The organism is Flavobacterium sp. LC2016-13 (assembly GCF_009707955.1).
In the GTDB taxonomy this organism is placed as follows: Bacteria; Bacteroidota; Bacteroidia; order Flavobacteriales; family Flavobacteriaceae; genus Flavobacterium.
Genome location: NZ_WMDQ01000009.1, coordinates 57672 through 115342 on the forward strand (window position 1 = coordinate 57672; position 57671 = coordinate 115342).

General features: G+C 33.1%; 51 protein-coding genes and 1 pseudogene (2 of these 52 cut by a window edge). 28 read left to right on the plus strand and 24 right to left on the minus strand.

Translation table 11 applies throughout. The features are described from left to right. Together GKZ86_RS17815 and GKZ86_RS17820 are read left to right on the plus strand one after the other, a co-directional pair. Positions 1-1442, plus strand: partial view of an LTA synthase family protein gene (locus GKZ86_RS17815; protein WP_154784415.1) — the 3' portion only. It extends 502 nt beyond the left edge of the window; only the last 1442 of its 1944 coding nucleotides appear in the window; its start codon lies beyond the left edge, outside the window; its stop codon occupies positions 1440-1442. 282 nt (positions 1443-1724) lie between these two features. Then, positions 1725-2270 (plus strand): hypothetical protein, encoded by a 546-nt coding sequence (locus tag GKZ86_RS17820; RefSeq protein ID WP_154784416.1) that lies wholly within the window; start codon positions 1725-1727, stop codon positions 2268-2270. A 29-nt stretch (positions 2271-2299) separates the two neighbouring features. On the opposite strand, the gene meaB is transcribed toward GKZ86_RS17820, so the two are convergent. From meaB to GKZ86_RS17835, 3 genes are all read right to left on the minus strand, one after another. Further along, positions 2300-3391, minus strand: coding sequence for a methylmalonyl Co-A mutase-associated GTPase MeaB (gene meaB, locus GKZ86_RS17825; protein ID WP_154784417.1), 1092 nt, complete (start codon positions 3389-3391; stop codon positions 2300-2302). 395 nt (positions 3392-3786) lie between these two features. After that, positions 3787-6942, minus strand: a complete 3156-nt coding sequence (locus GKZ86_RS17830) for a hypothetical protein (protein ID WP_154784418.1) — start codon at positions 6940-6942, stop codon at positions 3787-3789. Positions 6943-7254: 312 nt separating this feature from the next. Then, entirely contained in the window at positions 7255-7467 is a 213-nt protein-coding gene (locus GKZ86_RS17835; RefSeq protein ID WP_154784419.1) for a hypothetical protein, read from the minus strand. Between the two features lie 84 nt (positions 7468-7551). Between GKZ86_RS17835 and GKZ86_RS17840 the strand changes: the two genes are divergently transcribed. After that, entirely contained in the window at positions 7552-7932 is a 381-nt protein-coding gene (locus GKZ86_RS17840) for a hypothetical protein (RefSeq protein ID WP_154784420.1), read from the plus strand. An 864-nt stretch (positions 7933-8796) separates the two neighbouring features. Here GKZ86_RS17840 and GKZ86_RS17845 read toward each other — a convergent pair. The 3 genes from GKZ86_RS17845 to GKZ86_RS17855 form a co-directional block, all read right to left on the minus strand. After that, positions 8797-11868, minus strand: coding sequence for an immunoglobulin domain-containing protein (locus GKZ86_RS17845; RefSeq protein WP_154784421.1), 3072 nt, complete (start codon positions 11866-11868; stop codon positions 8797-8799). Between the two features lie 293 nt (positions 11869-12161). Next, positions 12162-12407, minus strand: a complete 246-nt coding sequence (locus GKZ86_RS17850; RefSeq protein WP_154784422.1) for a hypothetical protein — start codon at positions 12405-12407, stop codon at positions 12162-12164. A 47-nt stretch (positions 12408-12454) separates the two neighbouring features. Beyond that, entirely contained in the window at positions 12455-12655 is a 201-nt protein-coding gene (locus GKZ86_RS17855) for a hypothetical protein (RefSeq protein ID WP_154784423.1), read from the minus strand. A gap of 97 nt (positions 12656-12752) precedes the next feature. Between GKZ86_RS17855 and GKZ86_RS17860 the strand changes: the two genes are divergently transcribed. Continuing rightward, positions 12753-13109 (plus strand): hypothetical protein, encoded by a 357-nt coding sequence (locus tag GKZ86_RS17860; RefSeq protein WP_154784424.1) that lies wholly within the window; start codon positions 12753-12755, stop codon positions 13107-13109. 294 nt (positions 13110-13403) lie between these two features. Here GKZ86_RS17860 and GKZ86_RS17865 read toward each other — a convergent pair whose 3' ends face one another. Further along, on the minus strand, positions 13404-14045 hold the full coding sequence (locus tag GKZ86_RS17865; RefSeq protein ID WP_154784425.1) for an NAD(P)-dependent oxidoreductase: 642 nt from the start codon (positions 14043-14045) through the stop codon (positions 13404-13406). Between the two features lie 56 nt (positions 14046-14101). Next, positions 14102-14509 (minus strand): Rrf2 family transcriptional regulator, encoded by a 408-nt coding sequence (locus GKZ86_RS17870; RefSeq protein WP_154784426.1) that lies wholly within the window; start codon positions 14507-14509, stop codon positions 14102-14104. A gap of 318 nt (positions 14510-14827) precedes the next feature. Here GKZ86_RS17870 and GKZ86_RS17875 point away from each other — a divergent pair, with 318 nt between their 5' ends. The 3 genes from GKZ86_RS17875 (at position 14828) to GKZ86_RS17885 (ending at position 17707) form a co-directional block, all read left to right on the plus strand. Beyond that, positions 14828-15742 (plus strand): AEC family transporter, encoded by a 915-nt coding sequence (locus GKZ86_RS17875; protein WP_154784427.1) that lies wholly within the window; start codon positions 14828-14830, stop codon positions 15740-15742. 16 nt (positions 15743-15758) lie between these two features. Further along, on the plus strand, positions 15759-16976 hold the full coding sequence (locus GKZ86_RS17880) for an MFS transporter (RefSeq protein WP_154784428.1): 1218 nt from the start codon (positions 15759-15761) through the stop codon (positions 16974-16976). A 92-nt stretch (positions 16977-17068) separates the two neighbouring features. Further along, positions 17069-17707: a peroxiredoxin gene (locus GKZ86_RS17885; protein WP_154784429.1), complete on the plus strand. Its 639-nt coding sequence runs from the start codon at positions 17069-17071 to the stop codon at positions 17705-17707. Positions 17708-17841: 134 nt separating this feature from the next. Here GKZ86_RS17885 and GKZ86_RS17890 read toward each other — a convergent pair whose 3' ends face one another. From GKZ86_RS17890 to GKZ86_RS17900, 3 genes are all read right to left on the minus strand, one after another. Next, positions 17842-20100 (minus strand): cation:proton antiporter, encoded by a 2259-nt coding sequence (locus GKZ86_RS17890; RefSeq protein WP_154784430.1) that lies wholly within the window; start codon positions 20098-20100, stop codon positions 17842-17844. Between the two features lie 151 nt (positions 20101-20251). Then, on the minus strand, positions 20252-21598 hold the full coding sequence (gene purB / locus GKZ86_RS17895; RefSeq protein WP_154784431.1) for an adenylosuccinate lyase: 1347 nt from the start codon (positions 21596-21598) through the stop codon (positions 20252-20254). Between the two features lie 207 nt (positions 21599-21805). Then, positions 21806-22495 (minus strand): NAD-dependent deacylase, encoded by a 690-nt coding sequence (locus GKZ86_RS17900; RefSeq protein WP_154784432.1) that lies wholly within the window; start codon positions 22493-22495, stop codon positions 21806-21808. Positions 22496-22658: 163 nt separating this feature from the next. Here GKZ86_RS17900 and cysC point away from each other — a divergent pair, with 163 nt between their 5' ends. The 5 genes from cysC to GKZ86_RS17925 all read left to right on the plus strand — a co-directional run bounded on the left by cysC (position 22659) and on the right by GKZ86_RS17925 (position 26032). Continuing rightward, positions 22659-23222, plus strand: coding sequence for an adenylyl-sulfate kinase (gene cysC / locus GKZ86_RS17905; protein WP_154784433.1), 564 nt, complete (start codon positions 22659-22661; stop codon positions 23220-23222). 15 nt (positions 23223-23237) lie between these two features. After that, complete coding sequence (locus GKZ86_RS17910) at positions 23238-23921, plus strand: aspartyl/asparaginyl beta-hydroxylase domain-containing protein (protein WP_154784434.1); 684 nt, start codon at positions 23238-23240, stop codon at positions 23919-23921. A gap of 9 nt (positions 23922-23930) precedes the next feature. After that, a complete protein-coding gene (locus tag GKZ86_RS17915) occupies positions 23931-24899 on the plus strand; it encodes a sulfotransferase family protein (RefSeq protein ID WP_154784435.1) in 969 nt (322 codons plus the stop codon). Positions 24900-24929: 30 nt separating this feature from the next. Continuing rightward, positions 24930-25304: a hypothetical protein gene (locus GKZ86_RS17920; protein WP_154784436.1), complete on the plus strand. Its 375-nt coding sequence runs from the start codon at positions 24930-24932 to the stop codon at positions 25302-25304. 65 nt (positions 25305-25369) lie between these two features. Continuing rightward, complete coding sequence (locus tag GKZ86_RS17925) at positions 25370-26032, plus strand: RNA methyltransferase (RefSeq protein WP_154784437.1); 663 nt, start codon at positions 25370-25372, stop codon at positions 26030-26032. 145 nt (positions 26033-26177) lie between these two features. Here the strand turns inward: GKZ86_RS17925 and GKZ86_RS17930 are convergent, their stop codons facing one another. From GKZ86_RS17930 to GKZ86_RS17970, 9 genes are all read right to left on the minus strand, one after another. Then, on the minus strand, positions 26178-27068 hold the full coding sequence (locus tag GKZ86_RS17930; protein WP_154784438.1) for a YARHG domain-containing protein: 891 nt from the start codon (positions 27066-27068) through the stop codon (positions 26178-26180). Beyond that, the gene (locus GKZ86_RS17935) at positions 27065-27700 is read right to left on the minus strand and encodes a DUF2306 domain-containing protein (protein ID WP_228526603.1); all 636 of its coding nucleotides are present in this window, start codon (positions 27698-27700) and stop codon (positions 27065-27067) included. The genes GKZ86_RS17930 and GKZ86_RS17935 overlap by 4 nt, the downstream gene beginning before the upstream one ends. Positions 27701-27786: 86 nt before the next feature. Next, positions 27787-29373: a PepSY-associated TM helix domain-containing protein gene (locus tag GKZ86_RS17940; protein ID WP_154784439.1), complete on the minus strand. Its 1587-nt coding sequence runs from the start codon at positions 29371-29373 to the stop codon at positions 27787-27789. Between the two features lie 190 nt (positions 29374-29563). After that, positions 29564-31723 carry a TonB-dependent receptor gene (locus GKZ86_RS17945; protein WP_154784440.1) on the minus strand — a complete coding sequence of 720 codons (2160 nt, stop codon included), beginning with the start codon at positions 31721-31723 and terminating at the stop codon, positions 29564-29566. 96 nt (positions 31724-31819) lie between these two features. Then, complete coding sequence (locus GKZ86_RS25475; protein ID WP_228526602.1) at positions 31820-31993, minus strand: hypothetical protein; 174 nt, start codon at positions 31991-31993, stop codon at positions 31820-31822. Between the two features lie 380 nt (positions 31994-32373). Then, complete coding sequence (secA, locus tag GKZ86_RS17955; RefSeq protein WP_154784442.1) at positions 32374-35721, minus strand: preprotein translocase subunit SecA; 3348 nt, start codon at positions 35719-35721, stop codon at positions 32374-32376. Positions 35722-35810: 89 nt separating this feature from the next. Then, positions 35811-36032, minus strand: a complete 222-nt coding sequence (locus GKZ86_RS17960; RefSeq protein WP_007138072.1) for a DUF2795 domain-containing protein — start codon at positions 36030-36032, stop codon at positions 35811-35813. A 196-nt stretch (positions 36033-36228) separates the two neighbouring features. Continuing rightward, entirely contained in the window at positions 36229-36798 is a 570-nt protein-coding gene (locus GKZ86_RS17965; RefSeq protein ID WP_154784443.1) for a cob(I)yrinic acid a,c-diamide adenosyltransferase, read from the minus strand. A 92-nt stretch (positions 36799-36890) separates the two neighbouring features. Continuing rightward, on the minus strand, positions 36891-37577 hold the full coding sequence (locus GKZ86_RS17970; RefSeq protein ID WP_154784444.1) for an ABC transporter ATP-binding protein: 687 nt from the start codon (positions 37575-37577) through the stop codon (positions 36891-36893). Positions 37578-37888: 311 nt separating this feature from the next. Between GKZ86_RS17970 and GKZ86_RS17975 the strand changes: the two genes are divergently transcribed. Continuing rightward, positions 37889-38545, plus strand: a complete 657-nt coding sequence (locus GKZ86_RS17975; RefSeq protein ID WP_154784445.1) for a DUF6565 domain-containing protein — start codon at positions 37889-37891, stop codon at positions 38543-38545. 91 nt (positions 38546-38636) lie between these two features. Here GKZ86_RS17975 and GKZ86_RS17980 read toward each other — a convergent pair. The 4 genes and pseudogenes from GKZ86_RS17980 to GKZ86_RS17995 all read right to left on the minus strand — a co-directional run bounded on the left by GKZ86_RS17980 (position 38637) and on the right by GKZ86_RS17995 (position 43066). After that, positions 38637-39033: pseudogene (locus GKZ86_RS17980) on the minus strand (XRE family transcriptional regulator). 106 nt (positions 39034-39139) lie between these two features. Beyond that, positions 39140-39919, minus strand: coding sequence for an O-methyltransferase (locus GKZ86_RS17985; protein ID WP_154784446.1), 780 nt, complete (start codon positions 39917-39919; stop codon positions 39140-39142). A 227-nt stretch (positions 39920-40146) separates the two neighbouring features. Next, positions 40147-42009, minus strand: a complete 1863-nt coding sequence (locus GKZ86_RS17990; protein WP_194632550.1) for an ABC-F family ATP-binding cassette domain-containing protein — start codon at positions 42007-42009, stop codon at positions 40147-40149. 91 nt (positions 42010-42100) lie between these two features. Then, positions 42101-43066, minus strand: a complete 966-nt coding sequence (locus tag GKZ86_RS17995; protein WP_154784447.1) for a T9SS C-terminal target domain-containing protein — start codon at positions 43064-43066, stop codon at positions 42101-42103. A gap of 388 nt (positions 43067-43454) precedes the next feature. Between GKZ86_RS17995 and GKZ86_RS18000 the strand changes: the two genes are divergently transcribed. From GKZ86_RS18000 to GKZ86_RS18070, 15 genes are all read left to right on the plus strand, one after another. Then, the gene (locus GKZ86_RS18000; RefSeq protein WP_154784448.1) at positions 43455-43880 is read left to right on the plus strand and encodes an adenylyltransferase/cytidyltransferase family protein; all 426 of its coding nucleotides are present in this window, start codon (positions 43455-43457) and stop codon (positions 43878-43880) included. Between the two features lie 17 nt (positions 43881-43897). Beyond that, positions 43898-44848: a GDP-L-fucose synthase gene (locus GKZ86_RS18005; protein WP_154784449.1), complete on the plus strand. Its 951-nt coding sequence runs from the start codon at positions 43898-43900 to the stop codon at positions 44846-44848. 33 nt (positions 44849-44881) lie between these two features. Next, positions 44882-45994 carry a GDP-mannose 4,6-dehydratase gene (gene gmd, locus GKZ86_RS18010; RefSeq protein ID WP_154784450.1) on the plus strand — a complete coding sequence of 371 codons (1113 nt, stop codon included), beginning with the start codon at positions 44882-44884 and terminating at the stop codon, positions 45992-45994. A 139-nt stretch (positions 45995-46133) separates the two neighbouring features. Then, positions 46134-47426: a lipopolysaccharide biosynthesis protein gene (locus GKZ86_RS18015; RefSeq protein WP_154784451.1), complete on the plus strand. Its 1293-nt coding sequence runs from the start codon at positions 46134-46136 to the stop codon at positions 47424-47426. 8 nt (positions 47427-47434) lie between these two features. Then, positions 47435-48043: an acyltransferase gene (locus tag GKZ86_RS18020; protein WP_154784452.1), complete on the plus strand. Its 609-nt coding sequence runs from the start codon at positions 47435-47437 to the stop codon at positions 48041-48043. Between the two features lie 27 nt (positions 48044-48070). Further along, positions 48071-49300 (plus strand): glycosyltransferase family 4 protein, encoded by a 1230-nt coding sequence (locus GKZ86_RS18025; protein WP_154784453.1) that lies wholly within the window; start codon positions 48071-48073, stop codon positions 49298-49300. A gap of 10 nt (positions 49301-49310) precedes the next feature. Continuing rightward, positions 49311-50654, plus strand: a complete 1344-nt coding sequence (locus tag GKZ86_RS18030; protein ID WP_154784454.1) for a hypothetical protein — start codon at positions 49311-49313, stop codon at positions 50652-50654. A 25-nt stretch (positions 50655-50679) separates the two neighbouring features. Continuing rightward, entirely contained in the window at positions 50680-51285 is a 606-nt protein-coding gene (locus GKZ86_RS18035) for an acyltransferase (protein ID WP_154784455.1), read from the plus strand. A 7-nt stretch (positions 51286-51292) separates the two neighbouring features. Continuing rightward, a complete protein-coding gene (locus GKZ86_RS18040; RefSeq protein WP_154784456.1) occupies positions 51293-52123 on the plus strand; it encodes a glycosyltransferase family 2 protein in 831 nt (276 codons plus the stop codon). Between the two features lie 27 nt (positions 52124-52150). Further along, a complete protein-coding gene (locus GKZ86_RS18045) occupies positions 52151-53323 on the plus strand; it encodes a glycosyltransferase (protein WP_154784457.1) in 1173 nt (390 codons plus the stop codon). Next, positions 53323-53862, plus strand: coding sequence for a putative colanic acid biosynthesis acetyltransferase (locus tag GKZ86_RS18050; RefSeq protein ID WP_154784458.1), 540 nt, complete (start codon positions 53323-53325; stop codon positions 53860-53862). Before GKZ86_RS18045 ends, GKZ86_RS18050 begins: the two co-directional genes overlap by 1 nt. Before the next feature lie 32 nt (positions 53863-53894). Next, complete coding sequence (locus GKZ86_RS18055; protein ID WP_154784459.1) at positions 53895-54719, plus strand: glycosyltransferase family 2 protein; 825 nt, start codon at positions 53895-53897, stop codon at positions 54717-54719. 20 nt (positions 54720-54739) lie between these two features. Further along, entirely contained in the window at positions 54740-55483 is a 744-nt protein-coding gene (locus GKZ86_RS18060; RefSeq protein ID WP_154784460.1) for a glycosyltransferase family 2 protein, read from the plus strand. A 34-nt stretch (positions 55484-55517) separates the two neighbouring features. Continuing rightward, positions 55518-56936 carry an undecaprenyl-phosphate glucose phosphotransferase gene (locus tag GKZ86_RS18065; protein ID WP_154784461.1) on the plus strand — a complete coding sequence of 473 codons (1419 nt, stop codon included), beginning with the start codon at positions 55518-55520 and terminating at the stop codon, positions 56934-56936. Between the two features lie 110 nt (positions 56937-57046). Then, a protein-coding gene (locus GKZ86_RS18070; RefSeq protein WP_154784462.1) for a polysaccharide biosynthesis/export family protein crosses the window boundary here: on the plus strand, positions 57047-57671 show its 5' portion. Its footprint extends 167 nt past the window's final position; 625 of the gene's 792 nt are visible here — the first part of the coding sequence; its start codon is at positions 57047-57049; its stop codon lies off the right edge, out of view.

The following is a 57671-nucleotide window of genomic DNA, read 5'->3' on the forward strand; positions in this document are numbered from 1 at the left end:
AAACCAAATTAATACTTTTTCCATTAGTTGCTTTTCTATTGTTTTTTGGAGCACGTTCAAGCTTAACATCAAAACGTCCGATAAATGCCAGTAATGCTGTTTTTTCTACAGATCAGTTAACGAACACTTTAGGATTAAATTCATTTTATACGGTTGCTTTTGCCGCTTATTCTATTAAAAATGAAGGAAACACAAAGATGTACGGAAAAATGGAAGAAGCAGAAGCCATTGCACGTGTAAAAAAATACATGATTGCAGGACCTTCGGATTTTACCGATGCCAATATTCCGTTTCTTCACGTACAACAACCGGATTCAGCAATTACAAAACCTTATAATTTGGTTATTTTTCTGCAAGAGAGTTTAGGAGCTGAATATGTTGGAATTTTAGGTGGAAAACCTTTAACGCCTGAATTTGATAAATTATCTAAAGAAGGTTTATTGTTTACCAATTTATATTGCACAGGAACAAGAAGCGTTCGCGGAATCGAAGCTGTTGTAACAGGATTTTTACCTTCACCATCAGAAAGTGTGGTGAAATTAGGAAACTCACAACAAGGATTTTTTACGTTGGCCGAAGCTCTAAAACAAAAAGGATATGAAACCAGTTTTATTTACGGCGGAATGGCGAATTTTGATAATATGGCTTCGTTTTTTAACGGAAACGGTTTTCAGGATATTGTAGATCAGGAAGATTTTGAATCTGACGGAAATAAATATGCTTTTAAAGGAACCTGGGGTTATTCTGATGAAGATTTGGTAACAAAAGCCAATAATTATTTTAAGGCAAAAGGCGACAAACCGTTCTTTTCTTTAATGTTTTCGACATCAAACCATGAACCTTTTGAATATCCGGCAGGAAGAATAAAACCTTTCGACAAAAAACCTGCAACGGTAAATAATGCCATGAAATATGCCGATTTCTCTATTGGGAAATTCTTCGAAATGGCAAAAAAAGAAGCGTATTTTAAAAACACTATTTTCATCGTAATTGCCGATCATAACACAAGAACATACGGAAAAAATTTAGTGCCAATTAATAAATTCCATATTCCGGCTTTAATAATGGGACCAGGAGTTCAAAAAGGAAAAGTTTATAGCAATCTGGCGAGTCAAATTGATATTCCGCCAACATTATTAGGTTATTTGGGCGTTCCTTTTGAAACACCAATGGTTGGAAGAAATTTACATAAATTAGATCCAAAAGTTCAGGGAAGATCCATCATGCAATTTAATGACATCAACGCATTCAGAGTCGAAAATCAGGTTGTAATTATGCAGCCAAATTTGAAACCTTTGCAATTTGAAATTAAAAATGATACTACTTTAGTTCCTGTAAAATTAAATGAAGAATTAGCAAAAGATGCTTTGGCGCATGTAATTACAGCAGGAAACTTGTATAAAGAGAATAAATATAAGCTTAGAGGGAAAGGTTCTAAGTAGCTAAGATTCTAAGGTGCTGAGTTTTTAAAAGCTTAGCACCTTAGTACCTCAGTGCCTTAAAAAAATCAGTATTTAGAAAACCTTAGCACCTTAGTTCCTTAGTAACTTAGTCCCTTTAAAAAAAAGCTGTTAAGTATGTAATTTCATACTTAACAGCTTTTTTTTGTATTAAAATTCAAACGAAAAGGGTAACAAAAAATAAATTTAATTGATATATACTAAACCAAAAGGCGTAACCTGAAAAGCCAGTAATAGAGTAGGGAGTCAATTAAATTATTTATTATGAAAAATTTACAACAAAAAAAGATTGAAAAATCTGAAGTATTAAAAGTGATGTTATTTTTTGTGTCTGCAGTTTTTTTTATAAGCTGTAGCAACGAATCCAGTGAAAATCAAAATGCTGAATCTTCAAAAACAGAACAGCAAAATCAGCCCAATACTCATAGATATTTACCTCACTATGAAGGCGTTATTGTGCATGCTTGGGGAGCACATAATATTGACTGCAGTCAGCCGGAAGGGTTTTGTAATTTTGTTTTTTACGATTGGAAGACCTATGGTTTTTCTAAGCCAAACACTGATGGAACACCAGTGCGTGTTACAAATGAAGCCGATAAATTTGTCATGACAATTCAAAAAAGTGCTTTAACAGAAGAACATAAAAAAGGATTATTACGTAATGGTGAAGTTTATTTAATACCGGAAGGACAAACTATAGCTCCGGAATTAGTTAAACCTTTAAAATTCAATTCAGATATTTTAGTTCCTGGTAAATATCCTATTCAGGAAAGTGAAGATACTTATACAATTTCAATGAATGTGAAATAAATAAAATTGTAAAAAAAGCTTTAAGGAATTTAGAGCTGTTTTTTATATTCACTTAATAAAAACTGAGCGGCTGCAAAAGGTGATATTTCATCATTTTGCACCGCTTTTTTGATTTGTTCCATTTGCTCAATAATCCCAGGCTGATTGTAAAAGTTTGATTTCAAATGTTCATCGATAGTTTCCATCATCCAGAAATGGTTTTGTTCGTTTCTTTTTTCCTGAAAGAAACCCGATTCTTTTGTCATTTCGAAATAATCAGAAATAGTGTTCCAGATATCTAAAATACCATCTTTCGTAATGGCACTGCAAGTTGTAACTTTTGGCTGCCAGTTTGATTTTTTGGGAGGGAATAAATGCAGCGCACGATTAAATTCCAGTTTTGCCTGATTGGCTTTTTTAATATTATCACCGTCTGCTTTATTGATAACAATCGCATCGGCCATTTCCATAATACCGCGTTTAATGCCTTGAAGTTCATCTCCGGCACCGGAAATTTTCAGTAATAGAAAAAAATCAACCATACTGTGAACCGCAGTTTCACTTTGACCAACGCCAACCGTTTCTATAATTATAGTGTCAAAACCGGCGGCTTCGCACAAAATAATCGATTCACGGGTTTTGCGCGCAACGCCGCCTAAAGTATCACCGGAAGCGCTCGGACGAATAAAGGCATTTTCATCTTTCACCAATTCTTCCATTCGGGTTTTGTCGCCTAAAATACTGCCGTGAGAAAGTGAACTACTCGGATCTACCGCCAAGACGGCCACTTTTTTTCCTAAATCGGTTAAAAATGTTCCAAAAGCTTCAATAAAAGTACTTTTTCCAACGCCGGGAACTCCTGTAATTCCTATTCGTACCGATTTATTTGCGTGAGGTAAACAACCGTTTATAATTTCGTTTGCTTTTGCAGCATGCTCCGGATTTGTGCTTTCCACTAAAGTAATGGCGCGACTTAAAGCAGTTCTGTTTCCATTTAAAATTCCATCAATTAATTCATCAGATGAAGGTTGTTGTTTTCTGTTTTTCTGAATTTGAGAAATAGCAGAAACATTGATAATTTCAGGAGGCGAAATTCCAGCTTTTTCTTGTAAACTGCTTGATTGGCTTTTTGAACTTGACAAAATACTTTTTTTGGTCTTGTAAAAGTACAGAAAACAAAAACAGTTTCAAAAAAGGATTTTCTTTGAAACTGTTGTAGTTTTTTTTGCCACTAATTGTACGGATTTTTTTGTCATCCTGGTCCCGAAGCCTCGGGAGAAGGATCACACTAGAAACTGACTTGTAGTATGTCTTAGGACTTTGGTTTCGAAAATTCCTCTCTCGAAGTTTTATATTTAGGATCGCAAAATTATAAATACAAAAAAAGGCAGTTCGTATAGAACTGCCTTTCTTAAGGTTATTATTTTCATTAATAACTCAATAATGCAAGAAGTTAAGGTTTATAGTTTGTGCCTGCGATGCGGGTAACAAGCCTAAAACCGCAAATCCTGTTAATATTAATTCTTTCAATAAGTATTTAATTTATTGATATGCATCGAATAGGTGTTTTCATGGTGTTACCAAGTTGTGTTACTTGAAGAGTAGTAGTACTAAACCCGGTATTGTACAAACCAGTAAGCGTAGAACCATTTGAAGTCGAACTAAAATAAGAAAGGCGTCCCGAAGGAGGAATAGGAGAAAATTGATATGAAGCATAAGGAATCATCAAAGTTTCACCAAGTAAAATTCCACCTTTTCCAGTACCAGATACACCTTTTAGGGTTTTAGTATTGTAAGTGATTACTCCATACCATTCGGCTCCAGTTGGTATACGGTAACCGGCCGGACAAGGATCTTTAGCTGTTTTAACACCATTAGTAGTTGCCCAGGCATTAGGATTATAATCATACGGATCAGTAGGAGTAGCTGCACCAAAATTATAATAAGATCCGTTTAAAGCAGGATCCGGAGTAAATGGGTCTAAAGACTGATCAACACCTAAGTTATGACACATAAATTCTTTCCAGACTCCAGTATCTATATTAGCTCCACAGCATGCACAGTCTTTAATCTGAGCTGTCAGCTTAACTGTTGCATCCGCACCACTTCCGTCAGCTTTCGTGTTATAAATAGCGTATATGATTACCTTAAGTGCATCAGGTGCTGTTTTTCCGAAAGTCATACCATTGTTTGCACCAACACTGCTGCTGCTAAGATTAGTATTATATATCATTTTAGCTGTAAGAAATCCAGATACATTAAGGGTCTGTGAGTTATCTACATCAGGAATAAACGATTTGACAATACCAGTAATCGATTCTACATAAACAAAACGCACTTTACTTACTGTACCCACCGGTGTAAAAGTATACGTTTGTGTATTTACAGCAGTTGTATTAAAATCTGCCTTATTTGTCGTACGAGCAGCTTGAGTACCACAAGTAGTATTAAAATTACTCTCTGCAATATCAAAACAAGTTCTGCCGCCAAGAGTACCTGTACCAACTGGTATATTAATCGGATTCACTGTTGCGTTAATTGTGAATGCTGGTGAAGTTGCCGTTGGATTACCTGAACAGCCATTTTTTACAATACAGTAAAAATAAGTTGTTCCTACCGCAGAAGGTGTGTAAGAATAAGAAGCCGTAGTTGCCCCGTTTATAGCTGTACCGCCTGTAGTACTTGTCGATGTATTGCTATACCATTGATAAGTTGCCTGAACAGCACTTGATGCAGATACTGATAAAGTTACCGCAGTACCCGCTGTAATGTTTTGGGTTGTACCGGATTGTGCAGTAAGAACAGGTGTAGGACATAAATTATTTAGTGTAATTTCATGAGTTAATGGAACAGAGTCTCCACAGTCGTTTTTAGCCGTTACCGTAATTTTAACTTTTTGCCCATCAGTTCCACTTGCCGGAAGTTGTATAGATACACTTGCTCCTGAACCAGTGACACTAGCACCATTGTCAGCGGTCCATGCATACGATGTTGGGTTGAATGTCCCGGATGCCTGGAGTGTCACTTTTGCTCCAAATGTAGCGGTTGCAGGATTAGATATCCATGAAACCACCGGTAAGCTTGAAACGGTTGATGATACTGTTTTTACAGCCATTGTACTGGTACAGCCTGTTGCATTTGCAACCGTAGCATTGTAAACCCCGCCTTCTGAAACTGTAATTGTTGCTGCAGTTTCACTCATTTTTACATTATCCTTGTACCATGTATAAGTGTAAGTGCCAGCTGCTGCCGGAACGATTGTTAAATCTGTACTACCGTCGCAAAGTATGGTTTTACCTGTAATGTTCGGCTGACCGGGAGTATTTCCTGTTGTGATATTTTTTTCTAACACATGTGCTTCTGCAGGGCATTTTGCACCGCTGTTATCTGTAGCAATCATACGGAGTGACATTGTATTTTGAGAACTTGGTACTACAAACGGATTAACTGTTATAAGATCATTACCGTTATACCAGGCATAACTAATACCACTTTGTTTATTGGCAACACTTAAATATAAAGAACCACCAGAGCAGAATGATGTAAAGGTGTTTAATGGTTTTCCGTTTACTAATATGTCGCTGTCAGGAATACTGATCTGTCCTGTTGCTGTGCTTTTTGTTATATTAATGGTGTTAGACTGTTTAGAAAAACAATTTCCGTCTTTTACTGCTGCAAACCAATCGCCAACACTGCTATCACCACTTAAAGTAGCTGTAGCACCATTTGTTTCCTGAACGCCATTATGAAACCACATTATGCTTCCGGTAGTTCCGGATGCAGAAAGTATAACCGAATTTGTACCACAAAGGACTCCATTATTAGAAGCTAATATGGTAATATTAGATGGCGCTACGGTTCCGGATTCTGTAATGTTTTTTTCATTTGCTGCGTTTGTATTACATCCTGCAGCTCCCATAGAAACATTGTATTTTCCTTTTTGGGTTGCTATATAATAATTAACACCGCGGGCAACTTCAATACCGTTACGCGTCCAGATTAATTTATCAAGGTTAGCACTATTAGCCGGAACTGATAAATATACTGAACCGCCTGTACATAAAGTGGTTCCCGATGCTGTTATTGTTGGTGCAGGATATGTCATAGAATTACAATCGACACCTTTTTGAGAGAATAAAAACTCTTTGTATAAACTGGTACATGTGCTTGTTACGCGTACCAGAACGGTATGTATGTTTACCGTTTCATTGGGGAAAAAATTGATATTAAATTTTCCGTTAACAATATCCACATCGCTTAAAGTGGCATATTCTGAACCGGCGGTAATCGTAATATTAAATGGTCCGTTAGGACAATCCGGGTCTGTAATGTCAAATGTGCTGTCACATCCCGTACCGTCAGCAGCAACATCAAGACATGCCTGCGGGCTTATTACGGTTTGTGATGTTCCTTCACATAAACTTACCCAGCGTACTTTGTTCCAGTACTCCACACACTTGGTATCTATATTATAAATGGTAAGACCTTCACCTTTGGTATTACCTTGTACTGCAAAAGCATTACGCTCAGCAGTTGTCATTTGAGGCAGTCGAAGTCCTCCTTTGTTAAGAAGTTCCAGAACCGAGAAAGCCTCAGGTTCTTTTTTGCCCCCAATGGTCATTTGGGCTTCCATGTTTACCGAAAATAATATGGCTAAAAACATAAGCCATATACAGAATAGATTTTTCTTCATTTTTTTAATTTTTAATTTTTTAAATAATACAAATCTCAATGACTACTCAAAAAGTAAGACATTGAAAGACATGCGAATGAATACCCTTTTGTGGGCAATTCGTTTATGTGTGTGGTATTTGTGGTATTGTGATAAAAAAATAAGGCTATTGACAACCAATAGGACTTATAATGATGAAACTGTACCTTTTATAATCTTGATGCGGGGAAGAGAAGAAGGTAGGTTTATTATTGAGGCTTGAAGTATAGGCTTATAATGAGCAGATAATAGTATTCGTAGTGTTTTGCTTTAAATATTTGATTCTTTTTAAGTTTAAAGTGTTTTTTGAATCAGGTTTAACACTATGTCCTTGTTTGCTTTTTCCATTTTTACATAATCTCTTTTTATGTTATCCGGTTTAACTCCATGAACTGATCCGTTAATACTCTGACGTATATAATATTTTGATACGCCGTATTTTAAAAACAATGCTTCAAGTATTATAGAGTCGTAGGATTTATAGATTTTTGTCTTACTTTTGTCCATTGCTCAATTTGTTTTAAAATTCGAAACAAAGGTAGATGATAATTTTCAACTAAAAAAACAAATAAAGGATAATTTCCTACTTAAATGAATACTATTTTAGAGAATATCAGTAAACTAGCTGATAATGAAGGTGTTACAATAACAAAGCTTGAACAGATAATAGGAGCGAGCAAGGGCGTTTTGTCTCGTGCATTAGCAAAAAACAGTGATATTCAGGCGAAATGGGTGTTAAAATTAGTTGAAAATTATCCTCAATATAGCTGCGAATGGCTCATAAAAAGCGAAGGATCAATGATTAAGGATAAAAATGTTGATAATTTTAGCCTTGAAAAAAGCGAAGAAAAAGACGAATTAACTTATAAAAACCTTGCGGAATCACGAAAACAAACTATTGAAATCTTACAAAAAGTAGTTTCTCTTTTAGAGAAACAGGTTTTAGAAAATGAAAAGAAGGAAAAGGGATGAATTAATGGTAATAATTCGTGAAAATTATAAGATTCAAAAAATGAATTTATAAGTAATGTTGATTGACTTTGCGTGGCTGTTTTGTGTTATGTTTCGGGAATTTGGGTTACGAAGATTTTATTATCAAAATAGCTAACTTTTACAGAGATGACAAAATTGTGGAGGGAAATTCGTAAAAACTCTTATAATTTGTAACGTATTGATCCTTGTGAAAGTTTGAAATTTTGACAAAGATTTTGTAAACACAAAGTTTAACGCAAAGAGACCCGACAGGTTTTGAAAACCTATCAGGTCTGAGTTGTATTGCGTCTTTCAACCACAGAGTTTCAATATTGCCAACGATTTCAGCCATTGCAGCGCAATATTGTCATGATAAAACAACGTCTCTAACGGTTGAAGCCGTTGGTAATGTTTGGCTGGCTTGTATTATATTAAGGTTTTTTGGTTACAAAGATTCTTCTCTCGAAGTTTTATATTTTAGGATCGCAAAATTATAAATACAAGGAAAGGCAGTTCTATACGAACTGCCTTTCTTAAGGTTATTATTTTTCATTAACAACTAAATAATGCGAGAAATTAACATTTAAAGTTTGTGCCTGTGCAGAAGTTAAGATGCTCAATAGAGTAAAACCTCCCATAACTAATTTTTTCATATTTATATTATTGTTAATTATTAATTAATCTAAGAATTCATCAAAATACCGAAACACCCTTCACTCCCGCCCAAGAGCAGGAAATGAAAAGCGCCACGGTCTTTTTGATTACTTTATTCTTTAAATACTTTATAGAGAGCAATTACATATAACTCAATTCAAGCTTTATTACTTGTAAAATCAACCTCTTTTAAGACTGATTGGAATAATTTTAGTTAGCCGTCATACATCTCACGTGCGTTTTATAACCATTATTAGCCCAATTACCAGCTATTGCTAAATATCCATTGCCCGTATAATAATTTAACATCGCGCCATTTTGTCCCCAATATGTAAGCGGATACCAATTAGGAGCTCCATAACCCATAAGCTCACCAGTAGGCAGCATTAAGCTTTCTCCAAGTTTCATTCCGCTAGTCATTGAATAATAAGTAGCGTTACCCAAATAATTTATCCAAGTAGCAGTATTATTACTTATCACCCCTTGCCATTCTGCCGTGGTTGGTAAACGATAACCCGCAGGACAGGCAAACTCTCCCCAACCGTACGTACCTCCTTGTATACTAGCTATAGGTTTCATAGGATCTGAAGAAGTATCAACAGAACCTAAGTTATAACACATAAATTCTTTCCATACTGTAGGGCTTATCTTTGCACCACAGCACATACAGTCTTTTATTTGTGCTGTAAGTTCTACTTTTTTATCACCTGTTCCATCGGTATAAATAGCATATATGGTAACAGAAAGTGCATTTGCTCTAGTTTTTCCAAAGGCTGTACCCTGACCGTTTGCCCCCGAACTTAATGACGTTTTATATACAACTGTCGCGGTAACAGGGCCAGATACTGCTCCCGGATTATCTCCGGAAATCGAAGCAACTATTTGACCGGTTAGTGATTCTACATAAACAAAACGAACATTACTTACATTACCACTTGGGGTAAAGACATAAGATTGTGTATTAGTAGCTGCCAGATTAAAATCTGATTTCATTCCTAATCGGGTAGACAGTCTGCCACAATCATCATCATCATTGCTTTCGGCAATATCAAAACAAGTTCTACCTCCAAAAGTACCGGATCCTGTTGTTATACTAGCCGGATTAACTGTTGCAGTAACGGTAAAGAATGGAGAAAACCCGGTTGGATTACCAGAACATCCGTTAGTTACTTTACAAAACAGATAATAAGTACCCGCTGCATTAACTGGTCCTGTGTATGAAGCGGCAGTAGCACCACTAATTACAGTTGCTCCTGTAGTACTTGCAGATGTATTTACATACCATTGATAGGTTGGGGTTTGTGCGTTTGTTGTCGATACGGCAACAGAAAAATTAGATCCTGCTGTTACTTTTTGAGTTAAAGCAGACTGCGCTGTAAGAGCCGGGGTTAAACATTCGTTTTTAACCAAAATGGTGTACTCCAACGCAACTGATTTACCACAAGAATTCTCAGCAATTACTGTAATTTTTACCGGTGTATCATCCGTCCCACTTGCAGGAAGCTGTACAGAAACTGTTGCTCCTGTACCGGTAACGGTTGCACCATTATCAGCTGTCCAGGTATACGATGTAGGGTTGAACGTTGCAGCTGCCTGCATGGTCACTTTTGTTCCAAAATTAGTTTTAGTAGGATCTGGGGTTACCACCCATGAAAGTACCGGTAAACTTGAAACGGTTGATGATATTGTTCTTGATACCCATGTACTGGTACATCCTGTTGCATTTGTAACTGTACCACTATAAACCCCGCCTTCTGAAACGCTGATCGCTGCAGTAGTCTGGCTCATTTTTACATTATCCTTATACCAGGTATAGGTGTAAGTACCAGCTACTGCCGGAACGATTGTTAAATCTGTCGTACCATCACAAAGTATGGCGTTCCCTGTAATGTTTGGCTGTCCGGGAGTGTTTCCACTAGTTACACTTGCCTCTAATACGCTTGCTTCTGCAGGGCATTTAGCTCCGCTGTTGTCTGAAGCTACCATACGCAGTGACATTGTCGATTGCGAACTTGGCACTACAAAAGGATTCTCCGCAATAACATCATTACCGTTATACCAGGTATAGGTAATACCGCTTTGTTTGTTGATAATACTTAAATCCAAGCTTCCACCTGAACAAAATGAGGTAAAACTGTTTAATGGTTTTCCGTTTACAAGTACATCTGCAGCAGTTATGGTTACTTGTCCGCCTGCTGCTGCACTTTTTGTTACATTGATAATGTTAGACTGTTTAGAACAACAGTTTCCGTCTTTTACCGCTGCAAACCATTGTCCTACACTGGCATCACCGCTAATACTTACTGTAGAGCCGGTTTTTTCCTGAACGCCATTGTGAAACCAAACTACACTTCCTGTAGTTGCTGATGCTGAAAGTGTTACTGCATTTGTACCACAAATTACGCCATTATTAGAAGCTAATGCCGAAATAGTAGTTGGTGCCGCAGTTCCTGATTCTGTAATATCTTTTTCGTTTGCTGTGTTTGTATTACAACCTACAGCTCCCATAGAAACATTGTATTTTCCTTTTTGGGTTGCAATATAAAAATTAACACCGCGGGCAACTTCAATACCGTTACGCGTCCAGATTAATTTATCCAGGTTAGCGCTATTAGCCGGAACTGATAAATATACCGAACCGCCTGTACATAAAGTGGTTCCCGATGCAGTTATTGTTGGTGCAGCATAGGTCATAGAATTGCAATCTACTCCTTTTTGAGAGAATAAAAACTCTTTGTATAAACTGGTACAGGTACTGGTAACACGAACTAAAACAGTATGAATGTTTGTCGTTTCGTTTGGAAAAAAGTTAATATTAAATTTTCCGTTAACAATATCTACTTCGCTTAAAGCTGCATATTCAGAACCAGCGGTAATGGTAATATTAAATGGTCCGTTAGGACAATCCGGGTCTGTAATATCAAATGTGCTGTCACATCCTGTACCGTCAGCAGCAACATCAAGACATGCCTGCGGGCTGATTACTGTTTGCGATGTTCCTTCACATAAACTTACCCAGCGTACTTTGTTCCAATATTCTACACAATTGGTTGTTTTATTATAAATAGTAAGTCCGTTACCTTTATCATTATCTTTTACTGCAAAAGCGTTACGTTCTGCAGTTGTCATTTGAGGCAATCGAAGTCCTCCTTTGTTAAGTAGCTCCAGAACAGAGAAAGCCTCAGGCTCTTTTTTACCTCCAATGGTCATTTGGGCTTCCATGTTTACCGAAAATAATATGGCTAGAAGCATAAGCCATATACAAAATAGATTTTTCTTCATTTTTTAATTGTTTAAATTTTAAAAATAGCATGCATGTTTCCCCTGCTTAAAAAAAGCAACAGATTAAAGCATGCGTTATGAATATCCCTTTTTGGATATTCTTTTATTTTTGTGGTATTATTTGATAAAAAAAGGAGCCATTGAGTTTTTTTTTCAATATGGCTTATAAGGATAGAAGATTATTGCGCTTTTATAAAAGCAATGATTTTAATAGGGTTGGCTTATAAAATTTTAAGGGTTAAGACGAGTAGGTGAGTATGGGTAAAGTATGGGTAATTGAATATTGTTTTTTCTTATTTGTTTTCTGTACCCATCGTTTTTTGAATAAGAATGGCAATAATGTCCTTGCTTGCTTTTTCCATTGTAACATAATCTTTTTTTATACTCTCTGGTGTAATTCCTTGTACAGATCCGCTTATACTCTGACGTATGTAATATTTTGATAAGCCATACTTTATAAATAATGCTTGTAAAATATTCGCATCATAGGATTTGTAAATTTTTGTCTTACTCTTATCCATTGTCTTACTTATTTTCATTTATTAATGATCTTAATTTATTATAATGGGATTACTGCATTTTGGGTTTATTTTAATAATGTCTGTTTTTTTTGAAATTCTTTAATTAGCGCTTCACGATTTGCAATTATTTTAAGCAGGGCTTTTTTTGCGGTTTCATCTCCACGAAAGAATCTCATTTTTGCCGCAGGTGCATTAATACCCATTACCTGACCAAGCAAAGTGTAGTCACCATACAGTGTTTTTTCCTTGATTTGTTCGATTGTCATAACAAAAGTTTATCTTTGAATGCTAAATAATATGCAAATATACACAGAAATATGTATAAAAATACTTACAAATACAAAAATCTGTAATTTTTTCAAGATGAACGATTTAACTGTCAGGTTTTTAGATGCTTACGAGTATTTGAAATTTAAAAAAATTGTCACAGGTACTAAAGATTTTGCTAATAAACTGAATATCAGCACTTCTTTAGTTACAGAAATATGTAAAAAACGAACCAATGCTGGAATAACTCCAATACAGAATTTGGTAAATACATACCCCGAGATTGATGCAAACTGGCTTTTAACAGGTAAGGGTTCTATGTTAAGGAATAGCAGTATTGAAGTCAATATTAATTATAAAGAATTAGCCGAAGCAAGACTTGAAATTATCGATCTTAAAGAGGAGAAAATCGAGAGGCTCAATAAAGAAATAGAAGGATTGAAAAATTTGTAGTGTTTATTTTTGAAGCTGTTTAGGTTGCCACGAATTACACGAATTACACGAATTTTTGCCATCCTGAGCGTAATTGAAGGAGACGTAAGCAGCTCGACAAATATTACTAACCGTATAGTTTAAACGCAAAGAGACCCGACAAGTTTTAAAAACCTGTCGGGTCTGAGTTGTATTGCTGAGCTATTTTATGAAGCTTCTTGTATGTCCTTCGACTACGCTAATGATGACATACAGATGGCATGCAGAGCCTTAAGAAATAATCTAATTCGTGTAAATTTTGCAATCTGTGTTTAATTAATACGCAGCAGTAAATCGAACCTGATGGTGTTTTGGAGTTTCAGTTTCATCAGCAATAACAACTGCCAAATCTTCTACAGATAAGATACTTCTTTGTTCGTTGTTAAAAACAGGGTTTTCTAAACCTAAACGGTATTTTCCTGTTCTTCCGGTTGTAATACCCTGATGCATTTCGAAAGCCGGACTAAAAAATGCCCAGTCCAATTCTTTTTCTTCTTTTAAGATATTTAAATAATCTCTTGCTGCAGTCGCACCCGCGTGGTATTCTTTTGGAAAATCAGGAGTATCAACCGCTTGTAAACCCGGAGCAACAAATAAACTTCCAGCACCGCCAATAGTAATATAACGTTTTACGCCAGATTTTTTTACCGCTTCCTGAATTGCTTTAGAACCTGCAATAAAATCGTCATAAATATTAGGGTTTGTCCATCCTGAATTATACGCATTAATAACAGCGTCATTTCCTTTTAAGATTTCTGCCAATTCATTTACATTAAAAATATCAGCACTTTTCCAGGTAACATTCGCCGTGTCTTTTGGGTTTCTTGCAATAGCAGTAATATCGTGATTTCTGTTTGCCAATTCGTTTAAGATTGCTGAGCCAACAAATCCTGTTGCTCCAATAATTGCGATTTTCATAATATATAAATTTAATTAGTAATAAAAATTGTTACAGTTTTGAGTAAAAAAATACTTTAAAATTGATTTGAAAAATCTTCCAGTGAAATGTCTTGAAATTGCGCGCTTACTTTTTCATTCATAGCTGCGTACAAATTAGCCAGATTTTGATTGATTTTTTTTCCAACAGGACAATCCGGATTAGGCTGATTTTTAGCATAACCCAAATTAATCGTTTCAAAAGTCATTTCAAAAATCTCTTTCAAAGTCAATTTTGATGCATCTACGGCCAGTTTTGTACCGCCGTTTTTTCCCTCTTTGCTCTCTACAATATGATGCGCTTTTAGGTTCGCAATTTCCTTACGAACCAAAACAGGATTCAAATTAATACTTCCTGCAATATACTCTGATGATAAATAATCATTAGGAAATTTTGTCAGCAAAGTAAGAATGTGAATCGTTATGGCAAATTTACCTGAAATCATACTGTAATAAAATATGTTACAAATTTAAGATGTTTTATTATATAAAACTAATTTTAGCCAAAAATAATTCTGTTTGTTTGCTTAATACATAATTTTTTTAACACATAGAAACATAGTTTTTCCTTATCTAAAAGAGAAGATCAAAAGAAACTAGTTTCTCACACATAGTCCCGAAGCCTCGGGATTTGTTAATGCAAGTGAAACGCCTCCTTTTTTAGTTTTCAAAATCTATGCTTCTATGTGTTTAATTTTAATTAAGTGTGTAATTTGTTTTATACATCAATTTATAAATACCTATTTTTGTCACTAACCCTTGATATGAACAACTTTATAATAATATTCTTCTTCTTGTTTTTAGGATTGCTTTTAAAAAACATAAAGCAATTCCCCACTCATATTTATAAGACAATCAATAAGATTGTTATTTATTTGTGTTTGCCGGCAATAACCTTATATCATATTCCGAAAATAAAATGGAGCAATGAATTGTTGTTCCCGATAGGAGCGGGATGGATCAGTTTTTTATTGGCTTTTCTATTTTTTCATTTTTTAGGAAGACGATTAGGATGGTCAAACAAACTGATTGGTTGTTTGGTTCTAACAGCCGGATTAAGCAATTCATCATTTCTTGGATATCCTATAATAGAGGCTTTATTTGGTAAAAAAGGTTTAGAAACTGCTGTACTTGTCGATCAGCCCGGAACTTTTGTTGTAGTTTCTACATTGGGCGTTTTTGTGGCTGCATTTTATTCTAAAGGAAGTCCGGATGCTTTGAGTATTTTCAAAAAGATAATTTTGTTTCCGCCTTTTATAACCTTTGTTGTGGCTTGTTTATTGAATGTTTTTCAATCCGATTTAGATATAACGATTCAGGATATTTTATTAAAAATTGGAAGTTTGGTTACGCCACTCGCTTTATTTTCAGTAGGATTACAACTTAGTTTTGACAGAAAAAGTCAGCATTGGCGCTTTCTGCGACTCGGGCTTTTTTTTAGGTTGATAATCACTCCGTTTATAATTTTGGTTTTGTATGTTTTTATTTTCAATCAACATTCTGAAGCTATAAAAATAACGGTTATGGAAATGGCTATGGCACCCATGATAACGGGCGCAATTTTAGCTTCGACTTATGGTTTAAAACCAAAGTTAAGCAGCATGATGATTGGTTTCGGGATTCCGATTTCTTTTTTAACCCTCGCCATCTGGTATTTTATCGTTAGTTTTGTAATATAACCTCGTTTACTACAATATGAATTCATCTACACAAACGGCCGCAATCGACGGCGGTGCTTTAGCTCAAAAAACAGTTTATTCGGTATTATTTTCAATTGCATTTGCTCATTTATTAAATGATTTAATGCAATCTGTAATTCCTTCAACATACCCGATTTTAAAGGAGAACTTTAATTTAAGTTTTACCCAAATCGGACTAATTACTTTTGTTTTTCAATTAACAGCCTCATTATTACAGCCTTTTGTTGGTTTTTATACAGACAAAAAGCCAAAACCGTATTCGCTTGTGGCAGCCATGATTTTTACCATTTTAGGTTTGGGATTATTGTCTATTTCGAGTTCATTCTGGATGTTATTGATTTCAGTGGCTTTAGTAGGAATTGGTTCTTCGATTTTTCATCCTGAAGCATCACGCGTTGCCTTTTTAGGTTCTGGCGGAAAACGTGGTTTGGCACAATCTATTTTTCAATTGGGAGGAAATGCCGGAAGCGCAATCGGGCCTTTATTAGTAGCTTTGGTTGTCGCGCCTTACGGACAAACGTATGTTATTTGGTTTGTCATTGCCGGTATTATCGGAATTGGTATTTTGTCTAGAATTGCACTTTGGTATGAAAATCATATGAATTTGAGAGCGGCTAAAAAAGGGAATTTAGAAGAAGAAACCGTTGCATTATCGAACAGAAAAATTACGATTTCGATTATCGTTTTATTATTATTGATATTTTCTAAGTTCTTTTATATGGCGAGCATGTCGAGTTATTTTACTTTTTATTTAATTAGTAAATTTTCGATGAGTGTTCAGGATTCTCAATTTTACTTATTTATCTTTTTGGCTTCTGTAGCTGCCGGAACTTTAATTGGCGGACCGTTAGGAGATCATTTTGGAAGAAAATATATTATCTGGTTTTCTATTTTAGGAGCTGCGCCATTTACGCTGCTTTTGCCTTATGCTAATTTATTTTGGACAGGTGTTTTAGCCGTAATTATTGGTGTTATAATTGCATCTGCATTTTCGGCTATTTTAGTTTTTGCACAGGAACTTAAGCCTGGAAAAGTGGGAATGATTTCAGGTTTGTTTTTTGGTTTTGCTTTCGGAATGGGAGGTTTGGGTTCTGCCATTTTAGGTTATATTGCAGATCAAACCAGTATTGAATATGTGTATAAAATAAGTTCATATTTGCCTTTAATTGGTATTCTTGCCTATTTTTTACCTAACATTCAACAGAAGAAATAATTTAAAATCTTAAAATTGATAGAAAAAGTAGAGTTTAGTTTTTTTTAATTATTTTTTTTAAGTAATTTTAGAGGAACTAAAAACTTTAAATTATGTCAACATTAAGATTAGGCGATATAGCTCCGGATTTTCAGGCCGAAACAACAGAAGGAACAATCAATTTTCACGAATGGTTAGGGGATTCGTGGGGCGTTTTATTTTCGCATCCTGCCGATTTCACTCCTGTTTGTACTACTGAATTAGGAACTGTAGCGAATTACCTTCCTGAATTTACCAAAAGAGATACTAAAGTTATTGCTTTGAGTGTAGATGGTTTAGAATCGCATAAAGAATGGATTAAAGATATTAACGAAACTCAAAATACAACGGTTAATTTTCCGATAATTGCTGACGAGGATAAAAAAATAGCCACGTTGTATGATATGCTTCATCCAAATGCAAGTGAGAAATTTACAGTGCGTTCGGTTTTCGTAATTGGTCCTGATAAAAAAATAAAACTAACATTGACTTATCCGGCTTCGACAGGAAGAAATTTTGAAGAATTACTTCGTGTTATTGATAGTTTGCAATTAACAGCAAATTACAGTGTAGCAACGCCTGCAAACTGGAAAGATGGTGAAGATGTCGTAATTACTCCGGCAGTTCCGGATAGTGATATTCCGACAAAATTTCCAAAAGGACATAATCCTATAAAACCTTATTTGAGAATGACTCCGCAACCTAACAAATAGGTTCTGAGGTACTAAGGTTCTAAGTTACTAAGATACTAAGGTTCTAAGATGCTAAGTTTAAAAGCTTAGTATCTTAGAACCTTAATTATTTAGTATCTTTTTTTTTAACCTTAGAAGCTTAGTAACTTAGCTACTTAGTCCCGAAGCCTCGGGATAGTGCCTTTAGCAATCAACTCATTCATTCGTTTTTTATCTCCTACAACCCAGATAATATCGTTTTGTTCTAAAACCAAATGCGATTCCGGGTTTAAAATTCGATTTCCATTTCGTTCCAATCCTACGACCATACCATTGGTTTTGGTTCTAAATTGCCCGATGCTTTTTTGAATAAATTCTTCATTCGCAACTTCAAGCTGGCGCAATACAATTTGAGATTCTTCTACAGATGTGGCTGTTTCGGTTTCATTCTGATTCAGGTATTTTGTAAACTCAGTTACCTGAGCATCGGTACCAATTACACAAATTTCATCTCCCGGAAATAATCGCTCGGTTTTGGTCGGAATCGGAATCGTTACTTCGCCACGTTTTATATAGGCGATATTAATTCCCATTTCTTCACGAATGCGCAATTCCTGTAATGTTTTACCCGCCAGGTTCGATTCTTTTCCAATATCAAAAAAAGACATGTGTCCGTCCCACGGCATTAAATTGGCATAACGTCTGTCGATTTTTTTATTTTCGCGATCGTTGAAATTCTTTAGAAAATGATTTTCAATTTTATGATATTGTTCATTCAGTTTTTTAGGGAATATTTGGTATACCACAATGGCAACTATTAAAGCAACAAAAGCTACCAAAGGCGAGAAGAAGATATTCAATAAAAATCCGATAAAGAATAATCCCAAACTCATTCTGATTAAAATCATCATCAAAAGTGCGCCTCTGTATTTACGTTCTTCCCAAAGTAATTCTACTTCCTCTACAGCCACGCGTCGTAACGAAAGTGCCCACAAAAACGGAGCAATTGCAATTAACGTAATAAGTGCAGCCAAAGTGTTTCCAAATCGTGTATCGGCCACCAATGGCGCAATAAATTTAGATGACAATAAAATAATGGCAGCGATGATAATGGTATGCAGAATAATTTGAATTACATAAGCATTTAATACTTTTTGCCAAATGCTTACCGATTTTATGGCTTGGGCATTGACACTATAACGGTTGATGTTTTTAACCCATTTTTTAGGCAGTTTTTGCTCCAGAAAATGAGAAAAAGGAACGGCATATTTCACCATAAATGGTGTGGTAAAAGTTGTTATGGCAGAAACGGCAACAACAACCGGATATAAAAATGAACTTGTAACATTAAGTGTTATTCCTAAAGTTGCAATAATAAACGAGAATTCACCAATTTGCGATAAACTCATTCCGGTTTGTACGGATTGTTTAAGCGGTTGTCCTGCCAGCAAAGCGCCAATTGTAGAACTTACAGATTGTCCCAGAATGGTTACAACCGTTAAAATGGCAACAGGAATCGCATGTTCATATAACATCTTCGGATCAATTAACATTCCGACAGAAACGAAAAATATCGCTCCAAATAAATCTTTTACAGGTTTTACCAAATGTTCGATATGTTCAGCCTGCGTTGTTTCGGCAATAATAGAACCCATTATAAAAGCGCCTAAAGCGGGAGAAAAACCAACATTTGAAGCAAAAATTACCATCGTAAGACATAATGCCAGCGAAATAATAAGTAACATTTCATCTGTCAGTAAATGTTTTGCTTTTTTAAGAAGCGTCGGAATAAAAAAGATTCCACCCAAAAACCAGGCTGTCAGGAAAAATACCAGTTTTAAAACTGACATCAGCAATTGACTTCCTGAAAATTGCTGGCTTACTGCAATTGTCGAAAGTAAAACCATCATTAAAATGGCAACAATATCCTGTACAATTAAAGACCCAATAACGATTCCGGCAAATTTTTGTGCTTTTACACCGAGTTCATCAAAGGTTTTTAAAATGATTGTTGTTGATGAAATCGATAAAATTACGCCAAGAAAAATACTATCCATTTGCGACCAATCCATCCATCTTCCAACGAGATAACCAATAACAACCATGGTTATAATTTGCGTACAGGCGGTAATCGAGGCCGTTCCGCCCACTTTCATCAATTTCTTAAAACTAAATTCGAGACCTAAACTAAACAAGAGAATGATTACGCCAATTTCTGCCCAGACTTCGACACTTTTCATTTCTGTAATCGACGGGAAAAAATCAAAATGATTTCCAGCCAAAAAACCGGCAATTAAGTATCCTAAAACCAGAGGCTGTTTCATTTTTTTAAATAACAACACAGCAATCCCGGCGGTCATCAGGATTAATCCCAAGTCGCTAATTAATGGTTCTAAATGGTGTGTGGTTTCGGCGGCGGCATTTAAGGCAATCATAAAAATGGTGTTTTAGTTCGGAGCTTCCTTCAGATTGAAATGAAAACTTTTGTAAAGCTTTTTATTTCAGTCTGTCGTAGCTTCCCGAGGTAAATAAAAAAAGCTATCTCGATAAAGATAGCTTTTTTTGAGAAAATATTTTAGGTTTTCTTTAAATTCCTGTGAAATTGCTAGGTGTTATCTGCATTAATTCTTCCTTAATAGCATCAGAAACCTCTAAAGTCGCAATAAAATTGTGTATTGCTTTTTTGTCAATCGCTTCATTTGTTCTGGTTAAACCTTTTAAAGCTTCATACGGATTTGGATATGCTTCACGACGTAAAATTGTCTGAATTGCTTCTGCTACAACTGCCCAGTTTTTCTCTAAATCCTCGGCAAATTTACCTTCGTTTAAAAGTAATTTGTTTAACCCTTTTAATGATGCTTCAAAAGCAATAATAGTGTGTCCCATCGGAACTCCAATATTACGTAAAACGGTACTGTCAGTTAAATCACGCTGTAATCTTGAGATTGGTAATTTAGCAGATAAATGTTCAAAAATAGCATTAGCCATTCCTAAATTTCCTTCAGAATTTTCAAAATCAATTGGGTTTACTTTATGTGGCATTGCCGATGATCCGATTTCTCCGGCTTTGATTTTTTGTTTAAAATAATCCATAGAAACATACGTCCAGATATCACGGTCTAAATCGATAATGATATTGTTGATTCTTTTTAATGCATCAAAAAATGCAGCAAAATGATCGTAATGTTCTATTTGAGTTGTTGGGAAAGAATGGTGCAAACCAAGATCTGTTTCTACAAATTTACTACCAAATTTTTTCCAGTCGATTTGTGGATATGCCACGTGATGTGCATTATAATTTCCTGTTGCTCCACCAAATTTAGCCGCAAACGGAATATTGAATAACAAACGCATTTGCTCTTCTAAACGTTCTACAAAAACCAAAAGTTCTTTACCCAAACGAGTAGGAGAAGCCGGTTGTCCGTGCGTACGGGCCAACATTGAAATGTCTTTCCATTCTACGCTTAATTCCTTTAATTTTGAAATCAAAGCAATTAAAGATGGCATATAAACCTGCTCAAAAGCTTCTTTTGTAGAAAGCGGAATAGCTGTATTATTAATATCCTGAGATGTTAATCCGAAGTGAATGAACTCTTTATATTGAGATAAACCTAATTTTTCAAAAGCATCTTTAATAAAATACTCAACGGCTTTTACGTCGTGGTTCGTTACTTTTTCAGTCTCTTTAATCCAAAGTGCATCTTCTGTAGAAAATTTTCTATAGATATCGCGTAAACTGTCAAATAAATTTGGGTTTACACCAGAAAGTTGAGGTAATGGCACTTCGCACAAGGCAATAAAGTATTCAATTTCAACCAATACACGGTATTTGATTAAAGCTTCTTCAGAGAAATAAGGTGCTAATGAAAGGGTTTTGCTTCTATATCTTCCGTCAATTGGCGATATAGCATTCAATTCGTTTAAAGTAGTCATTGTTATGTTGTTTGTTCGAAAGGTGCAAATATAAACAGAATTTGCGGATTAGAAGTAATCACAAAGTCAATTGAAGACATTTTAAAAGGGAAAAAAACAGAAAACACAAATTTCATGAATTGACACTAATTTTTTTATTTATCGTAAATAATTCGAAAGAATTAAGATTCGTGCTAATTGAAATTTGTGCTTACCTTTTTATTATTTCTAAATCAATTTTAATCTTTCTCTTAATTCTGCAACACCTTCAGACGCAACTTTTGCAATAACTTCAACTTTATTTTGAATATTAGGAATCGCAATTGGTTTAGGATCAATATAAAAAACAGGCGTAATACTATAGGTATAGGAAATTAATCCCGCCGCCGGATAAACTTGCAAAGATGTACCAATTACGGCAAAATAATCTGCAGTTTCAGTAATTTCAATAGCTTCTTCCAGCGCAGGAACATCTTCGCCAAACCAAACAATATGCGGACGTAACTGATGTCCGTTTTCGTCAAGATCGCCAGTATATAAATCGTCTGTCCAGTCTAAAATTAAATCTCTATTTCTAGTACTTCTTACCTTTAATAATTCTCCATGCAAATGCAAAACTTTCGTACTTCCGGCGCGTTCGTGCAAATCATCGACATTTTGTGTGATGATATGAACATCAAAATCCTGTTCTAATTCTGCTAAAATTTGATGCCCTAAATTAGGCTGCACTTCCTTAAGCTGTTGGCGTCTTTTGTTATAAAAGTCTAAAACCAATTCCTGATTTTTATGCCAGCCTTCAGGAGTTGCAACTTCCATTACATCATGACCTTCCCATAATCCGTCGCTGTCGCGAAAAGTTTTAATTCCGCTTTCGGCACTAATTCCCGCACCCGTTAAAACAACAAGTTTCTTTTTCATCTTATTAAATTAAAAGATAAAAATAGTGATTTACTCCTCCAATTCATTAAAAAATAAGACTTGATTATTTAAAACTTTGAGAAGCAATTAGGGTAATTATACGTATTGTTCGGGTTTTACAAATTATTTAATTTTAGTGTGGATAAAAGAAAATAAGTTTTAAATGATTTTAGTACAATTTACAGGATTATCGGGTTCGGGAAAAACGACATTAGCGCAAAACGTTACCTCTTTGCTGCTTGAAAACGGTTATAAAGTCGAAATAATTGACGGAGATGTTTATCGTAAAACGATTTGCAAAGATTTAGGATTTTCTAAAAAAGACCGCTGCGAAAATGTCAGACGCCTTTTTAATGTTGGTAAAAATTTTGTTCAAGAAGATACAATCGTTTTAATATCAGTAATAAATCCGTATGAAAATCTAAGAAATGAATTGAGAAAATATTCATTTGTAAGAACCGTATTTTTAGATTGTTCCATAGATAACCTCATTAAAAGAGATCCGAAAGGACTGTATAAAAAAGCGTTGCTTCCGGATAACGACAGCAATAAAATAAATAATTTTACAGGAATAAGCGATGTTTTCGAAACTCCCGCAAAAGCAGATTTAGTATTAAAAACAGATTTAGAAGCGGTTTCTTTTTCAACCAATAAACTTTACGAGTTTATTATTGAAAGCGTATCTTATGTAAATTTGAATAACTTAGAGTTAAAATCTAATTTGTAAACCAATTATAAATATATGAATCCTTCTTCAAGCAAACTTCCTATTTCTTTTTCTATTGATAAATTACAAAATGATCTTATTATATGCGAAAAGGATTTATGGACACCGCATTTTAATACAAACAGATATGAAGGAAACTGGACAAGTGTTTCTTTAAGATCGCAATCTGGTTTAACTAATGATATTATGTCATTTGCAAATCAGGAATATAAAAATACAAGTTTGCTCGATCGCTGTCATTATTTTAAGGAAATTATGGATTGGTTTCAATGCGAAAAAGAAGCTGTGAGATTGCTGCGCTTAGATCCTAAAAGTGAAATTAAAGAACATGTTGATAACGATACTTCTTATGAAGATGGTTTTTTTAGAATTCATATTCCCATTATAACGAATTCTGACGTGTTTTTTTATGTGGATAAAAAACTTGTTCCCATGAAAATGGGAGAATGCTGGTACGCTAATTTTCAGCTTCCGCATAGTGTCGAAAATAAAAGTAACGAACCGCGTATTCATTTTACACTCGATTGTATCAGAAATGAATGGTCTGATGAATTGTTTGCTAAAATGGGTTTTGATATTCAGTATTCTCCAAATAAAAATGAATATTCAGACGAGATGAAACAACAAATTATTGCTGAACTTTCTCGAAATCCATCAGAAACATCGGCTAAACTTATTGCAGCGTTACAAGAAAAATAAAATTCACAAATGGAAAACATACATCATCCTCTTTTTAATTGGATCCCGAATAATTTGGTCGAAAAAGATAATCAGGTATATTTTGAATGGATTTATCTGGGCGATCTAAAATATGTCGAACCTTTTTTTGATGAAACTATTTTGAAATGCCTAAGTCATGAGTACAATTCAAAAGCATTTAAAATAATAAGCACTGTAGAAAATCTTATAGAATGGTCTGAAGAATTAATTTCAGTCGAATTAAAATCGTTGGTTTTTCATGTTTCGCGTTGCGGTTCTACGATGTTGAGCCAGTCTCTGGCAACTTCTTCAGAAAATATAATGATTTCTGAAGCGCCAATTATAGATCAAATTTTAAGAAGTGATCTTTTTAGTTTAGGGAAAAAAGAGGTTCTTATAAAAGCTGTATTAAAATTATTAGGTCAAAAAAGATTTCCGGAACAGCAGCATTTAATCATAAAACTAGATGCCTGGCATATTTTTAAAGCACCTTATTTAAGATTTGTTTTTCCTCAAATACCTTTTGCCTTGCTGTATAGAAACCCAACGGAAGTTTTAAAATCGCATCAAAAAAAGATGGGAATGCACATGGTGCCTAACGTATTGCCTGCAAATGTTTTTGGAATTTCGGCTAAAGAAATGGAGGAAATAAGTTTTCAGCAATATGGCGCACTGGTTTTAGAGAAATATTTTCAGGGATTTCTTGATTTTTATGAAGAAGATAAAAATGTTACAATCCTTAATTATAATGAAGGAATGAAACAGGTTGTAGAGCAATTTTTAACATTCATTAACGCCAATTATTCTAATAATGAATTAGACAAAATGTACGATCGTTTACAAAAACATTCTAAAAATGAAAATGCTGATTTTACCGGAGATGCCTTTAAAGAAGAATCTTTGCAGATAGATTTTGAAACGCTTACTATTTTGCACGACAAATTGAATAATAAATTTCTTGAATATTCAGATCGTTGAAGCATAAATGTTTTTTCTTACTTTTATCCAATGAAAAAGCTACTTTTATTACTAGTCTTTCCGGCGAATACTGTTTTGGTTGCCCAAACTAAAACGGATAATATAATTTCATTTAGTAGCAATACTTCTGTAGTAAATTTTGAATTTTCACAGAAGGATAATTATGCTATAGATTATCAAAAATACCTGAATTTCCCTATTCAGTTTTCTATTTATAATCCTAAGCCGGGTTTTAATCCTTATAAAATAGAATCGCAAAAATATTATTCTTTTGCACATACTAATGTATTGCTTAAAAGGGAAATGAGTAATATAGAACCGGAACCAATTTTTCCAAATCAAGATAAAAAGAAAAGCTTTGGCGAAGCTATTTTTGAGGATGTAGTTGATGGACTTTTTAAATAAAAATCGAAATAAAGCAACCCAAATACTTCTTTTAAAATGTATTTTTGCTTTAAATAAGATTTAAAATGATTGATTTAGATTACCTCGCTTTTCTTGAAAATATATTAACGGATAATCGCAAAGAAAAATTTCTGAAAGTTCTCGGAAACAGAACAAAACATTTTACTATTGTTGTTGAAGATATTTTTCAGATGCACAATACAAGTGCGGTTATGCGTAGTTGTGAGGTTTTTGGAATTCAGGAACTTAACGTTATTGAACAGCGTTACGGAAAACGAATTGATAAAGAAATTGCAATGGGCGCCCAAAAATGGGTTGATATTAATAAATTCGATTCTGTTACCAATTGTATTTCAACATTAAAAAATCAAGGCTATCAAATTATTGCCACAACGCCCCATGAAAATGATTGTTTGATGGAAGATTTTGATATTACAAAACCAAGTGCTTTATTTTTTGGAACTGAAAGAGACGGATTATCGGAGGAAATTCTGGAAAAAGCTGATGGTTTTTTAAAAATCCCTATGGTTGGTTTTACAGAAAGTTTAAATATTTCTGTTTCAGCCGCAATCATTATTCAAAACCTGACAAACAGATTGCGTGAATCTGATGTAAACTGGCAATTAACAGACGAAGAAATTCTTGAAAAACGTTTAGATTGGGCTAAAAACTCAATAAAAGATATTAAACGAATTGAGGCTCGTTATTTCGAGGAAAACCCACGATGATTTCGATTTCGCTTTCCTGAAAGGTTTCCAAAACCTTGTAGGTGTTTATTATGTAGACCTTTAAATTCTAAACCTACAAGGTTTTGGAAACCTTGCAGGATAAAAATTCATGAAAATTCGTGAGAATTTGTGGCAGAAAAAATATTTATCTTCCAAAAGAATCATAGTTGTTTTCGGCGTATTTTTCAAAACGCTTCAGTAAAACGACATTTTCTTTTTCAACATTTGTCAATTCACTATTTACATTATCTGAAACCGGAATATACCAATCTACGCTATCAAAGAACTGACGAACCGTTTTTGTTTTAAAAGTAAGTCCGTGTCTGGCGAAAATGGTATTTCTAAGAATCTCCAAATCAATTTTCTTTAGATTTTTAACATCAGATTCTTTCAGTTTTTGTGTTGATGAATTGATGGTTAAAATGCTTTCTGAAGCTGCTCTGTATACAGTCGACATATAGGTTTCAGGTTTGCCGCTTTCTGTGTCTTCTCCTTCATCTGTTACCTCTTCTTCTTTTGGATTTGCGTAATCAATGTACAATCCTCCCTCCGGAAGCATTACATTTGGGTTATACTTAAAATCTTTTTTAGCAAGTTCAAACTTTCTTTTAGTAACTTCTTTTTTAGTATTATTGGCAGTCCATGTTCCCACTAAAAGAGTATCATTTTTTATTTCAAAATCAAAAACACCATCATTTTTATCATCGCCAGGTTCTTTAAGTACAAAATGAATTGTATTGCCTTCTACCGTCATCTGGCCTTTAAGCGCTCTGCTATTTCCGGCAACAACGCTTTGTCCGGTAACTTCTGTTAATGTAATTTTTTTGATGATAATATTGATCTTGTTGACATCGTTTTCTTTTTGAATTCCGTTTGTATCACGTTCTAAAGCAGTAAAATCGCCTACGTATGAACCATACAAATCAGTTTTAATTTCTTTAGCCAGACTTTCGGCGCTGTCTTTTACAGTTTTTTTCTCTTTAGAATTACAAGAAAAAAGGAATATCGATAACAGTAAACAAAAAAGTTTTTTCATTTTTTTAATTGGTTATAAAGATAATATTCAACGATTAATAAATTAGGAATCCAGCCCAGCCAAGCTATGATTTGGTAAACATCCATAGGCGAGGGGTGAAACAAATATACTAGAATAACCTTCCAGAAACGCAAGGTTATTGCAGAAAATGTTAAAGCAAAACTTCGAAGCATAAATGCCTTGTGCCCAACGATATTTTTGTTTTTGATAAAGAGAAAACCTTTCAGTGTAAAGTAAAACCATAGAAGAGATAAACTAACAAATGAGATTTTGGAATACAAGCCTCCATTCGCAAAAAGACCAATAAATAATCCGGAAGGCGCACTTAGAAACAAAACGACTAAAACATAAAATTTGCCTATGTTTCGATGTAATTTCGGGTATTTTTTTAAAAGAGAATTGTTGAATTGAAAAAATCCGGCGAGCAAAACAAAAATTGCCGAATACACATGGAGATAGAAAAATGTGAGGTAAAAAGGAATTTCAGTAACTTCAGTTTGTTTGATTTGAAGAAAAGCAACTTCATTTTTAAATGGAATGTACTGCCATGTGATTTTAATCATCAATATGAAAAAATAGCTAAAGCAAACTATCCATGCAAAGGGCAAAAAAATACGGAGGTTTTTTTTCAATTTTAATTTGAAGATTATTTAGCGTAAATGTAAAAAAAATCCCCCGATACTTTTGTATTGAGGGATGTATTGTAAATGAGATTATTTTATTTTTTCAAAAACAAAATGAAACCAAGAATGCTAACAATCAAAATGGTTAAAGCAGCTAAAACCATGCTAAGATCGCGAATATTTTTTCCGGCCCAATCCATAAATAAAAACTTGTGTAAAATAGCAAACGAATAACCTTCGACTACATCTGAACTTTTAATTACGGCTGCCAGTCTTGAAGTTGCCGTTTCTATAAAGTAAGTTGTTTTTTCAGGCGTGTCATAAACCAATTTTACTACTGGCAGTCTTTTGTTGACAAAACCATATTCTCTGCTTTCAAAATCAGTTAAAACTTTTGATTCTAATAGTTTTGCATTTTCTAATGATACTTCAGGTTCGTCAGCACTTTCGATCATTTCGCAGCAAGCTGCTTGCGGAGCTCCGCCTGTAAAATAATAAGCCAGATATTCAGCATATTGAAGATCAATATTTGGTGTCACTTTATTCGTTGCAGCATTAATGTAAATGACTTCTGATTTTGGATCTGCTTTTTTATTCCATTTTGAATTAGAATCTACTTTTGAAGTTTTGAATTTTCCTTTTTCAAGCAATTGACAACGGAAATAAGTCGTGTCGTTTAAAGTAATAATACTCGCATTCTGAAAACGAGTCCAGTCTAAATTCAATGCATTATTGGCTGTCGTAATTTCCTTTGTTTTAAATGTTGGTTCATAAACCATTTGTGACAAAGTGTAGGGCGTCCATTTTGTTGTTGCGTGATAAGCCCCACTAAAAGCAAAAGTCAAAGTAAAAAACGAAACCCAAATCCCAATTTGGCGATGGTATTTTCTAAGTCCTTTTTTTGGTGCTAAATGATCTGTTTTTTTAAATTGTTTCCACAACAAACCATAGATTAAGATTCCGCTCAAGGCAGAAAACCCGATAATTGACAATAAGAAAAGCATCGTAATAATTCGGATACTATTATTGGTTATCGCATCAATAAACGACCAGTTATGAAAAGTATCGAAAAACCAGATAAAAGCTTGTCTAGACGTTGGATTGTAAGTGGCTAATTTGCCAGAAGAGGTTTCTACATAAACCTGCATGGCATCATCGCGGTCAAAAGTTAATTTGTAAACAGGTAAATAACGATTTACGTATTTGTATTGTGAGGTGAATTCCGTTACAACCTCGCTATTTTTAATGGCACTTTTTTGGTCATCCAGGAAATAGCGCGAAAGCCATTCAGCATATTTTTGATCTCCATTTTCCAGCTTTTTAGCAGTTGAAGCATCAAAATAGATAAGTTCACCAAAGATTGTTTTTACCTGATAAAAAGTAGTGTTGTTGAAATAAACAATTCGGAAATTTTTGAATTGGGTGATTTCGTTTTTTTCTAAAACTTCCTGAATCGAAAAATGCAATTGGTTTTTGTCAATCGTTTGTGATTCTAATTTATCATGGGCAATTTCAGGCTTAAAAAAATGCGCCATAAAAGGATGCATCAATCCTGATAATGTCCAGAAAATTACAGGAATAATCGTGATCAAACCAATCGTACGGTGCCATTTGTACATGTGCTGTTTGATTTTCTTGACAAACTTCGAATCTTTTTTCTTAGACTTTTTTTCTTTACTCATATTCTTATGATTTAGTGCTGTTTTTTAGCCCCGATGGAGGCGATATCCTTTTTATGTCCGCCGCGGCGGACATAAAAAGATAAAGCCGAGAGCGGGATTAGCTTCTAATAATTATTATTTTATGCCACAGATTAAAATGATTAGAATGATTTTTTAAAATAATCCTTTTTAATCTGTGGCATAAAAAAATCTATTTTTTTAATGAAAAATTGTATTGTATTCCAAACACAAAAGTTCTTGGTGCTGCTGCAGTATACGTTGGTTGAGCATTTGTTGTATTGGCTCTCGAAACATTATAAGCATATAATTTATCGGTTAGGTTAAGCACGTTTCCGTAAACTTCAATTCCTTTCCATTGATATCCAATTCTGGCATTAAATATATTGTAACCGCCATATTTTACGGTATTAACCTGATCTTGGTAATAACTTCCCACAAGTTGCCATTCTACAGAAGTTCTTAGATTTGGAAGCCAGTTTGGGTAATAACTTACCTCAGAATTTCCGGACCATTTTGGTGCTGCAGGCATTTCTTTTCCATTTAAATCCTGAACTGGATCGCTTGGTTTGTCAGAAAGTTTAAAATCAATATAAGTGTGTTGCGCATAAGTTCCGCCAAGACGAATATTGAATTGTTTTGAAGGTCGGTATGAAGCTCCAAATTCAACTCCTTTATGACGTGTTTCTCCGGCTGAACGATAATCTGTTGAGTTATCCGGAAGTTTAATACTTAAAAGTTCATTTTCGCCTTCCATATAGTACAAGGCGTAATCAAAGTTTAATTTGTTTTCAAGGAAAGATAGCCATCCGCCAACTTCATAATTGTTGAATGTAGCAGGTTTCAGGTTATAATAAAAATCTGCAGGAACGCCTGTTGTTCCTCCGGTTCCTGGTTTTGTTCTAAAAATTGATGTAATTCCTGGAGGCGCAAAACCTTGAGAATAATTGCCGTAAAAGCCTGCAAATTCTACCGGATTATAATTTGCTCCCGCTTTAAAAGTCATTTTATCATACACTTTGCTTCCTGTAGATTGGTCTAAAGCATTGTCGTAATTCACTTTCATGTTGTCGTAACGACCTCCAACTGTAATAATTAATTTTTCGATGGGATTAAAACTTACTTGTGCATATCCCGCAGAGTTGAAAATGTCGGCGCTATAATCAGCTAATTTTGATTCTGGATGTTCTGCAATAATTTCATAAGAATCTACGGTTTGTTTACCAACTTCTCCCGGATTCAGATTAGCTTTTAAATCAATTACATAAGCCCAATACGTAACCGGAGAATAATCATACAGCGCGCCTGCAACAAGTTTTGTATTCAGAAAATCAAACTTTTGAGTATGCTGGCCAATGGCGCCGTAACTTTTAAAATTGTTTGAATTTACTTCGCCTTTTGCTGTTGTAGGATTTACAGTCGGGCTCCATTTAATTCCGTATGAAGGATTTTGTCCTAATTTATTATCTCTCAAATAAGCTGTAATGTAGCTGCTTGAATTAGCATTCCAATCATGCTCTAAAGTTAATCGTGTTCTTAAGGCATCAGATTTTCTATACGTGAAATCAGATGTACTTTTGTATGTTCTGTTATTAAAAGAATCTTCATTAACAGTTCCGCTCATATCTGAATAATATTTTCCATACATCGTATTGCTTATCAATCGGGTAGAAGACGAAATGTTATAGTCGATTCTTGCATTCAAATTATCTTTATTGTAATCAGAATAAGTCATCCAGCCATTTTCCTGTAAACTTGAAATTCCTGCAATATGAAAACCAACTTTCCCGATTGTTGCGCCACCGGCAGCCTGAAATCTGTGATATCCATAATTATCTGCCTGAACGCCAAATTTAAATTCAGGATCAACTGGTGGTTTTAGTGAAATTAAATTGATTGTCCCGCCAACAGCTTCCGGTCCATAAAGAGAAGAAACCGGTCCTTTTACAACTTCAATACTTTGTAAATTATATTGATTAATTTCAAGCAAAGCATTGTGATTGAAGATTCCCATTGGGCGAATTGGCAAACCGTCTTCCAGATATAAATAATAAGCATTAGTGGTCATAGGTTGACGAATCGACATCATGTGTTGTTCGTTTCCTAAGTTTACCATTAAAACACCCGGAGTTTTGTTTATGATTTCATAAACTGCCGTGGCTTTAGTTTCGTTGATTGTTTTGGCTGTTATTTTGCTAATGGCTACAGGAGTTTCCTTGCGTAAAGTTGCAGTTCTGTTGGCTGTTATAAAGACGTTTTCAAGTTCTTGCGATTTTGTTGTGTCTTTCTCTACTTTGTTTTGCGCCAAAACACATTGTCCTATGATTAATAGGATAAAGTATATTTTTTTCATTTTAGATTATATAAATTTTAAAAGTAACATGCGTTTTTTCCTGACTTTGAGACAAGAAAAAGTCTTTTCAAACGAATTGAAAAGTGTGACTGAAATTTATATAAAATAGGATGGAGGTCGGAAAGTAGCTTTCGAAACCGAAATTGGTTTTTTATCAAAAGAAGCGAAAACCTTTGCTTTTGATTCTATTAGCGTTACTAATTTAAAATTAGTTGTAGTGGTATTTTGAATGTAAACAACTTCTGCTTTTTCTTTCAGGTTGTTTTGCATCCTTTTTTCATTGTCGGCGTATTTTTTTAAACTTTTTTGAAGCTCACATCGACCGTTACACGAATTAAAAACCATTTTTCGTTGTACACAGATGGTTTTTGAAATTTCTTCCTGATTTAATTTGAAAGAAGTGTAAACAAAGAAACTGCCAAAAGAGGGCAGTAAAAGCATACAGGAAAGAAATATGATAATTAACTTTTTCAAAGCTGATTCGATGTTTCGATGCAAAAGTACATTTTATTCGTTTTAGAACGAATTTATTTTGAGGCTTTTTCAAAAAAAAATATCTCCAATAGCAATGCCATTGAAGATATTTTAGATTGACAAACCTAACAGGTTTTTAAAACCTGTTAAGTTTAATATCGAATTAGAAATATAACTTATTCTTTAACAATAACCCAAGCTCCTGAAGCTAAAAGAGTTTCTGCTTTTTTAAATTTCATTGTTTCTGTTTTACCAGTTGCAACTTCTTGTACTGTTACAGTATCATTACGATTGATTTTTGGATTATCTCTCACAATGGTTTCTGTAACCTGACGTTGTTGTGTTTCTCCAGCTTCACGATTGATGTCTTCGCTGTTTACAATTTCGTCTTTGCTTAATTTGAAGTTTTCTTTTTGACGAACTTCTCTTGCTTCGTGAATTTCAGATGTAACGTTTTGAGCTGGTAAATCACCTTTGAACAAGAATGAAATAACTTCTTTGTTTACGTTGTCTAACATTCCTCTAAACAAATTAAAAGCTTCTAATTTGTAAATAAGCAATGGATCTTTTTGCTCGTGAACGGCTAATTGAACAGATTGTTTCAATTCGTCCATTTTACGCAAGTGTTTTTTCCAGGCTTCATCAACAATAGATAAAGTGATGTTTTTCTCGAAATCAGCAATTAATTGTGTTCCTTCACTTTCGTAAGCTTTTTTCAAATCAGTAACAACATTCAAAGTTTTGATTCCGTCAGTAAACGGAACTACGATACGCTCAAAATGATTATTTGGCTCTTCGTAAACTCCTTTAATGATTGGGAAAGCTTCTCTTGCGCTTCTTTCTGTTTTTTCAGTATAGAATGCTAGAGTTTCTTTGTATATTTTTCCGGTGATTTCGATATCAGTTAATTTCAAGAAATCAGCTTCTGAAATTGGAGAAGTGATTGAGAAATAACGAATCAAATCAAATTCGAAATTTTTGAAATCGTTGATTGGTTTAGTCTGACTTACGATTAATTCGCAAGTATCATAAAGCATGTTTGCAATATCCAGTTTTAAACGCTCACCAAACAATGCGTGACGACGACGTTTGTAAACTACTTCACGTTGAGAGTTCATTACGTCATCATATTCTAATAAACGTTTACGAACACCAAAGTTGTTTTCTTCTACTTTTTTCTGAGCACGCTCGATAGATTTAGTCATCATAGAATGTTGAATAACTTCACCTTCCTGAAGTCCCATTCTGTCCATAACTTTTGCTACTCTTTCAGAACCAAATAAACGCATTAAGTTATCTTCAAGAGAAACATAAAATTGAGAACTTCCCGGATCTCCCTGACGTCCTGCACGACCACGTAACTGTCTGTCTACACGACGAGAATCATGACGTTCAGTACCCACGATTGCTAAACCTCCGGCAGCTTTTACTTCTGGAGATAATTTAATATCGGTACCACGACCAGCCATGTTTGTTGCAATGGTTACAACTCCGGCTTTTCCTGCTTCTTCTACGATTTGAGCTTCTTGTTTGTGCATTTTCGCATTCAAAACGTTATGTGTAACGCCTCTCATTTTCAACATTCGGCTCAATAATTCTGAAATCTCTACAGAAGTTGTTCCAATCAATACCGGTCTTCCTGCGTTTGATAATTCAGTAACATCTTCAATTACAGCGTTGAATTTTTCACGTGTAGTTTTGTAGATATAATCTTCTTTGTCTTGTCTTGAAATTGCACGGTTTGTTGGAATTTCAACAACGTCCAATTTATAAATTTGCCATAACTCTCCAGCTTCTGTAACCGCTGTACCTGTCATACCACCTAATTTGCTGTACATTCTGAAATAATTCTGTAATGTAACGGTTGCAAAAGTTTGTGTAGCAGCTTCGATTTTTACGTTTTCTTTAGCTTCAATCGCCTGGTGTAAACCGTCAGAATAACGACGACCATCCATGATACGACCTGTTTGCTCATCGACAATCATAATTTTGTTGTCCATGATCACATATTCTACATCTTTTTCGAATAAAGCGTAAGCTTTTAAAAGTTGTGTAAGAGTGTGTATACGCTCGCTTTTTACTCCAAAATCCTGAAATAATCTTTCTTTAGCTTCTGCTTCAGCATCTTTATCCAGTTTTTGTTTTTCGATAGCAGCGATTTCAGTTCCAATATCCGGAAGTACAAAAAAGTCAGCATCAGTATCTCCTGAAAGGTATTGAATACCGTTATCAGTCAATTCTACCTGATTATTTTTTTCTTCAATTACAAAATACAAAGCTTCATCAACTTTATGCATTTCGCGGTTGTTATCCTGCATGTATTGATTTTCGGTTTTTTGAAGCAATTGTTTAATTCCTTCTTCACTCAAAAATTTAATTAATGCTTTATTTTTAGGTAAACTTCTGTAAGCTCTTAATAATAAGAATCCACCTTCTTTAGTGTTTCCTTCTTTGATTAATTTTTTAGCTTCAGCTAAGAAACCATTTGCTAACTGACGTTGTTGACTTACTAAGTTTTCGATTTTTGGTTTCAACTCATTAAATTCGTGGCGATCTCCTTGCGGAACCGGTCCTGAAATAATAAGTGGCGTTCTTGCATCATCAATTAATACAGAATCGACCTCATCGACAATGGCGTAGTTATGTTTTCTTTGCACTAAATCGCTTGGCGAGTGTGCCATGTTATCTCTTAAATAGTCAAAACCAAATTCATTATTAGTTCCGTAAGTGATATCAGCGTCGTATGCTTTTTTTCTTTGTTCTGTACTTGGCTGGTGATTATCAATACAATCTACAGATAAACCGTGAAATTCGAATAAAGGCGCTTTCCATGTACTATCACGTTTTGCCAGGTAATCATTCACAGTTACTAAGTGAACTCCGTTTCCTGTCAAAGCGTTTAAGTAAAGAGGAAGTGTAGCAACCAATGTTTTACCTTCTCCCGTTTGCATTTCGGCAACTTTACCTTCATGCAAAACCATTCCTCCAATTAACTGAACATCATAATGAATCATGTCCCATGTAATTTCTTTACCGGCAGCATTCCATTTATTAGCCCAAACTGCTTTATCACCATCAATTGTGATATAGCTTTTTCCAGCAGAAAATTCGCGGTCTTTTGGAGTTGCAGTAACTTCAATGAAAGAGTTGTCTTTAAAACGACGAGCCGTTTCTTTAACAACAGAAAAAGCTTCAGGAAGAATTTCCAATAAAGTTTTCTCTGAGATTTCATAAGCCTCTTTTTCAAGAGTATCTATAGCATCATAAAGATCTTCTCTTTTATCGATGTCTTCGATGTTTTCTACTTCTGCTTTAAGCGAAGCAATTTTAGCATCTTTGTCAGCTCTGGCTTCTTTTATTCTTTCTTTAAAATAAACGGTTCTCGCTCTCAATTCGTCGTGAGACAAACTCATTAAGCTGGTTTCGAATGTTTTAATTTTGTTTAAATAAGGCTGTAAAGCTTTGACATCTTTTTGTGATTTATCACCTACAAAGACTTTTATAATACTGTTTATGAAACTCATGATTTATTGTATTTCTATTTTATGTAAATGTTGTATTTAGAACCAAAAAAAAAGTCTCTATGATGAGACTTTTTCCTTTGGTTTATTTTTTAATATTCATCCTCATTCCAAAGATAATCTTCGTCTGTTGGATAATCAGGCCAAATTTCTTCCATTGATTCGTATATCTCCCCTTCATCTTCGATTGACTGAAGGTTTTCTACTACTTCTAATGGAGCACCAGCTCTAATAGCGTAGTCAATAAGTTCGTCTTTGTTAGCAGGCCATGGCGCATCACTTAAATAAGATGCTAATTCTAATGTCCAATACATCTGTTATCTGTTTAGTTTGTGCAAAAATAAATTTTTTACTGAAAAAGACAAGTAAATTTTGATTTATTTTAAGAAAATTTAAGAACGTCCTTATTAATTGCAGATTTTAGATTGTTGATTTTAGATTGATGAATCCTTAAAAATCTAAAATCTGTCCAGTCCCGAAGTTTCGGGATCGGGGCTAAAATCTATAATTTTACTTTCTCGGAATCCATTTCACTTCATCCGCTTTTAAGTCTGACGACAACTTCCGTGCCAAGACAAAAAGGTAGTCAGAAAGTCGGTTTAAGTACTTAATTGCGATTTCAGGAACGTGTTCATTATGGCTTAAATGTACTGCCAAACGCTCTGCACGACGGCAAATGCATCTTGCGATATGACAATGTGACACAGTTGGGTGTCCTCCGGGTAAAACAAAATGAGTCATTTGCGGAAGGCTTTCTTCCATTTTATCTATTTCGTTTTCTAATAATTCAATATCAGTATCAATTATTCCAAGGTTTTTTAATCGGAGTTCTCCGTTTTTTAAAACCTCTTTTTCTGCCGGAGTTGCCAAAATAGCGCCAACAGTAAATAAACGATCCTGAATTTCGATTAAGATAGTTTTATAATGCGAATCAATTTCCTGATCGCGAATAAGTCCTATATAAGAGTTTAATTCGTCGACAGTTCCGTAACTATCAATTCTAATATGATCTTTAGGAACGCGTGTGCCTCCAAAAAGAGCTGTTGTTCCTTTATCTCCGGTTTTTGTATATACTTTCATTTTTTTTGAGGTTCTAAGTTGCTAAGGTTCTGAGGAACTAAGTTTTTCAGATTTAGAAAACAATCTAAAATCTAAAATTCAGCAATCTAAAATTATTTTGTTGTGTCACTTTCAATCAATCCGTCTCTTAAACGAATAACGCGATGTGCATAAGCAGCAATATCTTCTTCGTGAGTTACAAGAATTACAGTGTTTCCCAATGCATGAATATCTCCAAATAGTTTCATGATTTCTACAGAAGTTTTGCTGTCTAAGTTTCCTGTTGGTTCATCGGCAAGAATAATAGAAGGTTTATTAACCAAAGCACGTGCAATTGCCACACGCTGGCGTTGTCCTCCCGAAAGCTGATTGGGTTGATGATCCATTCTGTCGGCAAGATTTACCTGAGTCAAAACTTCTACAGCTCTTGTGTTACGTTCAGATTTTGAATATCCGGCATAAATCATTGGTAAAGCTACATTATCTAAAGCAGTAGTTCTTGGCAAAAGATTAAAAGTCTGAAAAACAAAACCAATTTCTTTATTTCGAATTCCGGCCAATTCATCATCTTTCATCTGGCTGACATCTTTTCCGTTTAAAACATAATGTCCGGAAGTTGGCGTATCCAAACAACCTAATAAATTCATTAAAGTCGATTTTCCGGATCCCGAAGGTCCCATTAAAGCTACATATTCGCCTTTTTTTATTTCTAAATCAATTCCTTTTAAAACATAAACGATTTCATTACCAAGTACAAAATTTCGTTTTATGTCAGTTATTTTAATTAATGGATTTGCCATTTCGTTTTTCAATTTTGGATTTAAAAGTACAAAACACTTTTCAATAATTTAATAAGTAGTGGGGAATTGATTTTTGTTACAAGAATCAGGTGTTACGAAGTTCATTTTTTTATAAATAAGGTTTTGTTATAAAATTATATTCTAATTCAAAGAAAAAGTTGTTATATGATTTTAATATGTTTTTATATAATTATCATATTTTATAATTTTTATTAAATTATTTTTATTTTAAGTATTAAATTTTTAATTATAATTTATAATTATTCATTTTTTTAACTATATTTGTCTTATAACTTTTAAAAATCAAGATTATGAAAAACATACAAATTTTATCAGGAATTGCATTAATTGCATTAAGTTTTACATCATGTAAAGACGAAAAACAAGAACAGGCTAAAAAAACAATCGATGCATACGTAACGTATGTCGATTCTGTAAAAAATGTGAAAGCTGACGATTTGAAAGCAGATTGGAAAGATGTTGAAGCTGAATACGACAGAAGAGCAGCAAATGCACAATTAGCACTTGCAGATATTAAAGACAATGCAGCTGAAACTGAAAGAATAAATACGAGTAAAACTAAATACGAAGAATTTAAAAACGAAATGACGGTTAAACTAGCTCCGCCGGTAACTCCAAAACAACAATTGCGTAATGCATTATTTGGAGAAGGAAAAATTGGTGAGGATATGAGTTTTGCATGGGTTAATGCTCAAAATATTCATAGTGTTTATCAACAATTCGTTCATACTGTAGAAAATAATAAAGACAGTTATTCTCGTGAAGACTGGGATGAAATTAAATTAATGTACGAAGCACTTGACAGCCGTAAAAATACGGTTGAAAAAGAAGGTTTGACAGCTGAAGATAACAGAAAAATCGCAGGGTTAAAAATCAAATTTGCTCCAATGTATACTTTAAACAGAATGGGAGCTAAGTCTGAAGAAACTGCTGCTGCTAAAAAATAAGGTTAAATTTGAAATTAGATTTTAAAAATGACAATCAGAAATGGTTGTCATTTTTTTATGTTTTAATATGAAATATGTCTCGTTCTGAAATTTATTTGATGATTAGTTTTTCAAGCCTTGCTGTCATTTCATCTTTCTCTTTCAGCATACGTTCATACAGTGCAATTTTTTCTTCATGCAATTGGATAATCTTTTCAATTGGATTGTAGTTATTAATTATTAATTATTAATGTGCTATCACTAAAAGTATTAGCAATAATATTTAATGCCTGATCTTGATCAAAATTTTGAAAAGCTTCAACAGGAATTTTCAAAGAATTAGATATTTGTCTTAGTAGATTATCTTCAATTACATCTTTCTGTTCCAGTATAGAAATTTTCTTTTGGTTCCAGTCTTCTCCCAAATCATAAGCCAGTGCTTCCTGTTTAATACCAAGCATTTCTCTGAAGCGTTTTACGTTTCTTCCCTGATGAATTTTCTGTTCCATAATGAGTGTCATTTTTCTGAAGGTTCAAAGATAAAGCTATCTGTACTAAAAAATCTGAATTTCAAAGATAAAAAAACATCTCAGAAAAATCTTTTTTTGTCAGATATTATGCCCGAATTACAAAATGTTCTTTTTCCTGTTCCCTTCTAAAGAAAACAAATCCCCACTGAAAAGTATCTATGGTAACGGTAACTTTCGGATGATTTTTAATAATTCCCCAGGCTTCTTCCATTTCTGCAGACCAATGAATATCATCAAATATCCAAACAGAATCGTTGTCTATAGTTGGTAATAAAAGATCAAAATAAGCTAGAGTTGCTTTTTTAGAATGATTGCCGTCGAAATAAATCAGGTTGAAATTTAAGCTTTCAGGTTTCAGGTTACTTAAATACTGCTGAAACTCTGAGATTATATTTTCTACATTCTCACAACTAAATTTGTGAAGTTGGTTTTTTGCTACTGAAGCCGTTTGTGGACAACCTTCTAATGTAATTACTTTTGCGTTTACATTTCCCAAGGCGAGGGCAGAAGTGGCCAAGCCTAACGAAGTTCCTATTTCCAGAATGTTTGCAGGTTCAAAATAACGAGTTACCCGAAACAATAATTCTGCTCGTTTTGGAGAAATTCCGGCAGTTTGGGCAATCTTTGAAATTTGTCTTTTATTAGATTTAAAAACTCTTGAACCCGCACCAAAATCTGTTACTTCGATAAAATTTTTATTTTCTAAAAGAGATTTTCTGTAATTCCTTAAAATCAAATATTCCTGCTTTTGTTTTTTATCATAAAAACATTTCGTCAACAAATTAAAGACAAAAGGCGAATGTACGGCATGTTCGTTTTTAGAATGCCATAAGAATTTTAGATATGATTTTATTTGAAATAACATTTACAGTCTCAATTTTAGATTTCAGTTTTAGATTTCAGTCTCAGTATTAGTTACGTTTTGGGCCATAGCAAGTTCAAATGATTTTTTATAAGCTAATAATTCTTTAAAATCCATTATTTATTTTTTGCAATGATATTAAAAAAAATAGGAAAAAACTTATTTTTTATAAAATAATTATTGCGAAAAATAAAAAACTGAAAACTGTTACTGAGACTGAAAACTAATAACTATCCTTCTATTTTAGCTGAAAGTTCAAACCAACGCTCTTCTTTTTGATCTATTTTATTGATAATATTCTGTAGTTCGTTTGCTTTTTTCTCGATATCGGCATCAGCTACTTTTCCTTCAGAGAATAATTGTTCGATTTTAGTTTTATCAATTTCTAAATCTTTTATTTCTCTTTCTAGTTTTTGATATTCTTTTTGCTCGTTAAAAGTTAAATTTCCTGTTGGGTTATTTTGTTTCCAATCTTTCTTTTCGGCTTTGTTTTCTTCTTTTTGAGCAACATCGGCACTATCTTCATAAGCTCTGAAATCAGAATAGTTTCCTGGGAAATTCTCGATTTCACCATTTCCTCTAAAAACAAATAAGTGATCGACAATTTTATCCATAAAATAACGGTCGTGAGAAACGACCAATAAACATCCTGGATAATCTAAAAGAAAGCTTTCTAAGACGTTTAGCGTTACAATGTCTAAATCGTTAGTTGGCTCATCCAAAATTAAAAAGTTTGGATTCTGGATTAAAACAGTACATAAATACAAACGCTTTAATTCTCCTCCACTTAATTTTTCGACAAAATCATATTGTTTTTTAGCATCAAAAAGAAAACGTTCTAATAATTGTGAAGCCGAAATCATTCTGCCTTTTGCAAGCGGAATAAATTCTCCGTATTCTTTAATAATATCAATTACACGCTGATTTGGTTTCGGGTTGATTCCTGTTTGTGTATAATAACCAATTTTTATGGTTTCTCCTTTTACCACACGACCACTATCGAGCGAAAGTGTTCCCGTAAGAAGATTTAAAAAAGTAGATTTTCCGGTTCCGTTTTTACCAATAATACCGATACGTTCTCCACGTTGAAAATCGAAGCTAAAATTATCCAGAATAACGTGATCTTTAAATTTTTTGGAGATTTTGTGAAGCTCGATAATCTTGCTTCCCATACGTTCCATATTAATTTCAAGTTCAACTTTATTTTCACGACGACGGCTTTGTGCTTTTTCTTTAATTACATAAAAATCATCCTGACGTGATTTCGATTTAGTCGTTCTTGCTTTTGGCTGACGGCGCATCCATTCTAATTCTTTTACAAATAAGTTTTTAGCTTTGTCAACGCTCGCATTTTCAGAGGTAATTCGCTCTTCTTTTTTCTCTAAATAATAAGAGTAATTTCCTTTATATTGGTATAATTTTCCGTTGTCTAACTCGATAATTTCATTGCAAACACGTTCTAAAAAGAAACGGTCGTGCGTTACCATAAACAATGTAATATTTTCTTTGGCAAAATAACTTTCTAACCATTCAATCATTTCAAGATCTAAGTGGTTGGTTGGCTCATCAAGAATTAATAAATCAGGGCGATTGATCAAAATAATGGCTAATGAAAGACGTTTTTTTTGTCCTCCTGAAAGATTTTTCACTTTAAGTTTAAAATCTTCCAGTTTTAATTTGAATAGAATTTGTTTGTATTGCGTTTCAAAATCCCATGCATTATGCTGGTCCATTCCGTCAAAAGCTTTTTGGTAAGCCTCTTCATCATCAGGGTTTTCTAATGCTTTTTCGTATTTCTCAATAACCTTTAAAGTCTCATTATCTGAAGCGAAAATACTTTCTTCAATAGTCAATTCTTCTTGTAAATTGTTGTTTTGAGAAAGAAAAGCCATTTTGATACCTTTTCTTAGAACTACTTGTCCTGTATCTGGTTCGTCTAAACCATTAATAATGCTCATTATGGTTGTTTTACCAGAACCATTTTTGGCAATAAAAGCGATTTTTTGGTCTTTATTAATTCCGAATGAAATGTTGTCAAATAATGTTTTCTCACCAAACGACTTCGATATATTTTCTACAGATAAGTAATTCACTTTGTAAATTATAAGTTATAAATTATAAGTTATGAATGTTTTAAAAACAGAACTTTTTGCAAAAGTAAACTATTATATTGCGATTTGCGAATTATTTATGGAGATAAGAATTCAACACAGGACTTAAATCAAAATGATGAATCTGTTGAGGAATATTCAAAACAGGTTTTCGAACCAAAGATTCATTGGTCAAATAATAATGCAAGCCGTCTCTTGTTGCTATTCCTTCTATTTGATGAAAAGAAAGCTGAAGATCAATCTTTCGTTTATTTCCGGAGAGAAAATCGTGATTATTAAAAGCGTATAAAAGATATATAAAAGGTTTTCCAATTTTTGAATAACCACATAGCGCAACAAGTCTTTTATCTTCCAGATAAGCAGCGCCGGTTACGAGTCCTTTTAGATTAAGAGTTACTTTGAAGTTTGCAATATGATTTCCTGCTTGTTTAGATAATGCATAAATACTGGTTTTAGAAGATTTCCATTGTTTAGTAAACAAATAAATACTGTCCTTTGAAACAATAAAAGCTTCACAATCAAAATTAGTAGTGTTTGGTTTTTTTAAATTGAAATCTGTCTGATCAGAATAATTGAATGAAATGGTTTCTATGACTGGGTTTCCTTCTAAAAATGATTTTTTTTCGATTTTTAAAATTTGTAAATTAACTCTGTTTCCTGAATAATTATTTCCAAAATCCCCAATATATAAATACGAACTGTCTTGTGAAATTTCTTCCCAGTCGTGATTTATTGCATTATTCAAAATTATTCTTTTTCTGATTTTCCCTAAAGAATCCAAACCGTAAATAGTTTTATCATGATCGTCATTGTGGGTCCAAAATAGTTCATCAAAATAAAGTAAGCCAGAGGTTTCTTTAATAGAATCGCTGAGGTTTTTCGAATACTGAGGTTTTATTTTAAGGGATTTATAATTACAAGATCCGTCATTTACTATTGCTGTCGAATTATAATTCTTAGATAAAAAATCGGTACAACCTTTAAGCTGAGCATAGGTTGGCATAACAACTATCAAGAAAAAGAATACTATTTTGTTCATTTTTTTTAAATTCTATATCCTTGATAAAAGTAGTCTTTTAGAATATATCTTGTTTTGTAAGAATGAAATATTAGATATCTTAAAAAATTTAGATATAATTAACATCTTAGAAACTATCAGGTTTTTATTGTATTAAAATAAGACATTTTCATCTTTTACGTTTTTAACAAAGAACTTCATACATTACTTTTGCAAAAAATATAACGGTAAATTATTATAAATACATGCGTATTTGTTTGATTTTTAGTAAATTGCAGTATTGTTTTTGAGATTTTGTAAATTTATTTGTGTTTTTCCTGATATTTCCTGACTCAACAGTATGTGAGTTGGAACAGCGAAGCTGTGCTTAGAGTTATAAAATGAATTATTTAATCAATAATGTAAGATTATGAAAATAGGAATCACCTTTAGTGCTTTTGATTTATTGCACGCCGGTCATATTAAAATGTTAGAAGAGGCAAAATTACAATGTGATTATTTAATTGTAGGATTACAGACCGATCCAACATTGGATCGTCCAGAAAAAAATAGCCCAACACAAACAGTAGTCGAAAGATATATTCAGCTTAAAGGGTGTAAATTTGTAGATGAAATAGTTCCTTATGCAACTGAACAGGATCTAAATGATATATTAAGATCTTTTAAAATTGATGTTCGTATTTTAGGCGATGAGTATAAAGAAAAGGATTTTACCGGACGTACTTATTGTGAAGAAAAAGGAATAGAACTTTATTATAACGTGCGCGATCACCGTTTTTCAAGCAGTGGTTTACGCAAAGAAGTTGCTTTTAGAGAATTGTCATTAGCTAAATAATTTTTTTAAAATAAAAGATGAATAAAAACACTAAGATTTATATTGCAGGTCATAATGGGATGGTAGGCAGCGCCATTTGGAGAACATTGTCGGATCAAGGATTTAGTAATTTAATAGGTGTTTCGAGTAAAGAATTAGACCTTAGAAATCAACAAGCTGTTCGCGATTTTGTTGCAAAAGAAAATCCCGAAGTTATTATAGATGCTGCCGCACGTGTTGGCGGAATTTTAGCCAACAATGATTTTCCGTATCAGTTTATTATGGAAAACATGCAAATTCAGAATAATCTAATCGATTCTGCTTTGCAAAATGGAGTAGATAAATTTATTTTTTTAGGCAGCTCGTGTATTTATCCAAAATTAGCTCCACAACCCCTAAAAGAAGAATATCTACTCACAGATACTCTTGAACCAACAAATGAATGGTATGCTATTGCTAAAATTACCGGCGTGAAAACATGTCAGGCAATTAGAAACCAATTCGGAAAAGATTATGTAAGCCTTATGCCGACCAATCTATACGGAACATTCGACAACTTTGATTTAAACACGTCTCATGTTTTACCTGCCATGATACGAAAATTTCATGAAGCAAAAGAAAACAATCACGCTCCGGTGACTTTATGGGGAAGCGGTTTGCCAATGCGCGAATTTTTATTTGTAGACGATATGGCGAAAGCAGTAGTTTTCGCTTTAGAAAATAAATTACCGGATTATTTATACAACGTAGGAACTGGTGAAGATTTGACAATTAAAGAACTAGCAGAAACTATTCAGAAAATTATTGGTCACAAGGGAGAAATTATTTGGGACGCTACCAAGCCAGATGGAACACCAAGAAAATTAATGGATGTTTCTAAAATGCATGATTTGGGATGGAAACACCAAGTTAAATTACAAGATGGAATTCAAAAAACATACGATTGGTTTTTAAAAAACATACAAAATTTTAAACAAGTAAAATTATAAGAGATTTTAGAATCTTATAGATATAAAAAAAATATGAAAGTAGCATTTATAACTGGAGTAACAGGACAAGACGGCGCTTATTTAAGTGAATTTTTACTTAAAAAAGGATATAAAGTTCATGGTTTAAAAAGACGTTCGTCATTATTTAATACAGAAAGAATTGATCATTTATATCAAGATCCACATGTAGATCACCGTAATTTTTATTTGCATTATGGAGATATGACTGATAGTACAAATTTAATTCGTCTGATTAAAGAAATTCAACCTGATGAAATCTACAATTTGGCAGCAATGAGTCACGTAGGAGTTTCTTTTGAAACACCAGAATATACGGGTAATGCTGACGGATTAGGAACACTACGTATTTTAGATGCTGTTCGTTTATTAGGAATGGAAAAGAAAGTTCGTATTTATCAGGCCTCGACATCTGAATTATATGGAAAAGTTCAGGAGATACCTCAATCTGAAAAGACACCTTTTTATCCACGCTCACCATACGCAGTAGCCAAAATGTATGCCTTTTGGATTACAGTAAATTACAGAGAAGCTTATGGAATGTATGCTTGCAATGGTATTTTATTTAATCATGAATCTCCAATTCGTGGAGAAACTTTTGTAACCAGAAAAATTACAAGGGCAGCCGCAAGAATCGCATTAGGTTTACAAGATAAATTGTATTTGGGAAATTTAGATGCAAAAAGAGATTGGGGACACGCAAAGGATTACGTTCGTATGATGTGGATGATTTTGCAGGCCGAAGAACCTGAAGACTGGGTCATTGCAACTGGAAAAACTACAGCAGTAAGAGATTTTGTTCGTATGAGTTTTGCCGAAGCAGGTATTGAACTTGAATTTAAAGGCGAAGGATCTGAAGAAAAAGGGTATGTAAAATCGTGTAGCAATCCTGAATTTCAAGTAGAAATTGGTAAAGAAGTTCTCGCTGTTGATCCGAAATACTTTAGACCAACTGAAGTTGATTTGTTAATTGGTGATCCAACAAAAGCAAAAACAAAATTAGGATGGGAATGTAAATATGATTTACAATCACTTATTAAGGATATGATGCAAAGCGATTTAAAATTGATGCAGAAAGACCAGTATTTAAAAGATGGTGGTTATAGAACGTTAAATTATTTCGAGTAATATTTTATCAAATTTCATATACTGTCTGTTAATTTCTATACAGATATAATCGCTTCAGTAACTTTAATACTTTTTATTCAGGCAGCTAATTTGTCTAAAAAAGTTTAATTAGTTATTTCAAAAAACACTTCGTTCTTAAATGAAAAAACACATTTCCAAGCTCAAAATGCATCCTCAATATGATTTTGTGATGCAATGGGGGAAATTGATAAGTATTACAGGTGGAGCTCAGGTTTTAATTCAAATTGTCAGTTTTGGTTGTGGTATTTTTATTATTAGGAGTTTTTCAATTGCAGAATATGCTATTTACACACTTGCTAATACGATGTTAGGAGCTATGAATATCTTAGCAGATGGAGGAATTGTTTCAGGCGTGATTGCTGAAGGTGGTAAAGTTTGGCAAGATAAAAACAAATTGGGTTCTGTTATTGCAACAGGAATGAATCTTAGAAAAAAGTTTGCTATTGGTAGTGTTTTAATTGCCGGATCAGTTTTGGTTTATTTATTAATTCATAATAATGCAAGCTGGTATTATTCCCTTTTAATATTACTCTCATTAATTCCCGTTTTTTACGCCAATTTGTCTGATTCTTTACTCGAAATTGCTCCAAAATTGCATCAGGATATTAAGCCTTTACAAAAAAACCAGTTAATGGCAAACTTTGGAAGATTGTTATTAACGATTCCTTCTGTTTTTTTTATACCATTTACTCCTATTGCAATAATTGCTACTGGTATTCCAAGAATCATAGCTAATATAAAATTAAAGAAAATCTCAGATAAGTTTGTAAGTCCAAACCAAAAAGAAAGTGTTACAGTACAAAGAAGTATCATGCAAATGGTCAAACGAATTTTGCCGGGAGATGTATACAATATTTTTTCAACCAATATAACAGTTTGGATTTTATCGATATTAGGCGCAACAAGTTCTATTGCACAAGTAGGAGCATTATTTAGAATTGGAGCTATTCTGTCTCTATTTACAATTGTATTTAATACCATCATAGTACCTCGATATTCAAGATTACAAGAAGTTAGAGAAGAATTATGGGAAAAGATGATAAAAATTCAATTGCTTCTATTAGTAGTAAGTTTTATGATTGTCTTTTTTACCTGGCTTTTTTCCAGCCAAATTATTTGGTTATTAGGAGCTAAGTATGAAAATTTAGATTCTGAATTAATTTTAACTGTAGTTATCTTTTGTCTAAATATAATGTCTACTATAATTTATACTCTTTGTAGAGGACGCGGCTGGGTTATAAATCCAATTTTAAGTATTGGAATTAATTTATTATCCATAATAATTGGTGCTTTTATATTTAACATACAGACTTTAAAAGGAATTCTAATATTCAATATCACGATATCTGCTATTCTTGTAGTAATGCACGGAGGGTACTCATATTTTAGACTCAATCAATTAAAAGCATAAATATATTTATGAGTAAAAAGACTAAATACGAAGTAAATATCCAAAACAGATCACCATTCCGTTATTACCTTGGAGTGGTAGCAAGGTTAAGAAAACATTTGTATTATTCCTATTCAAGGTATATTGCCCGAAAAAATGGGGCTATAATTGGTAGTAATGTAGTTATGCCGTTAGCATTGGCTAAAAAAGCAAATAGCAATCTTATCATTGGAAACAATACTTCAATACAAAGTGATTTGATTGATTTAAGAGCAAAAATTAATATTGGTAATAATGTAATCATTGGTTCTGGAGTGGAAATAATTACCTGTAGCCATGAAATTGATTCACCTGATTGGGAATTTAAACCGTATGGCATTACAATCGAAGATTATGTGTGGATCGCGACGCGGGTATTTATTTTGCCATCTTGTAGAAATATAGGCTATGGAGCCATTTGTGCGGCAGGCTCACTTGTAGCTAAAAATGTTGAAAAAATGCATATAGTTAGTGGTAATCCGGCAGTGTTTTTAAAAACCAGAAAGCAAGTTCATACTGATTTGGTAGTGTCATCGCTTTTAGGCGGTGACCTTGTGAAATACATGCAAGCAAGAAGATCTGAAATTCAAGTTGATTAGATTTTAATTATTAGCATTATAAAAACTATGAAAGTTATTGTTTCACACCCAACAGGTAATCAAAATTCAAGAAATACTGTTGAAGCTTTGCAGAAAAATAATCTATTAGATTCATTTTATACAACTGTAGGTGTTTATGATGATAATTTTCTAACAAAGATAAATGTTGATATTTTAAAGCAAGTATCTAAACGTTCTTATTCATCAGACTTAAAAGGGAAGATAAAGTTTCATCCTAATCTTGAATTATGGAGATTATTATCTGTAAAATTTAAATTGAAACATTTTTATAAATTTCCAAATTCAAGATTTTCAGTTCAGAATGTTTTTGAAGATTTTGATCTTTTTGTGTCAAACAATCTATTTAAAAATAATGCAGATATTGTTTTTGCTTATGCGGGAACTGCTTATCATACATTTTGTGAAGCATCAAAACATAATATTTATAAAATATATGAGCAACATGCCTGTTATTGGAAATCTTTTGAAAGTATTACTGCTCAGGAAATAATAGATAATCCTAAATGGGCCAATAGTATTAATAAAACCTTTTTAGAAAGCAAAAGCAAAGACAGACTTGATTTTGAAATTGAGATGGCAGATAAGATTGTTGTCGCCAGTAAATTTTGTGCAGATTCAATTCCATCAAATTTTAGAGATAAGACCAGTATAATTCCATATGGTTTTCCTAAACCTTTTCAGAATAGAGAGTACATAAAAAACAAGAAATTAAAAATATTATTTGTTGGTAATCTATCTCAATTAAAAGGACTTTCGTACCTCTTTGATGCAGTTTTTCCTTATAAAGAGTTTGTGGAACTTACCCTGGTTGGGTCGATGCCAACTGAAAATACAGAGATATTAAATAAAAAATTAAGAGAGCATATATATCTTGGTACACTTACAAATGATGAAGTGCTGGCTCAAATGAGATTACATGACTTATTGATATTTCCAACTTTATTTGATGCATTTGGAATGGTAATTTCTGAGGCTATGGCTCAAGGAACTTCTGTTATTACCACAACGAGCAGTGCCGGATCTGAAATAATTGATCATAAAAAAAATGGCTGGGTTATTCCTCCTAAATCTACTGATGCAATAAAAGAGATTATCGAGATACTCCTTTCAGATCGTAATCTTGCCATATCTATGGGAGAAGAAGCTTTGAAGAAATCAAAAAGCAGAAATTGGGAAATTTACCAATCTGAAATCGGCAATTTTATAGCAAACATAAAAAATCATCAGACATTTTAAGAAACATAATTTGATTAAAAAAAGAGTATCTAACAGAACAATAAAAAAAGCTATCTGGATTTATTGCTTTCTTTTAGTATTTGAAGGGGCATTAAGAAAATGGATTTTCCCCTCTCTTTCTAATGAAATATTACTTATAAGAGATCCGCTTGCGCTCTTAATTTTATTTTTAGGATTTAAGAATAATTTATTTTCAGAAAAAAATGTAATGAGTGTAATGATGTTTTTAGGGATATTTTCATTTATTGCTACACTAATATTTGGACATCAATCATTAAATATAGCAATATATGGTCTTAGACCTTTTATTTTGCATATCCCTGTTGCTTTTGTTATTGGCTCGGTTTTCGACCGGGAATCTGTAATTAAATTAGGAGTTTGGACTATGTATTTACTAATCCCAATGACTATGCTTTTGATGATTCAGTTTTACAGTCCACAAAGCGCTTGGGTAAATAGAGGTGTCGGCGGAGATGTAGAAGGTAGTGGTTTTGGAGGAGCCTTAGGTTTTTTTCGCTCGTCAGGCACGTTTTCTTTCATAAATGGATTGAGCTTGTTTTACGGTTTAGCTTCGGCTTACATGTTTTACTTTCTTCTTGATCCTAAATATTTGAAAAGATTGATTTTAGTGTTATGTGTAATTGCAACTATTTTATCCATACCATTTACAATTAGTAGAACTGTGTTTTTTCAAAATATTTTGTGCCTGTGTTTTTTCTTATTTGTTTTAATAAGAAGGCCAGAATCTCTTAAGAAGGTTATTCCGGTATGTCTTTTTATGGGTTTAATAATATTCTTTTTTGCAGATAATAAATATGTGTCAACTGCAAGTGAGGCTTTTACACATAGATTTTTAGATGCTAATCAAACAGAAGGTGGAGTAAGTGGCTCTCTTGTTAATAGAACTTTTGGGACATCTTTAAGTGATATATTCTCGTCTAATGATCTTACTTTTTTTGGAAAAGGTATTGGGATGTATTCAAATTTAGGAATTCAAACATTTCATCTTAAAGATTATAAAGAAGCCGATTTCGAATGGCTAAAAATTATTACAGAAATGGGATTAATATTTGGATTAATATTTATTCTATTGCGCGTTAAAATTGTAATTACTATTTTTTTTAAAGCTTTAAAAAAGATAAATCAAAACGATTACCTACCATGGATGTTACTTAGTTTTGGATCTATGATAATTTTATTGGGTCAACTTTCCCAGCCAACTGCTTTAGGTTTTTTTACATTGATATTAGGACTTCTTATAGCATCATTAAAGAAGGAACAAACTGTAAAAGAAATTATTGATAAAGGTGAAACTGTTCTTGACAAGAAATACTTAAGAAAAAATATCATATAATTTATAAACGTCATTGTAACTGTAAATGAATTTCATTAAAATTTTAAAGATCCCGTATTATGCTTACAGGTTCTTGCGAGATATTTTGTTTTGTCTTGTAAATATAGGATATTGGAATAAATCATGGCGATTTCACGGCTTACCAATAGTTGAGAAGTTTAAAAATTCAGAGATAAAAATAGGTTCAAATTTTGTAGCATGCAGTGATCCTAAAAATAACACAATTGGTGTATTTCAAAAAGTAATTATTAAAACATGCATGCATTCTGCAGTTATTCAAATCGGTAATAACGTAGGGGTTTCCGGTGCTACTATTTCCAGTACCGCCGCAATCACAATTGGTAATAATGTTCTAATTGGGAGCGGTGTCTTGATAACGGACAACGATGCACATTCAGTAAATCCAAAATTCAGGAAAGATAAAAGCAAGATAATGTCTCTTCCTATTATAATAGAAGATGATGTTTTTATTGGTACGAGGGCTATTGTTTTAAAAGGAGTTACAATTGGTCAAGGAGCTTTAATCGGAGCAGGGTCAGTAGTATCTAAAAATGTTGAGGCTTTTGCAATAGTAGCAGGTAATCCTGCAAAAAAAATAGGAGATGTTAGAGATGAAAAATACCAATTATAAAAATTAAATGAAACGAATAGCCGTTTTATTAACCTGTTTTAATAGAAAAGAAAAAACAATTAAATGTCTAAATCAACTTTTTAAATTAAAAAATGATTTAGATATCTATCTAGTAGATGACGGTTCTACAGATGGAACTAGCGAAGCAATATTAAAAGAATTTCGGCAAGTAAATTTAATTGAAGGATCAGGGAATTTATTTTGGAATAAAGGAATGAATTTAGCTTGGGAGCATGCCGCCAAGAATGATTACGATTATTATTTATGGCTGAATGACGATGTTGTGATATATGAAAATTGTTTTGAAGAACTTTTTTATTGTGCAACATTAACCGAAAACAAAGCAATTATATCAGGAATTATTGAATCTTCAGATAAAAAAGACACATTATACGGAGGTTATGATTTTAATAAAAAACTAATCAAGCCAAATGGAAAGTTAAATGCGATTAAAAATTTAAATGGAAACGTCGTTCTTGTTCCGAAAAAAGTTTACGCTGTCTTAGGCAATTTGGATAATCATTATCATCATGATTTAGGAGATGTTGATTATGGACTTCGTGCTCAAAATAATGGTATTGGTGTTTATACAACCAGAATTGGTATTGCAAGTGGTGAGAAAAATGATATTTGTAGAGTAAGACAAAATAATACTACTATTCTAAAAAGATTTAAAAGGCTTTATGCTCCTTTAGGAGCTAATCCTAAGATTATATTTTACTTTAGAAATAAATATTTTGGTTTTGCAAATGCCTTCCTTTATGTTCTTTTTTTGCATTTCATTAATATTCTTCCTGATAGGCTTAATATTTTGCTTTTTGGCAATCGGTATGTTTGATTTCTCCAAAATATTCAATTAAATACAATGAAAATCCTCCGTGTTATTTCTTCTATGCATCCTAGAAAAGGCGGGCCTTGTCAAGGTATACGTAATGCAATTCCATATTTTAAAAAATTAGGAATTAGCAATGATGTAGTTTGTATGGATGATGAAAATAGTGATTATAATATTAAAGATGATTTCACTATTTATAAAGTAGGCACTGGAAAAACATCATATCAATATCAGCCAAAATTATTGAAATGGTTAGAAGATCATATTTTAGAATACGACTTTATCTGTGTTCATGGCCTTTGGCAGTATCATAATTTGGCAGTACATACTGTCATAAAAACATTAAATAACAAAAATCAGAATGTACCAAAAGTGATTATCATGCCTCATGGTATGTTAGATCCTTATTTTCAAAAAGCCCGAGAAAGAAAATGGAAGGCATTGCGAAATGAAATGGTTTGGTCTTTTATAGAAAAAAAATGTATTAATCATGCTAATGCCATTTTTTATACTTGTAAAGAAGAAATGAGATTAGCGGCGACGACTTTTAAAAATTACAGACCTAAAAAAGTATTTAATGTAGGATATGGAATTCAATTGCCTCCTGAAAAGAATGTTGATTTTAATGCAGCTTTTTATAAGACTTGTCCAGCTGTTGAAAATAAAAAGTATGTACTTTTTTTGAGTCGTATTCATCACAAAAAAGGAGTTGATTTATTGATAAACGCTTACAATGAAATATGTCGCGAAAATTCAGATTTACCTGATTTAGTAATTGCAGGACCAATAGATTCGGATTACGCACAGGAGATGATAAAATTAGCTTCTGTAAACCAGAAAATACATTTCTCCGGAATGTTAAAAGGTGATGCAAAATGGGCTGCGTTTTATAATTGTGAAGCTTATGTTTTACCAAGTCATCAGGAAAATTTTGGTATTGCTATAGTTGAAGCTATGGGCTGTAAAAAGCCAGTGCTGATAACTAAAAATGTAAATATTTGGAGTGAGATTTTGAAAGGAGAGGGAGGATGGATAGTTGATCTGGAAGAAAAAAATGGTTTAAAAAGTGCTCTTGCTGAAATAGTTAATGAATCTCATGAAAATTTATCAGCAAAAGGAAGAAAAGCTTTTGAAACCTACCAAAATCATTTTGATATAGAAACTTGTGCAAATAAATTTATCCAAACATTAAAAAGTATTTAATGGAAATTCCAAAGTACATTGATACAATACCTAAATCTGATAAAATATATAGATTGGGATGGAGACTTGTATCATTGCTTTTTTTTAAGCCATTCTCATTACCATTTTTTAATGGTTGGCGTATTTTTTTACTAAAACTTTTTGGAGCTGAGATTGGTGAAAATTGTAATATTTATGCTTCTGCTTACATTCCATCGCCAAGAAACTTAATTATGGGAGTTCATTCTACATTGGGTCCTCAGGTACAATTACATATTGGTAAAACGATAATAGGAAACAAAGTGACTATTTCACAAAGAACTTATCTATGTAGTGCAACACACGAAATAAATTCTATAAACCTTCCTTTTATAGCAGGTGAAATAGTTATTAAAGACTTTGTTTGGGTAGCTGCAGAGGCATTTATTATGACAAATACAATCATCGGAGAAGGGAGTATTGTGGGAGCTAGAGCTGTTGTTATAAAAAATGTTGAACCCTGGACAATTGTTGCCGGAAATCCTGCAAAAACTATTAAAGAAAGAATAATAACAAAATAGTATTTCTTTTTAATTGAAGAATTAAAATAATTATGATTTCAATATTAATACTTACTAAAAACGAAGAACAAGATTTACCTGGCTGCCTTGAATCAGTATCGTGGAGCGATGATATCCATGTATTCGATTCCTATAGTGAAGATCAAACTATCGCTATTGCTGAAAAAGCAGGAGCAGTAGTAACACAACGTATTTTTGATGGATATGCTTCTCAAAGAAATGCGTCTCTTCAAAGTGTGAATTTTAAATATCCTTGGATTTTTATTTTAGATGCTGACGAACGAATACCAAATGAATTGATTTCAGTCCTGTTAGAAAAAACAAAAAATGCTAAAGAAAATACAGACGGATTCAGAATTAGACGCAGAGATTATTTGGGTAATACATGGTTAAAATATTCGCAAATATCACCCTTTTATGTCCGTCTTATTAGAAAAGGCAAAGCAAAATATCACAGAGAAATAAATGAAGTACTCTTAGTTGAAGGAGAAGTTGAAGAAATAAACGGCTATTTTGACCATTATCCCTTTTCAAAAGGATACGTTCACTGGCTCGACAAGCATAATACTTATTCTACGATGGAAGCTAAGCGATGGTGCGATGAACAAATTAACGGCGAAAAATTTTCATTAAAAAAAGCAATTTTTAATAAAGATTTTTCAGATATGCGTTACCATCAAAAAGGGATTTTTTATAAACTCCCGGGTCGTCCATTAATAAAATGGTTTTATATGATAATCATCAGAAGAGCATTTTTAGATGGAAGCGCAGGTTTTACTTATGCGACTTTACAATCAATCTATGAATATTTTATTGTCTTAAAAAGTAAAGAGCTCCTCAATAAAAAAAAGAATTAAGCTATTTTTTAATAAAATTTATGAAAGTTTCCATAATTACGGTTTGCTACAATCGAAAAGCAACCATAGCGCAATCTATCGAAAGCGTTTTAAATCAAGATTATCCTAATATTGAATATATTGTTATAGATGGTAATTCATCAGATGGCACTCAAAATATTATAGAATCCTACTCAGGTAAAATTACTCAATATATTTCTGAACGTGATAAAGGAATGTATGACGCCATCAATAAAGGCTTAAAATTAGCTACTGGAGATATAGTTGGTTTAATGCATTCTGATGATGTTTTTTATGATTCAAAAGTTGTATCTAAAATTGTAAACACTTTTAATACTACATTATCTGCTGATGCTGTTTATGGAGATGGTATTTATGTTACAAATGATGCGAATGAAAAAATAGTTCGCAACAGGATCGGAGGTCAGTTCAATTTCGAAAAATTGAAATCAGGTTGGTTGCCATTACATCCTACAGTTTATATTAAAAAATCTGTTATTGAAAAATTGGGTTATTATAATTTAGATTTTAAAATAGCCTCAGATACAGAGTTTTTATTACGCTATTTATATAAGCATAAGATAAATATTATCTATTTAAATGAATATATAGTAAAAATGAAAATGGGAGGTTTAAGTACTAATTATAAAAGAGTATTCGAGGTTTTGTCCGAAGATTACAGAATTTATAAATACCACAACATTTCCGCTTTTAAAACTGTTTTTCAGAAAAAATTTTTGGCTTTGACACAGTATTTAAAATAATACAAACCACGAAAGATTATAAGATTTTTTACAAATGAAAACTTTAAATAAATTATCGAAATACAATTTTTCCCGCTATTTCAAACTTTTTTTTGTAGTCTGGGACATTATTTTATTGAATATAGCTATTGTGCTATCGTCACTAGCTAGATATCATAGTCTCAATGAACTTTTTTCAACACAAGTACAAACTATTTCCCTACTAACCAATTTAATATGGATCATTTTACTTTTATATAATAATTCGTTTAAAATTATAAGAGTCGAGCCTATAGAATCGATATTAAAAAGAACTATAAAAAAATTCATTATACATTCTTCCTTAATTACAATTTTTGTTGTTTTTCTAAACTATACTGAAATTTCAAGAGTTTGTCTGCTCTATTTTTATTCCTTTTTTTTCACACTACTTATGATTTCTCGCTATTTGTCAATAAAGGTTTTGAAATATATAAGAGCAAAAGGATACAATTTTAAAAGTTTTATTGTTGTGGGCGCCAACGATACTGATGAAAGAATACGCAAAATGTTAGCAAAAGACCTTACTTACGGATATCGTTTTTTAGGCTTTTTTGATGAAAAAGTAGATCCATTTGCTTTTATTTCGGGTCCTGTAGTTGGTGATTTTGATGATCTTGAAGGATTTATTCTTAGAAGAAAGGTTGATGAGATGTATATAGCACTGCATATTGACAATATTTCAGTCATTAACAAATTGATACAGATTTGCGAGCACAATATGGTGCGGATTAAATTTATTCCTGATTTTCAACTTTATACAAAGTCAAATAAAGTAGAAATTTCGTTTTATGAGAATACACCAGTTCTAATGTTTCGTCGAGAACCTTTAGAACTAACAGTAAACAGAATTATAAAACAAGTCTTTGATTTTTGTTTTTCATTAGCAGTGATTTTATTAATATTTCCGTGGTTATTTCCTATCCTAATGATGATTATTAAAATTGAATCTCCAGGGCCAGTGTTTTTTAGACAAGAACGTTCAGGCCGAGACAACCAAAGTTTTACTTGTTTGAAATTTAGAAGCATGTGTGTTAATTCTTTATCAGATTGTAAACAAGCAGGAAAAGGAGATAGTCGTATTACTAAATTCGGATCTTTTATTCGCAAAACAAGTATCGATGAATTACCTCAGTTTTTTAATGTTCTCTTTGGCGATATGTCCGTAGTAGGACCGAGGCCTCATATGGTAAATCACACCAAGCAATATAGTGAGTTAATTAATAATTATTTGGTCCGGCAATATGCAAAACCAGGAATTACAGGCTGGGCCCAGGTAAATGGCTTTCGTGGTGAAACAAAAGAGATTATCGATATGGAAAACAGAGTAGAATATGATATCTGGTATATTGAAAATTGGAGCCTGCTGTTAGATATTCGAATTGTTATTAAGACCGTTATCAATATGTTTAAAGGAGAAGAAAACGCATATTAAATCTTTAAATAGTAATCTTTTTTCTCCCAATTCTAAAAATAAAACTAGTACCTATTTATATCCAATAATGTTTTTTATAATCAATACTTATTAAATAATCCTATACTTAAATGAAACAAAAAAACTTTATTTATATTAAAACATTTTGCCTTTTAGTATTCCTGTTTTTGCTTTTTTCTTGCGGCTCAAGAAAAGATATAGTCTATTATCAAAACATTGATAGTATGGCTACACAGCAACACATAAATTCTTATGAAGTCAAAATTCAGCCCGATGATTTATTAATGATTATAGTTTCTGCTGAAGATCCTGAAATTGCTATTCCTTTTAATTTATCAACAGTTACCATAGCAAATCCAAATAAATTGGAGATGGCAGGAGGACAACAAATTATTCAATCCTATTTAGTGGATCAAGCTGGAATGATAAATTTTCCTGTTTTAGGAAAACTACAAGTAGGAGGCTTAACCCGTTCAGAAGTATTAAAATTGCTAAAAGACAAAATAGGAGTTTATATCAAGAATCCGATTATCAACCTGAGAATTACAAATTTTAAAATTTCGTTGCAAGGAGAAGTAAATTTACCAGGTACTTATACCATTTCATCAGAAAGAGTCACTTTAATTGAAGCCTTAAGTATGGCGAAAGATCTAACTATTTACGGCAAAAGAGATAATATTTTGGTAATTAGAGAAGTAAATGGTGAAAAATCATATAATAGAGTAGATATTACTA

What these genes read in the sequence shown, in the direction of transcription:
- GKZ86_RS17970 (WP_154784444.1), bottom strand. Translation starts at nt 37,577, where the DNA reads ATGGCAAATCCATTAATTAAAATAACTGACATAAAACGAAATTTTGTA.
- GKZ86_RS17925 (WP_154784437.1), top strand. Translation starts at nt 25,370, where the DNA reads ATGATTGATTTAGATTACCTCGCTTTTCTTGAAAATATATTAACGGAT.
- GKZ86_RS18045 (WP_154784457.1), top strand. Translation starts at nt 52,151, where the DNA reads ATGAAAATCCTCCGTGTTATTTCTTCTATGCATCCTAGAAAAGGCGGG.
- cysC (WP_154784433.1), top strand. Translation starts at nt 22,659, where the DNA reads ATGATTTTAGTACAATTTACAGGATTATCGGGTTCGGGAAAAACGACA.
- GKZ86_RS17880 (WP_154784428.1), top strand. Translation starts at nt 15,759, where the DNA reads ATGAATTCATCTACACAAACGGCCGCAATCGACGGCGGTGCTTTAGCT.
- GKZ86_RS17885 (WP_154784429.1), top strand. Translation starts at nt 17,069, where the DNA reads ATGTCAACATTAAGATTAGGCGATATAGCTCCGGATTTTCAGGCCGAA.
- GKZ86_RS18050 (WP_154784458.1), top strand. Translation starts at nt 53,323, where the DNA reads ATGGAAATTCCAAAGTACATTGATACAATACCTAAATCTGATAAAATA.
- GKZ86_RS17945 (WP_154784440.1), bottom strand. Translation starts at nt 31,723, where the DNA reads ATGAAAAAAATATACTTTATCCTATTAATCATAGGACAATGTGTTTTG.
- GKZ86_RS17835 (WP_154784419.1), bottom strand. Translation starts at nt 7,467, where the DNA reads ATGGACAAAAGTAAGACAAAAATCTATAAATCCTACGACTCTATAATA.
- GKZ86_RS17915 (WP_154784435.1), top strand. Translation starts at nt 23,931, where the DNA reads ATGGAAAACATACATCATCCTCTTTTTAATTGGATCCCGAATAATTTG.
- GKZ86_RS25475 (WP_228526602.1), bottom strand. Translation starts at nt 31,993, where the DNA reads ATGCAAAACAACCTGAAAGAAAAAGCAGAAGTTGTTTACATTCAAAAT.
- secA (WP_154784442.1), bottom strand. Translation starts at nt 35,721, where the DNA reads ATGAGTTTCATAAACAGTATTATAAAAGTCTTTGTAGGTGATAAATCA.
- GKZ86_RS17870 (WP_154784426.1), bottom strand. Translation starts at nt 14,509, where the DNA reads ATGATTTCAGGTAAATTTGCCATAACGATTCACATTCTTACTTTGCTG.
- GKZ86_RS17985 (WP_154784446.1), bottom strand. Translation starts at nt 39,919, where the DNA reads ATGTTATTTCAAATAAAATCATATCTAAAATTCTTATGGCATTCTAAA.
- GKZ86_RS18065 (WP_154784461.1), top strand. Translation starts at nt 55,518, where the DNA reads ATGAAAACTTTAAATAAATTATCGAAATACAATTTTTCCCGCTATTTC.
- GKZ86_RS17920 (WP_154784436.1), top strand. Translation starts at nt 24,930, where the DNA reads ATGAAAAAGCTACTTTTATTACTAGTCTTTCCGGCGAATACTGTTTTG.
- GKZ86_RS18035 (WP_154784455.1), top strand. Translation starts at nt 50,680, where the DNA reads ATGAATTTCATTAAAATTTTAAAGATCCCGTATTATGCTTACAGGTTC.
- GKZ86_RS17875 (WP_154784427.1), top strand. Translation starts at nt 14,828, where the DNA reads ATGAACAACTTTATAATAATATTCTTCTTCTTGTTTTTAGGATTGCTT.
- GKZ86_RS17845 (WP_154784421.1), bottom strand. Translation starts at nt 11,868, where the DNA reads ATGAAGAAAAATCTATTTTGTATATGGCTTATGCTTCTAGCCATATTA.
- GKZ86_RS17855 (WP_154784423.1), bottom strand. Translation starts at nt 12,655, where the DNA reads ATGACAATCGAACAAATCAAGGAAAAAACACTGTATGGTGACTACACT.
- GKZ86_RS17840 (WP_154784420.1), top strand. Translation starts at nt 7,552, where the DNA reads ATGAATACTATTTTAGAGAATATCAGTAAACTAGCTGATAATGAAGGT.
- GKZ86_RS18005 (WP_154784449.1), top strand. Translation starts at nt 43,898, where the DNA reads ATGAATAAAAACACTAAGATTTATATTGCAGGTCATAATGGGATGGTA.
- purB (WP_154784431.1), bottom strand. Translation starts at nt 21,598, where the DNA reads ATGACTACTTTAAACGAATTGAATGCTATATCGCCAATTGACGGAAGA.
- GKZ86_RS17850 (WP_154784422.1), bottom strand. Translation starts at nt 12,407, where the DNA reads ATGAAAATAAGTAAGACAATGGATAAGAGTAAGACAAAAATTTACAAA.
- GKZ86_RS18020 (WP_154784452.1), top strand. Translation starts at nt 47,435, where the DNA reads ATGAGTAAAAAGACTAAATACGAAGTAAATATCCAAAACAGATCACCA.
- GKZ86_RS17830 (WP_154784418.1), bottom strand. Translation starts at nt 6,942, where the DNA reads ATGAAGAAAAATCTATTCTGTATATGGCTTATGTTTTTAGCCATATTA.
- GKZ86_RS17860 (WP_154784424.1), top strand. Translation starts at nt 12,753, where the DNA reads ATGAACGATTTAACTGTCAGGTTTTTAGATGCTTACGAGTATTTGAAA.
- GKZ86_RS17930 (WP_154784438.1), bottom strand. Translation starts at nt 27,068, where the DNA reads ATGAAAAAACTTTTTTGTTTACTGTTATCGATATTCCTTTTTTCTTGT.
- GKZ86_RS18040 (WP_154784456.1), top strand. Translation starts at nt 51,293, where the DNA reads ATGAAACGAATAGCCGTTTTATTAACCTGTTTTAATAGAAAAGAAAAA.
- GKZ86_RS18015 (WP_154784451.1), top strand. Translation starts at nt 46,134, where the DNA reads ATGAAAAAACACATTTCCAAGCTCAAAATGCATCCTCAATATGATTTT.
- GKZ86_RS17960 (WP_007138072.1), bottom strand. Translation starts at nt 36,032, where the DNA reads ATGTATTGGACATTAGAATTAGCATCTTATTTAAGTGATGCGCCATGG.
- GKZ86_RS17965 (WP_154784443.1), bottom strand. Translation starts at nt 36,798, where the DNA reads ATGAAAGTATATACAAAAACCGGAGATAAAGGAACAACAGCTCTTTTT.
- GKZ86_RS17940 (WP_154784439.1), bottom strand. Translation starts at nt 29,373, where the DNA reads ATGAGTAAAGAAAAAAAGTCTAAGAAAAAAGATTCGAAGTTTGTCAAG.
- GKZ86_RS17995 (WP_154784447.1), bottom strand. Translation starts at nt 43,066, where the DNA reads ATGAACAAAATAGTATTCTTTTTCTTGATAGTTGTTATGCCAACCTAT.
- GKZ86_RS17890 (WP_154784430.1), bottom strand. Translation starts at nt 20,100, where the DNA reads ATGATTGCCTTAAATGCCGCCGCCGAAACCACACACCATTTAGAACCA.
- GKZ86_RS18060 (WP_154784460.1), top strand. Translation starts at nt 54,740, where the DNA reads ATGAAAGTTTCCATAATTACGGTTTGCTACAATCGAAAAGCAACCATA.
- GKZ86_RS17910 (WP_154784434.1), top strand. Translation starts at nt 23,238, where the DNA reads ATGAATCCTTCTTCAAGCAAACTTCCTATTTCTTTTTCTATTGATAAA.
- gmd (WP_154784450.1), top strand. Translation starts at nt 44,882, where the DNA reads ATGAAAGTAGCATTTATAACTGGAGTAACAGGACAAGACGGCGCTTAT.
- GKZ86_RS17975 (WP_154784445.1), top strand. Translation starts at nt 37,889, where the DNA reads ATGAAAAACATACAAATTTTATCAGGAATTGCATTAATTGCATTAAGT.
- GKZ86_RS18000 (WP_154784448.1), top strand. Translation starts at nt 43,455, where the DNA reads ATGAAAATAGGAATCACCTTTAGTGCTTTTGATTTATTGCACGCCGGT.
- GKZ86_RS17900 (WP_154784432.1), bottom strand. Translation starts at nt 22,495, where the DNA reads ATGAAAAAGAAACTTGTTGTTTTAACGGGTGCGGGAATTAGTGCCGAA.
- GKZ86_RS18025 (WP_154784453.1), top strand. Translation starts at nt 48,071, where the DNA reads ATGAAAGTTATTGTTTCACACCCAACAGGTAATCAAAATTCAAGAAAT.
- GKZ86_RS17820 (WP_154784416.1), top strand. Translation starts at nt 1,725, where the DNA reads ATGAAAAATTTACAACAAAAAAAGATTGAAAAATCTGAAGTATTAAAA.
- GKZ86_RS18055 (WP_154784459.1), top strand. Translation starts at nt 53,895, where the DNA reads ATGATTTCAATATTAATACTTACTAAAAACGAAGAACAAGATTTACCT.
- GKZ86_RS17865 (WP_154784425.1), bottom strand. Translation starts at nt 14,045, where the DNA reads ATGAAAATCGCAATTATTGGAGCAACAGGATTTGTTGGCTCAGCAATC.